Consider the following 44,837-nt stretch of genomic DNA (forward strand, 5'->3'; position numbering starts at 1 on the left):
GTTATCTAAAAAAACAGAAATTTTAGAATCTTTTGTTAAAACTGGTCTTATTTCACAAATAGAAATAGATTCAATGCGATCAATTAATGAAGATTTATAAAAAAATAAGAAGAGATATAAATAAAATTGTAATTTTATAATAAATTATTCTATTCCTAAAGTAGAGCTATTTTTTTTATTAGAAATTATGCAAAATGTATAATTAAACAAATTCAAAATATCGGTGGCTCATTTTTCATGCTAATTAATGAATTTACAAATATTGTTAAAAAAAATAATAAAAAGTTTATAATTATAAAGCAATATATAGTGTTGCCACCATAGCCAAATGGCCAAGGCATAGGTCTGCAACACCTTGATTACCGGTTCGAATCCGGTTGGTGGCTCCATTTAATGCGCCCGTAGCTCAATTGGATAGAGTGTTTGGTTACGGCCCAAGAGGTTGCGGGTTCGACTCCTGCCGGGCGCGCCATTTCAATAAAATGACCAAAAAAACGCGAATGCGTTTTTTTATTTATTTTATTAGATAAAATTAAATTGTGAATAAAATACAATTAATTCACAACTACTTAATTTTAGGAGTACTTAAAAATGAAAGATCAAATGAAAGATAAATTTAAAAATGTTATAGTTAAGACACCAGCTTCTTCAATGACAATGGGAATAACATCGGCTCCTGAATTAGGGAAGCCAATTTATAGTCTAGCTTTAATTCAACACGAAAAATATATTGATGCTTTAAAAAGCTGCGGCGTAAATGTTACCATTTGTCCAAAAAATGAAGATTTTCCTGACTCATGTTTTGTTGAAGATACAGCTGTAATTGTTACAGGAGAAATTGCAATATTATCTAATCCTGGTGCAGCATCACGTAATGGCGAAAAACATGAAATGCTGACATATCTAGAAAAATTCTTTGACAAAGACCACATTTTTAAAATCGAAGCCCCTGGAACGCTTGACGGTGGTGATGTTATGATGGTTAAAGATACTTATTACGTTGGTATGTCTGATAGAACAAACCGCGAAGGCATTCGACAATTTCATAATATTTTAGCTAGTGTAGGAAAAAAATGCATTCCAGTTCCTATGACAGAAATGCTACATCTAAAGACTGGCGTTAATTATCTAGAACATAATAATCTGTTAATTTCTGGGGAATTTATACACTACCCAACATTTAAAGAATTTAATCAAATTATTGTTGATAAAAGCGAAGCATATGCTGCTAATTGCATTTGAGTTAATGAGACAGTGATTGTACCAGAAGGATATCCACATACTCTAAAAGCAATTCAAGATTTAGGAATTTACAGGGTTATTACTTGTGATACATCTGAATATAAAAAATTAGATGGCGGACTAAGCTGCTTATCGTTAAGATTTTAAAACACTAAACTGGGTTCAAACCCAGTTTCTTAATGTTTTAAATATAAAATAAAGCAATGAAAATTATTGCTACATATATATCAAAACATAATTTATATGTTTAATAGGTACTTCTTTATATTAAATAAAGTGATCAAAATGTGTTGAAATAAAAAATAAAAGCATGCTTGTGGGTCGCATGCTAATATATTTTTTTATGAAATATAATTTAATTATAAAGCATATATTTTTTTTATTAATAACTTTGATTAAAAACAATTTAAAAACTCAAAAAAGAGCTTTTTATAGTCATTTACACCAATATTTTCAGGTCTAGACATTGGATGAATATTCAATCTCTTTAATATTAATAAAACAGTGCTTTTATTATATTTTAATATCAAATTATTAACTAATGTTTTTCTCTTGAATTGAAAACATAATTTTAAAAAATCTAAAAAGGGCGATAATTCAAAATCTATATTATCAGCAAAATCAATTCTTACAACCATCGAATCAACCTTTGGGCTGGGGTTAAAATCAGAAGGTTTTGCAACAATAACCTTTGAAACATTAGCAATACTTTGAAGCGCAACGCTTAATTTAGAATAGGTTTTTGAATTGGGCTTTGCAATTAATCTATCCCCCACTTCTTTTTGCACCATTATAACAGCATGTTTAACATATTTATAATTATCAATTAATTTAAATATAATGGGAGATGTAATATTATAAGGAATATTACCGACAACGACTTTTTTAAATTTTGAGACCAAATCAGCATCTAAAAAATCTTTATTTAAAAACTTAATATTTTTTGATACTTCCTTGTTAATTCATATATCATATAAATCTTTATCTAATTCATATGCTTCAAGACTTTTTACCTTATCAATCAGCAAATTTGTAATCGCCCCCAAACCGGGCCCAATTTCAATAACGTTTTCATTTTCCACGTCAGCTGATTCAACAATTTTTTGTTGAATTTTTTTATTAATTAAAAAGTTTTGCCCAAAACTTTTTTTAGCCCTTATTTGCATTTTCTATACACCAAAAACCTTTCTAATGTTTAGTCTTACCTGCTTTACAAGTAACTCCTCATCTATGCCCTTAAGATTGGCAATAAATTGGTATGTATATTTGACATATGGACTAATATTTGGTCTACCGCGCATCGGTGTTGGCGCTAAATATGGTGTATCTGTTTCGCACAAAATTCTATCAATAGGAATATTAATAACAGCTTCTTGTAAAGCTCTTGCATTTTTAAATGTTACTACGCCAGAAATTGAATAATATATATTTTTATAAGGCAATGTTTTCTTAACAAAATCAAGATCCCCACTAAAGGAATGAAAAATAATATTTATATCATTAAATTCAGAATTCTTAATTATTTCAAAAGCATCGTCTAAGGCTTCACGAACATGAAGCATTGCAGAAATGCCGTGTTTTCTAGCTACATTTAATTGTGAAATAAAACTTTCCTTCTGAATTTCTTTACTTGGAGAATTATCATAATGATAATCAAGTCCAATTTCACCAATAGCAATAACATCATCATTGATGATAGACTCAATAAAATTGCCATCGCTACTTCCAACTGCTTCAGTAGGATGAATCCCGATAATCGGGTGTAAAAATTCTTTATCTTTTTTGCATAAATTAATAACTTCAACTGAATCATTTTTCGAAGTGCCTACAATAAAAAGCTTTTCCATATCTTGCTTTTTTCAATCTAAAATAACACTATATGGTTCATCATAATATTCCTTAAAAGGATGGGTATGGACGTCTACGTATTTCATTTTATTTTATAACTCCTCCAATAATTGTTTAAAAATTAAAAATATTTTCTCTTTTCATACACTTTTTTTAGTAATATAAAAATTTTCATTTTTATGCAAGAAGTCTGACACTACCTTTATAACAGCAATTCTTATTCCTAATAAATTAGCGCAGTGTATTAAAGCACAAGCCTCCATATCTAAGATCCCAATATTTTCAAAATTATCCTTAATTTTTTCAATATCATTTTTAGAAAAAAACCTATCAGCAGACAATAAATCAGTGTTTTTTAGACCTAAAATGCTATTAACTTCCTTAGATAAAATGGAATTTGTCATAAACTTGTATTGATTATTAGGTAATTGGCCTAGCTTGTAATTCGGTAATTTAGTCAGATCAACATCAAAATAATATGAATTTTCAATGATAAAAGCATCGCCAACATTAACATCTAAAATGCAACCCGCCGGCCCAATATTAACAATCTTTTCAACCTGATAATCTTTTTCTTTTAACTTAGCAATGCTTTGTGTTAAGCCAAATGAGGAATTAACCTTACCAACACCGCAATACAATAATGCAAATTCTTTTTTTGAATAATTTGATAAGCACAAATGTAAGCTTGTATTCTCATTTTCAAATAAATTATCTTCTAAAAAGAAAATATTATTTAGAATGTCTATCTCACCTTTTTCAGCTACAACAAATAGGCTAATTTTTTTCATTTTATTTCCTTATAATATAATAATTTATAATAAAAAATTCTTGGGAATTCCAAGAACTTATTATACATATGAATTAAGCTACTAAACCGTATTTTTTTAAAGTTCTAGCATTTTTTGCTGTTACTCTAACAGTTTTCTTTGTGCCATTTTCAGTTAAAACAGTTACTTTTTGCAAGTTAAGGTCAAATGTTCTTTTTGAGGTATTCAAAGCATGTGATCTCTTGTTTCCACTCAATGGTTTTTGACCTGTTAATTGATCTCTTCCTGGCATTATTATCTCCTTAATTTTGTAAAACAGTATCTTTAATATTTTATATTAAATTAATTTTTTTTTTAATTTTTGTTCATATTCACATTTAGAAAATAAATTAGATAAACTAAATTACCTGTTTTTGCCATTTTTAGAGACGCTTATTTTACAATATTACTTTAACAACACTTTAAAGTTAATAATTATTTTTTTAAGTAATATGAAAATTTTATTTTATTATAATTTTACACAATTAATTACGGAGGTATATTATATGCTAGAAGCAAAAAATAAACTTAGCAAAAACAATACTATTAACTTAATTTTTGGCATTTTTGTGGGATTAACATCACTGGGTTTTTTGATCCTTAATATTCTTTCATACAAAGAAAAGGACAATTTTGACAATGAAATACCAACTTTATATTTAGTTTTTAAACGTTTTTCATCATTATTTTATTTTACCTATTTATCAAACTTTTTATTAGCTGCAACCCTGATTTCAGTAGCACTAAAACCAGAAAATGAAAAAGCAAAACAAATGTTTTTTATCTCTGTTGTATTAATTACAGTTACTTTTTTAATTTATTGAACCTTAATCTCATATCGAAGGGAAACATGAGAAAACTGAGTTAATGCAATCAAATCCCTAACAACTCATGCAATTAATCCTACCCTTGGTTTTATTGGTTTATTTCTAATTAAAAAACAAATAAAAATAACTTTTAAAACAATTTTAACAGCAATGCTAATTCTGTTTGGATACTTCATGTTTGCATTTATTTTGTACTTTGCAACATTTAATAAAATTAAGGAAAATCATGGTGTTATTATTTATACATTTCTAGATTTTAAAAATCCTTTCTTTTATAAAGGAAATAATAAAGGAATAATTATTGTTTTAGATATATTAATTTTCGCTTTAGGATTTGTTATTCCAATTGCCCTATGTGCTTTTTGAAAGGCAGTATATAGAATTAAATACATAAGCCGCAAAAATAAAAATCTTCAACAATCAAAATGCATAAATATTTCTGAAAATAAGTAGAAATTATTTAATTAAATTTTTAAAAACCAACTTCCGTTGGTTTTTAATTTTGGATACTTATTAGGCCGTTATTCATTAATCGCTTCTCTTATTAAATAGATTTGATCATCAATTCAAACTGTGTCGCCTACTCTAATAGTAGCATTTCGGCCTTTAGGGATTCTATCGTTTATTTTTACTTTGTGAAATGACAAAAATATTTTAGCCATTCCTCCGGTGCGACAAAGGTTTATTTTTTTGAGAAATTGACCTAATTTAATTTCGCTTCCGTAAATTTCAATTTTCATTAAAAACCTCTTTGCGGCGTAATTAAATGATAAAGTTTAGGATTTGATTGTGATGTTATAACAATTCGCATCTTATCAGCAGTGAATGATAACTTTATCTCATCATCAAAACTTTGAATAGCATCTTTTAAAAATTTTGAATTCAACGCTAATTTAAGCTCACTATCATTATAGCTAAATTTTTGTGTTTTAATCTCGGCATTAGCTATCTCATCACGTGTGGATGATATTGTTAAAATATTGTCATTAATATGTAATCTAATTTTATTATAATTTTCTGAAATAATAACCGATGCCTTGTTTAATAAACTATTTAGCTCCTTTTTAGTAATGATCAATTCATAAGCAAATGATTTCGGAATAATTCTAGATACGTCAATATAAACTTGGTCAACGACTTTTGATTCGATCACTGTTCCGTCTAACTCAAATAATATTTTTTGATCTGAAATATTCAAAATAACATCACCACTATAATCAAAATTCAAAACATCCTTTAAATTCTTAGCAAGTATTGATATATTAAAATTAACATCATCAGCAATCTCAGCAATTTCTTCAGCATAACGGTATTTGTCGGTTGCAACTAATTTAAACTGGTTATTTTGAGCAGATATATTGATACAACATAAAATAATATTTGTTTCAAGTGTCGAAGCTGAAACAGAAACATTTTTTACCATATTTTTCAGTTTTTGTCAACTAATTTTAACTTGATCACCATAAACAGAAAAATCAATAACTGGATATTCAAAAAGATTATATAAATTTATTGAAAAACGTTCGTTTTCAGTGATTAATTCAAGAGTATTTTCCTTTGATTTCAAAATAATATCGTTATCTAATTTTTTGACTATGTTTCTAAATAATGAAAGATCAACAAGAATTTTGCCCGGAAGAATAATTTCAGCATCAAGCGATACATTTATGTCGTGTTTAATGCTGATTGATCCGTTTGATCCAATTAATGTAATTTTATTTCCTTCAGCACTAAGTAATATGCCTTTTAATTCTGGCATAAAAGGATTGGCATCTATTGCTTTTGCCACCCTTTCGATAGCAGCATCTAATAAAAGTTTATTAATCTTTAATTCCATGAACTCTTACTCCTTAAATTGTTATATTACTTTTTTTAATGTATTTTGAATTTTTTCAATAGCAGTTTTTATAGCAGAATTACTTTGTAAATTAGCATCAACTCAGTTCAAAGAAGCAATAACAGTAGAGTGTGCTTGATCCCCGACAATCTTTCCTATTTCCTTCAAAGTAAAATCAAAATTATGTTTCAATAAATAAATAACTATTTTTCGAGGCATTACAACTTCTTTAACTCTTGTTGGGCTAGATATTTTCTTTTTATCAATGCCATAGTATTTACTTACTGTTTCAATAATTTTTTCAGGGGTTATTGTTTCAGCAGCTTTTGTGACATTTTTAAATATATTTTGAATTGTCCTTAAATCATATGTAAAGAAATCATCACCATCAGCAAATAATTTGATGCGACTTATTGCTCCTTCAAGCGCTCTAATTGATGAAGAAAAGTTTCTTGCTATATATCTAAATGATTCCTCTTCTCATAAATCAGGGTTTACATCATTCTCTTTAAGTTTAAATTTCAAAATGCTAATAACATCCTCAACACTTAAATCATTAATTTCAGTTATTAGACCGCCCTCAAATCTTGTCAGGAATCTTTGCTCAAAGCCACCAAGTTGGTTCGGTTGCTTATCAGCACAAAAAATAATTTGATTTTTTTGTGTCTTCATTGTGTTAATAATATTAAATAAAACATTTAAGGTGCTTTCTTTATTACCGTATTGTTGAACATCATCAAACATTAAACAATCATAAGAAGTCAGTTCGTCAACAATTTTATTAATTTGCTCTTGATTTCTTGATTTAAGTTGTTCCACTAACTTTCGGGTTAGATTATCCGGATTGATGTATAAACATGTTTTATTTTTCTTCTTAAATTCATTGCCAATAGCATGTAATAAATGTGTCTTGCCTAACCCGCTACTCGAATAAATGAACAAGGGATTAAAACTATCGTTATATTCATTACAAATTTGTTTAACCGCCTTAAAAGTTATCTTGTTAAAGTTGCCAATAAAATAATTGCTAAACGTTAAATCATTTTTAACATTAGTTATCTTTTCAGAATTAATGAACTTATGAGCTTCCTCATTATCAATGATCTTTTTTATTTCATTTATAGATGAAATCAAAACAACTACTAATTTTTTTTCTAGTGTATTAATTACTGCTCGTTGAATAGTTTGAAGATATGTTTGTTTAACATAATCAATAATATATGTTGGTGCTAAAATATAAGCATTATTTTCATCAGTACTAATTAGTTGAAGACGAGAAAAAAAAGTTTCATAAACCATTTCATCGCTAGAGTTATTTTTAAGTTCATTTTGAAGTATTTTATTCTCTACATTTAGATTCAATTGAGCTTCTTGGTATTTCATATAAATATAAATTATATTTTAAATTGATGCAAAACTATTTTTTTTAATTAAACATAATGTATTTACATACATTTTATTAACACTTTTATTATTATTTTCTTTCTTAAATTAAGTTGAAAAAAAATAATAAAATAAATTATCAACAAATAAAGATACTTAAATGAGTAGTTTGTTAAAAACTTTTATTAGAGGTTAGCTAAAAAACATAAAATAATACTAAAGTAAATTATTAATTAATAATTAATAAAATGCAAGGGGGATTTTTGCTTTTTTGGTAAAATAATATAAGTATTTTTACATAATAAATATTTTTGAAAAGGAGAGAAAAATGAAAAGAACATACCAACCTAAAAAACGTAAACATATTAAGGTGCATGGTTTTATGGCTAGAATGCAAACAAAAAATGGCCGTAAAGTTCTTGCAGCAAGACGTGCAAAGGGAAGACATAAATTAACTGTATCAGATGAAAAATAATTTGATGCTTTTTGTTTTAACTTTAAATTAATAATTTTGCATTATGAATAAAAAAAATACTGTTAAAAAAAATTGAGAATTTCAAAAAATTCTTAATGGACATAATCAAGTCATTTCACGAAATTTAATTGTTTATTTTACTAAGTCGCAATTTTTCAGATGCGGAATTTCAATTCCAAAGCAGTTTGCTAATGCTGTAGAAAGAAATCACTACCGCAATCAGATCAGATCGATTCTAAGAAAAATGGACATAAGTCAAATTAATTACGACACCGTTATAATAGCAAGAAAAAATTTTCTCCATCTCAATTGAGAGGAAAAAAACAAAGCTATTCACAAAATCTATGAAAGGATAACCGATGGCAAAAAGAAGTAGTTCTAAGCACTATGATTCTTTTCGGATTAACCAATCTCCTATTGACAAGCAACCAAAGGCTGTCTGAAAAAAAGTTTGAAAATGAATTAGGGTTGTTCTAATATTCATCATTATTTCTATCGGCCTAGTAGGTTGCGTGCAATCAATTGCAACAAAATCGGGAACTAAAGTTGGTTCAGGACAAGAAATATATACAAAGAACGACTATGTTTCACCAAACATCGCAACACTAAGATGGAATAAAGATCGCAATGAATTCTATGTTCCAAACATCAATACAGAAACCGGTATAGTTGCAAATACTTATCTTGGCCTAGAAGATCACGAACAGATTAATCAGTTAAGAAAACAAGATGCTCAAACCGGTGGACAATATGGTATATATGGTGGTACATCATTTGCATTGCAATTACAAAAGCCAAAAAATGACAATGCCGCTTTATCAAACAAGCCAGATGATTGACAAAATATCTCTAACATCGAAATAAAAAACGAAGATGGGCATAGAGGTGTTATCTATGGTAATGGTTTAAACAACATTTATCTTAATTTTGGTAATAGTAAAGGTGAAGGAAAAACAAAAGCATATACCCCTGTAAGTAAATTAACCGATATTTACCTACCTAACTCAATTGTTTTTGAAACATATGAGAAAAAAGTTAAGGTTCCCGGTTCAAATGAAACAAGAACAGAATTTGTCACTGACTATTCACACGTTAAAGATTTAAACCTCTCAAGAGTTGAATTAACTGGTGTAAATGGTTCAAATGTTTATAACGTTTTTCTAGCGGATATATACACAACATTATTAGCAGAAACATTTAAGATTTGAGTAGACCAAGATAATAATAGATCTGATTTCGCCAAGGCAATCTCTAAAAAATCAGGAAAAAGCATTTCTCAATTAAGAGCGTTAGATAAATATAGTTTAATTAGCGAATGGAACAATTTCATTCTTAGTTATAAAAATTCAATAGGTCCCGCAAAGGGAATTAGCGAAGAAGAAGGTAAAGAATTAAATAAAATCTTTCTTTCGGTTTCATCTGTTATGAAAAACTATGCTTCATTAACCTCTCTAAATGAATCATTATTTAAGGTAAATGATAAAAAAATCGGTAGGGAAATCAGCGTATTTAACTTTTCCTCAATCAATGATGCAGGAAATTATGCTCCTGATGCCTGAAAATTTAAATTAATGGCCTCAGATGCATTTGTACCCAACAAGCCAATAACTACCTATAAAGAGCACTGGGAACAAGGTCCTTTTTATGGCTTCTTTGTATATCCAGTTGCTCAGTTTATGAACTCCATAATTAGACCGTTAGGAACTACTGGATGAAGCGTGGTACTGGCGTTGGTTATCACAGTTATTTTTGTTAGAATTATCACTTTCTTCCTTACAACTAAAACAATATTTAGCGCAAGTAAGATGGAAGAATTAAACCAAAAGAAAGCAAAGATTGAAGCTAAATATGATGCTTACAAGGGCGATAAACAAATGAACCAACGTAAGCAAATGGAAATTAGTGAATTATACAAAAAAGAAAAAATTTCACCGCTCTCACAACTTGTCTCATCATTTATAACCCTCCCAATATTAATTGTTGTATTTAGAATAATTTCAACTTCTCCAGAAATTAAACAATCCACATTATATACAATACAGCTTTCAGCTACTTCAATTTATAGAATATTTAAAATTGGTGAGCTCCAATATTTACCAATTGTTGTTCTGTCAATTGCAGTTCAATTAATAGCTCAATTTATGCCTAAAATTCTTAAACTAAAGAAGAAGAAATCACTTCAAGCTGATGCCTATCAACGGGCTGCAATAAAAAAATCAAATAAAAAGGCATTTCTAATTCCAATTATATTTGCTTTTATAGGGATATTTTTTAGTGCTGGTTTGCAAATATACTGAATAATAGGTGGTATATTTACAATTCTTCAACACGTTGCTGTTCATTACATTCAAAAAACAAGATGATATAAAAATAAATTGCAACCTTTCCTATTCAAATAATTTAAATATAAAAAATAGCGAGCTTTTTTTGAAAAAAGCTCGCTATTTTTTATAGTCTATTTTTTTAATTTGTTTCCATGCTTTTCTTTTTTTATTTTTTGATGCAAATCATACATTTTAATAGCAGAAACTATCATACAATATAACGACAAAAAGGGGATAATAAATATTGCAGACAATAAGAAATAAATATGTAGTCTTGCATTATTGTTTTTTTTAGCATATTTCAATCCTAAAATAGATGAACTAATAACGAAAACTATACTAAAAATAAATAAAATTGTTATTACAATATAAACCGGATTAGACGTTCATTTTCCATAATTATTTTCATTGCCGTTCAGGTATATAGCCAATAAAATGCTAATAAATGCACACAAAAAAACAATAAAACAAATGCTAGCTCATGACTGCATCTTATACAATTTGCCAACATAATTATTCTCAGATTTATCAATTTGTTCCATAACATAACTCCTAAAGTTATTCTACCTAATCACAATATAATATATAATTTTAATATTAATTTTTATTTTGCTAACCAAAAAATGTAATTCATTTTATAAATAAAGAAGGTATAATGAAACTAAAAGACTATATCTCGATATATTTTCTTAAGACCAAAAAAATTTCACAGAAATACCGCAAAAATGAGACAGTAACACTACAGTTTTTTCAACGTCACAATAATGTAAAATTATGTGGGATAAATGAGGTCATTAAATTGTTGTGTAAAAACACTGATACGTCTAAATACACAATAAGATATCTTGAAGAAGGGTCAATAATACATAATAGAGAAGTCGTACTTGAACTAGAAGGACATTACTATGATTTTGGCATTTGAGAAGGCATTATAGATGGTATTCTTGCCCGGCAAACTTCAATTGCCACAAATGCACACAATGTTATTAAGGCAGCTAATGGAAAAAATGTTGTAAGCATGGCTGATAGATCAGATCATTATATAAACCAGCTAAATGATGCGTATGCTCTTAAAGTTGGTGGAATATATAACCACTCTACTCTTGCATCATCCAATTACGACCTAAAGCATACGTTTGGCAGTATGCCGCATGCCTTAATTCAAATGTTTGAAGGAGATATTGTTAAGGCAATTAAGGCCTACCATAAAACATTTCCAAACGATGACCTTTATGCTCTTGTTGATTTTCATAATGATGTTATTTCAGACTCACTTGCCTGCTTAAAAGAATTTGGCAAAAAACTCAAGGCAGTAAGAATTGACACCTCGAAAGCATTAATTGACAAAATGTTTATTGAGGGAGAAGCAGAATATGGTGTTACCCAAAATCAAGTAAAGAGATTAAGAGAAGCTCTAGATAATAACAATGGAAAACATGTTAAAATAACTGTTTCATCAGGATTTAATGCTAAAAGAATTAAAGAATTTGAGGATGAAAATACACCGGTAGATACATACGGCGTTGGAGCATCATTATTGAAAGTATGAATAAATTTTAGTGCCGACGCAACTAAATTAAATGATAAATATATCGCAAAAGAGGGAAGAGGATATCTAAAAAATAACAAACTTAAAACTTATAGAGGGGAAATTATTTAATGGAAGAAAATCACAAGAAAAAAATAAAAGATAATATCTTTAATTTTATTGGCTACTTAGTTATTTTTCTTTTTTTAGCAATAGGAATTATTTTGTTTTTAGTTGCGTCTCATGTTTTTGGTTCTATAGGCAGGGGAGGAACTATAGCATCATATATCTTTGGCTCAATTTCGCTTATTTTATTTATCCTAATAATAATAAAAATATTTCTAATTATTGCTTCAGAAAACAAATACGCAAAAAACGCAATTGATGTCAATAAAATATTTGAGGGCGTAGAGCTAGATGAAGAAGAAAAAAACACCCACAACTTATTTTTAGAAGAATATCATAAAGAAATATCAAGTCTAAACATCTACTTTGGTGCCTTTGTTTTAATTGAACAAAAACATTATAAAAAAGACATTGATATAAATCATCCAAAAGTAAGAATGCTTATTGAACAAATGATTATTGATGGTATAAAAAAATATGGTTTTTTTGACCTATATCTTGTAATTGAGTTTTCAAAGACAATTAATAAAAAATTTATTTGAAAAGGCGACCATAAAAAGTATAAAATCTACTTTGAATATATAAGAAAAATATATCACATTGCCGATGATTACATTTATAACAAATATTTTATTAAATAAAATAAAAATTTATAAACAACATTACTGACCATTATAATTGGTCAGTTTTTTTATAATTGAGCTATGTTAAAACAAAAAAAGACCCGAATCATATATAACGATTTGAGCCTTGGCTTTTTTTGTAAAATAAAGTAAATTATTGGTTAATTATTTTTATCATAATTTTCAGAAATGGTTATTTCATGTTCCAAATCGGCTACTATTTGGGGGATTAATGATGCGTCGCTAATTTGAGCACCCGACGCGCGATGATGGCCACCACCACCCCACTTAACAGCTACGTTTCTTACGCAGGCACCATTCGATCTAAATTCACATCTAATTTGATTTTCCTTTTCTTGCGTAAAAAATACTCATGCCTTGTTATCATCAATTGAAGAAAGCAAAAAAGGTCGATTTGCTTTTAATGGGTCATAAATCCCAAGTTTCTTCTGATCCTTTAAGGTAAAGTAGAATGATACAACGCCATTTTTTATATTCATATTTTGTTGAACAAAAGCGTTTATTTTAATATCCTCCAATGTTTTTTTGGCCATATTTTCATGTAGTAAATCTTTATTAGCGTTATGAGATCATAATCAAGCAACTAAAAACATTGTCTTATCATCAGTTAGGTTAGTTGTAAGTCTAACTGAATCTGTATAAATTCCTAAATATAAATATGTTGCTGCTTGTGCATTAACTTTTCAATTTAATCCATATGCAATTTCAGCCACCTGTTGTGCCGCTGCAGGAGAGTACTTATCAACTCAAACCAACGAAGCATTTAAGTCGTCATCATTAGGATGATGATCAATTCTAATAACATCATCAAACAGATTATTATCTAAATATTCACGGCACTCTAATCTTTCTTTAAAATTAGCATCAACAATAATAGCTAACGAATTTTCAAGTTTCTTAAATTCCAATTTATCCATTGAAAAATCAAGGTATGAATAAATTCCTTTGGAATCACCGATAGTATAAACATTTTTATTAGGAAAATTTTCTTGAATTAAATGCTTCATACCAAATTGTGAACCTAAACAGTCACCGTCAGGTCTTATATGATGAAAGATTACAATATTTTGGTATTTTTTAATTTTATCTTCAATTTTTTTAAATATTTCTAATCTTTCAGAACTAATTTTGATCATTTTTTAAAACCTCAGCCTTTAAGTCCTCAATTAGAGATTTCATTTCACGTCTAGAATGACATGTTGCTCCAGCAGCAACTTCATGGCCACCGCCAGGTTGGTATTTTTCACAAATGTGATTAATTCATATACCGTTTGATCTAACTCTAGCTCTAATATTGCCGTCGGGAAGATCGATAAATAATACTCAAATTTTGCAATCTCCGATGTTTGCTAAAATGCCAACATCATTAGCTTCATTATCATTTAAATTAAATTTTTCCTGAATCTTCTTAGTTACATGAAAATATAAAACCTTTCCATCACTCTTATAATTTAATAAAACATATGCAGAAAATCTAACTTTTCTTTCATCCCTTTTAGCAAGATCAAAATTAACATCTCATACTCTAAAATTATTGCCTTCATGTAAATAAGACATAACATCAAATGTTCTTTTTTGAACATATTCATATTGAAATCTTCCAGAATCTGTATTAATACCTAAATAAGTATATTTTGCTGCCTTATCAGTAACTTTTCAGTTGGACATCATCGCAATATAAGCAACTTGCTCAGCTGCTGCTGCAAATGTTGGATCTTCCCACGTATAGTCATATTCAATATCTGGATTAACAGGATGATGGTCAATTCTTAATAAATGAGTAAAGTTTTTATCAAGAATGTATTGCGCAAATTGAATCCTATTTGATGAGTTAGCATCAACAACAATGCCTAATGAGTTTTTGAAATTTTCTTTTGGTACATCCTCAAATTTATCAAAATCTCATTCAAAGAATGGAAATGCACCAATATTATCACCAAAAACGAACACTTTTTTTTCTGGGTAATTAGTTTTTATCAATTCTCTCAAACCAAACTGTGAACCCAAACAATCACCGTCAGGTCTTATATGATGAAATATAAAAATATTATCATGAGATTCAATTGCTTGTTTAGCAATTTCTCAAGTATTCTTTGCCATTTTTTCTCCTAGTAATTAAAAATTAATTATTTAAAAATTTAATTGATTATTTTATTTATTATTAAATTATAAAACATAATAAAAATAATCAACTATTTTATGGTAACTAAACAATTATCAAGGTTTAGCCTAATTTAACTAGGTTGCCATGTTGATAAAAAAATAAATAAATGTAAAACGTAAAAAAATCTAAATTCTAATATTACTATTTGAATCTAATATCTTTTTAGTCAACATTTATTCATACTATTTTATAAAATTAATTCTTTTTATATGCCCTAATAACTGAATGATTAGAATTCAAAAATTCATAATCATATTTTTCATCTTCTAATAGATTTGAAATAGCAAATTGAAGGGTTTTGGTGCCATTACCAACAATAATATCTACATATTCCATAAATTCATTTTGGTCTAAAGTAAATAAAGCGTTCAAAACATTAATAGATGCTTCATCACTAGTCAAACCGTGTAAATCAATCTCTAATGAATATAGATTCATATTTTAATACTCCTTTTGACAATTTGAACAAAGGTAAGTTCCACGCCCATTGACCTTAATTTTTATAGTTTTATTTTGGCATTTTAGACATGACTTTATTCTATCACTGTGAATCATTAAATAATCTTGATAAGAACCTATCTCGTTATTAAAACTTTCATAGGTATGAATAGTTGTTCCCCCTAGTTTGTAGCTATTATCCATAATAACCTGGCCTTTTTCTAATATCTCTTTAAGTTTATCTAATGGGATATTTTTTGATTTACTCAACGGATGTATAGCGCAAGCAAACAAAGCCTCATCAATATAAATGTTCCCAAAACCTGCAACATATGATTGATCCAGCAACTTAGTTTTAATAGAGCTTTCACTACCCTTCAATTTCTCAAAAAGTTCCTCGATGTTAGTATCTTTAGGTTCGAGTGCCACTTTTGATAAAGGTAATTTTTTTTCATAAGTTTCGCTATTGCGCAAATAAAATGTACCAAACATTCGGCTATCAAGATAATGGAGCTCGCTATTATCTTCAAATACAAATTTAGCAACTAAATGTTTATGGTTCTCGTGTGGTTTTTGATAATAACGATATTTTCCTTCCATTCTTAAATGAGATAACAAAATTAAGTTGGTTTCGAATTGAAAAATAATATGCTTACCCTTATTTTTGACTTGAGTTATCTCATGCCCTCGTAAATTATTCTTATATGTCGAAGGCGAACACTCCTTAAAAAGATGCGGTTTAATAATTTCTAGGTCCTTAATTTTTTTATACAAAATGACCTCATTTAGGTTTTTAACAACCACTTTTACTTCTGGTAATTCAGGCATATTACTATTATATACTTTTAGATAACATAATGTAATATAATAAAAGTATGACAAACAAATATAAAAAATTATTTATATCAACAACTGATACCGTTTTAGGGATCGGCGGCGCTGTTAACGATGAAACTAAAGATTTAATTTATGAAATAAAAGGCAGAGATAGAAATAAAAAACTAATTATTTTAGTATCCTCTATCCACCAGGCACGAATGTTTAAACAATGAAATCCGCAAGCTGAGCAATATGCTAAAAAATATTGACCAGGCGCAACAACGTTAATCGTTAATGACCAAGGTTTTAGAATGCCAAACCATCCCTTGCTACTTGAATATCTTGAAAAAAATGGGCCAGTATATATGTCGAGTTGCAATATATCAAATGGGCCAGTATGCAAAAATATCGAAAATGCAAAAATTCTCTTTCCTGAAATAACAAATGTTTATAACTTTGGAGAAATGAGTCAAAAGCCTAGCCAAATAATTAGAGTTGAAGACGGTTTAATTTTAAGGGAGTAAATTTTATGGACAAAATTGTAAAGATAACTAGTGATCACGCCGGACATGAAGCAAAGATTAAGCTCGCTAGCGAGCTAAAAAAAGAAGGATACAAAGTAGAACTTTTTGGTTCAACAAGTTCATTATTGCCAGTCTCGTATACCGATGTTGGAATAGAATTTGCAAAGGAAACAAAAAGAGATCTTAATAAGGAGAATACAAAACTTATTGCTTTTTGCGGCTCAGGAATTGGAATATCTATGGCTTTAAATCGGTTTAAAGATATAAGATGTGCTAGAGTTACAAATGAAGAAGAAGCGAGATTATCAAAAGCCCATAATAATTCAAATATCTTGTGTATGGGAGGAAGATTATTAAAAGATAACGAAATTTTAAACATGTTTCATGCATGAGAAAATGCAGAATTTGAAGGCGGAAGACATCTTATTAGAATTAGTAAACTAGGCGAACTTGGCCAGGATGAATAATTTAAATGTATAAAATGCACAAATCAGGACTAAAGTTAGCCCTGATTTTTAATCTTATTTTATCGACCAGGCAACATAAACTAACAAAAAATATTAATTTTTCTTAAAAAATAAAACGCATACTAAAAAAAGTATTACAATAATTTAATTTATCAAAATTTAAATGGGGTTTAAGAATGAAAAAAATAGAACTTAAAGAAAAAATAAATTATATTTCTAAATATGTTGATGATTTCAATGAATTTCATAGTACAGATATAAAAATTATTATCAAAGGGTCTGCTGTTTTAAAGTTAAATGAACTTATTAAACGCAATCCCAATGACATTGATATTTGTTTTTTTAACAATGAAAATTTAGAAACAAAAAGAGCATTTATTAGATATATTACAAAAATTGGAGACTTCAAGCTACTAAGAGAAGATGATAACCTTATAACAATTGAAAATCTTGAATTTGGAAAGGTTGAATTTATTCTTTTTGAATATCTTCATGTTGATTGATTAAACAAAATTGATAGCAACCTTTACTTTGTAAATTCTGATTTTATGATTATTGGAAAAATCTTAATGCTTACATATGTTATGTCATCGTATTATCCACACAATGATAAGATGGAAAAAATCATTGCAACAATAAGCGATTTAAATCACCTTGATAATCTAACCTCATTTCTAGATAACTTCAAATTAAACAATTATAAAACCCTAATCATGAACCTTATCAATAATTCAACTCTTATTTTTATCTACTATAAATATAAGGAATTTTTATGATGGAAAAATGAATATGAAGACTTCGAAATTCAAGATCCCGGCTTGTTGCAAACTTTTAATAAGGTAAAACATATATTCAAACAAATAAATAATGATAAAGAAATTAGTGACTATATAAACTTCAATAGCAAAATAATAGAAAGCTTTTATTTAAATTTTTTTACTGAATACCAAGAATTTGACGCAACAAAGGATTTTAGCAAATTAAAAAGCACAAATATAATTTTTAAGACAGATTACTCTTGCCAAGATAGCAATAGAAGTTCTTACTCAATAAATAACTTTAATTTTGTCGAACAAAATCAAAATAGTAAAATTAATTCTTTTATACTAAACTGGTTTATTAACAATTACCAAATTAAAAATAATAAAAAGGTAAATAATGAATATATTTCTAATTTAAAAATCTCTAATGATAGCAAGTGAGAAAATCAAGGGATTTTAGTAAATTCAGATAACCAAAATAACATTAAAACTAAAAAGATTTTGTCTATACTTAGCAAATATAGCATTCCCTATAAAATTTCCTTAAGTAAAGAATGGGCCGCAACCTGCAAGCAAGAAAATGAAATCGTTGATTTTATCATTAGCATTCCAGGGGATTTAGAAACTGATATAAATGTTAAAATTAACATCATAAACATTGTTCATATGATTCAAATAATTTATGTTTTATACAAGGAACTAAACAATGATTAATAAAACAAAATATGCCAGTTCTTTAATTATTTCAATGATTGGATCTGAGGCTTTTAAACTTGGGACAGCAATTTATATCTATAAGTTCACAAGTAGTTTTTGGCTTGTTTCTCTTTTATATTTACTAATTCAAATACCGGTCTTTATTTCATATCTACTAAATAAAAAAATTGCTTCAAAATTAAAACTAAAAAATATACTTATAGCAACTGACTTTATTAGCGTAGGTGTGCTAATGGTCATATTAATTAGCTCTTTTTTCTTCATAAAAAATAATTCACTCCAGGCTTTTTCAATATTTTTATTAATAACTAACATTATATTAAATATCATACACTCATTTAGATTCATAGCCCTTAAGTCAGTTTTATATTATTTATCAAATAACAATAAAGATATAAAAACTTACAACGTTTTAACGACTATCGCTACTGCGCTAGCTTTTCTATTGGCGTCAGTGTTTTCATTTGTATTATTTACTAAATTGCCTTTCTGGTCATTAATTGTTATGAATATGATAACTTATTTAGCATCGGGGATTTTATACTTCATATTAAAGTTAAATAAGGAACCATTGCAAACAACACCAACTATTAAAAATAATGTAGACAATTTACAACTTGAACACAACAAAAATTACAACATATGAAAATGAGTTTACACTATTGCATGTAGTCTAATTGTTGGAATATTTCTTTTTCCACGAACAGCGGGAATGTCTCAATTTTTTAAAGCTATTTCATTTAATGCAGAAGAATGATCATTTATATTAAATATTATATTCGGATCTTTTGGCCTGATTGGAAGCCTAATTTCTTTAGTGATAAGAAATAAAGATATCAAACTAAGATGAATTTTATTAGCTATGAATATTGTAATTCTAGTAGTTATTCCTATTTTATTTATATCAATTAGTAATTACATTAAAAACATAATTTATTTAGTAATAATAGGTATGCAACAACTATTTTTCTCACTATTTATTGCCATTTTTTACACAAATACATATTTGCTTTTTAAAGAAGACAAATTTAAAAAAAATACAATATGAACATTAATTTTTAAAGTTATTTCATCGTCTTTAATTATTTTATTATTAACTCTAATAACATATCAAATCAATTATTTTGTTACGTTTACCGTGTTTGCAGCATTAATACTAATTACAAGTATTGTAATTGCAGTTTCGGAAATATTTTTATCTAAACATAAAAAGAAAGAAATGTTAATTAAAAAGCAACAAGCAAACAAATAAAATTGGCACCCCATAATTTTAAACAAGTTTGTCCTAACTTTAAATAAAGAGGATGCTAATTCTCAAAACAAATATGGTCTTTATTTTGGCCAAATAAATCATCAAATTGCAACAAAAATGAGCCACCTAACATATATAAATGTTATAGGTGGTTTTATTATGTGCGAAATAGAATTAAACTATTTTCAGTTAAATAGAAAACGAAAAATTAGATGTTATAACTACATGTTCTAATTTAACAAATAAGCAATTATCCTTAAAAACAAAATGTTCAATATCAACCATAAAAAGATTAAAACAAAAATTAAGAAATGCTAAATTATGCAAAAAAAAGAAGTTAACTTAGCACATGGCAACCAATATAGTCTTGAATCTATCACTATTTTGTATGATGTAGTCGCAAAAAAATACATATAAAAAATATAGTTAAAAAATTAAAGAAAAATCATAAATATATCTTAATTTAAAATGGGTTTATGATTTTTTAATCTTAAAACTAAAAAACTCAAATAAAACACACTCCTTTCGGAATGTGTTTTATCGTTTTTTATCCAAACTTGGGATTATATCACCTTCTTGATATTATTAAGATTCAACTCTTGAAGTGTCAAATTTTCCAATAATATTATGGACTCTGGATACAGTCATCCATGCTGCAGGGTCTGCTAACAGGATTTCATTTTTAATAATATTTTGCTCTAAATAAAGTGCAAAAGTTTCAATTCTAACAGTTTCAGTATTTGTATAACCGGCAGTAAGCTTATCTATATTATAACCATGTCAATAATTAATAATTTTAAGACGGTCAATAATCTTGTCTGGGTTTTTTGTATATATTTCAATTCTAATCTTACGATATTTAGGAAAAATGAGATCAATAAATGAAATGTAAATAAAAACATATGCAAAAAAACTTAAAATTCTTAAAATTAGTGCTGCAATATTAAATGGTCTATCTGATGATACTCCTAATAACTCAACAATGCTAATTGTCACAATTGAGAATGCTCCAAAAATCAAGGCAACAATTGTTGAAATATGACCCACTGATTTTTGTTTAACTCTAGAAATATAATAAATTATAAAATCTCCGCCAGCAGTAGAAGCTGAATTTTTTCATGAAATACCACTTGCCGATCCGGCCATACAAGCACCAATAACAGCATAAACAATAATTGGCCATGTTGGATTGGCGTAGCCATTTTCAATAATGTTTTTAAAATGATTTAATTGATTAAATTGAGACTGGGTAATTTGATGTATATATCCTAACTCTTTGATTACGCCTGCCTCTAAAGAATTATTAATACTTAATAAATATAGACCATCTTGAGATGTTGGATTTGTATTAATTCATTGGAACAAATGACGATATGAATTTTGATAAGTTCCATATGATTCCCAAGGAATTAATGATTTAAATTCATTTGTAAAACGGGAATCAACTGGAGAAATTCAATTAATATAATAAATCGAAATTTTATTAAAGAAATGTCCAATTGGCCCAATTAATAATATCGATTGAAACGCAACTTGCCATAATAATCAGTATGTCGTTAAAATCATAAATAATCGTGAATTTTTCTTTCAAAAAGCAATTATTAAGGGTAAATTCATAAAGAAATAAATAAAAGCAAAATATGGTGCAGTTGATGAAACTGTAAATGTAATTGCTTGAACTATAGCTGAAACCCCGGTTGCAACCGTTGCCGCCTTAGCTAAAAATGTTGCGATAGCTATATTGTATAAGATAGCTGAACAAAAAACAAAGAACATTTTCTTAGGAAACTTTTTCCATACATTAAAGAAATTAACTCCATAAGGATTTATTTCATAAGGTAATTTTGAAGGGTTCTTTTTACTTTTTCGCTTTTTTTCCTCATTAGATAATGCTATATATTCTTCTGATTTAAGTTGTTTTTGTTTAGCTAAATCTATATTCTTTTGTTCTGGACTTAGGTTATTAATTTTGCACGTCTTTTTCATATGTCCTCAATATAATAGAAAATAATAACACTTTTTTAAAAAATAAAATGATTATGTATTGATATACATAAAAAATAAAACAGCTAACTAAAGCTGTTAAAAATTATTTTGATGATAGAGCTTTTTTGGCTGTTTCCACTATCGAAGTAAATGATTCAGGATAGTTAATTGCTAATTCTGAAAGCATTTTTCTATTAATATTTATATTTGCTTTATTTAATCCCTCGATTAGTCTTGAATATGTAATACCATTTGTTCTTGCTGCTGCGTTAATACGAGCAATTCATAATTTTCTGAATTCACGTTTAACTTGTTTTCTATCTCTAAATGCATATGTTCATGATTTAACAACAGCTTGCTTAGCAACTTTATAACCAATAGATTTGTGTCCTCAGTATCCCTTAGCAAGTTTTAATCATTTAACACGTCTTCTTCTTGTTACTACTCCGCCTCTTGTACGCATAATATTTTCCTTTCCAAATAATTTATTAAAAAATTAAATTAATTCTTTATATCTCTTAAAATCTGATGCTGATAAGGTTGATGATTTACGAGATTGACGTTTTTGCTTAGTTGTTTTGTTTTGTGCTAAGTGTGAACGATATGCATTTCCACGTTTAACTTTACCTGTTGCAGTTATTTTAATTCTCTTCTTTAAACCGCTCTTGGTTTTCATTTTTGGCATGTTATTCTCCTTGTGGTTGTGAAGGTTCGTTATTTTTTTTGTTAAAGGCTTCAACTTTCTTTTTATCTTTTTCGATATACATATCTAAAAAACGTTCATTTACTAAAGTTGGCTCTTTTGATACTTTTGCAATGTCCTCGACAAGCGCATAAAACTTATCTAAAATTTCGTGCCCCAAATCAGTTCTGCTACGCTCACGACCCCTAAACTTAACCGACACTTTTACACGATTTCCCTCCAAAATAAATTCACGCACTTTGCGTGCCTTTGTTTCAAGGTCATGTTGTCCGATTAAAGGGGTTAATCTTATTTCGCGGTTAATAGTTACTGACTGTTTTTCCTTAATTGCTTTTTGTTTTTTCTTCTTATCATATTTAAACTTACCATAGTCCATAATTCTAGTAATAGGTTTGTTATTTTCAATTGAGATAAGAACCAAATCCATCTTATATTCAGAAGCTTTTTCTAAAGCATCCTCTTTAGTTAAAACTCCTATTTTTTCATTATCAGGGCCTAAAACAAAAACTTTTTTATAAGGTATGTCATTATTTACAACGTGTTCTGATTTCGGTTTTTTACTTTGACTATTTGCAAAGTTTGAGTTATCTTGATATATAACTTCCTCCTTAAATAAATAAAAAGTGGGTTTAGACCACTTCTCATTAACTACAAAAATATTAAATAATCTTTATCTGTAGCGACCCAGCAAAAAATCACTTAGGTGAGAAATGAATCTACTTATTGCTATTAAAAGCACAATAATTTTAACATAAAATCATTTTAAGATTAACAACATTTTCAAAATATCTTACAAAATAAATTATTTCCATGTTTTTATTAATCAAATAAGCAAAAACGGATGGTAATTCTCTTTGTAAGATTTAATAAAAGTTTCTAATTTCACAAAAAAATGTTAATTTCAAATTAAAACTCAAAACAAAAAATACAATCTAGTTTTTTCTTTAAGGTAATTGCTAAATTTTATCATTTTTTAACATTTAAAACAGCAACTATAAAGCACTATCTATTTAATTAAATTATTTGAACCTAAAACTTTTCTATTTTTTTTAGTATAAATTTTGTGCTTTTAGCCAAAAGTAATAAAATTGTTTTTAGATAGTATAAAACTAGATAAAAAGATACAACATTGAAAGGAAAATATGAAAAAACAAGGAAAATATAAACTTCTAGCAAGTTTACCATTATCTATAGTTGGCATAGCACCTATTGCTATACTATCAGTAAGCTGTCAATCAGGGGAACAAGATAAACTAACCCAAGAACTTATAAAAAAAGAACAGCAACTTTCAAAGGAACAAGTTGAAAAAGATAAAGCTACCAATCAACTAAATTGAGCTAAAGAACAACTTCCAAAAAAAGATTTAGAAATAAAGAAATTAAAGGGTGAATTAGAAAAAGTAACTCCGCAAAATGATGATAAAAAAGTTTTCGAGACCAAAAAATATAACTTTAAAAACTATAATGCTGAATACACAGTAAATGAAACAAATGAAGCTGAAGCATTTTTTATTAAAGATGACAAGTCTAAGACACCTTATATTGACTTAGATCAGTTTATATCGATTTTAGATGGTTTATTTGACCAAAATCAATTAAGTTCATATGTTGAAAAAGATAAAAATACAAAAACATATTTTACAAAAAATCCAGATGGAACAATATCAAATAAATTAATTATTGACTGAGCCAAAAACACCATTCAATTAACAAGCACTAATTTCTTTTATGAAATTTTTAAACCACAACAATTAACTGATGGTGAGCAATTCCTAAAAACCGAATATGAATTATCACGCATCAAAGGTGATGAAGGCAAGCTTATCAACTTTGACTTGGGCAAATACAATATGGATATCTTATATAGTAATGATAAAGTATTACTTCCATTTTCAATATTCAATACCTTATTCATGAGTACAACATCAAACAATATTTACTTTAATGGTAAATCATTTACAAATGTAAGTGATGGACTTGATGCATTTGAAACTGCAAATGACGAGCTAAGAGAAAGAATAAGAAAGAATGATGATCTAAATGGTAATAAGGCTACAAAAGAAGAAAGAGAAGCAAACTTCAACCATTTATCATTTACAATGGACTACTTTTATGGCCTAAGAGAATATAAACAAATTAAATCTTTTGCAGACTATATTTCAAAAGAAGACAAAGAAAAATTATTATCAACTGACCCAAAAATATATAACAAAGCGTATATAAATATCTTCCATAAACAATTAAATGATTTGCACACAAGCCTAAATACTTTTTCGTATCGTGAAAAAGAATGAAATGCCGATATTTTTGACTCATTAAAAAGAAATGACTTTGGACAAAAATTGTTGAATGAGCAAGATACCTTAAGAAAATTAAGAAAGCTATTTAAAGAAAGATTTAATAAGGATGTTGAGGATATTGATACAAAAGATTTGATTAGATACCACGGCAATACAGCTATTGTAACCCTTCTTGAATTCAAAGATGGAACAAAGGATGAAATAAGTGATAAAGACAACGCATGAAAATATGATACATACTTCCTAATGAGACGTCTAATTGAAGAAGTTAAGAAGAGACCAGAAATTAAAAATATTGTATTAGATCTATCTTTAAATGGTGGCGGTAGCGTTTCTGCTATGGTTAGAACTTTAGGCTTTATGACCGATAAACCTATTTTAAACCGCGAACAAGATATTCTAAATAGAACAAATAGTTTAAGCAAATCAGAAGTTGACACCGATGGTGATGGTAAATACGAAAATGATGCTTATGATAAATACAATTGAAACTTGTTAGTTGGTGTAACTACGTTTAGTGCCGCAAACCAACTAGCAAGTATTGTTAAGGAAATGGGTATTGCTAAAATTATTGGTCAAAAATCTGGTGGTGGTATGTCAGCTATTATGTCAAACGTAATGCCAGATGGTACAACTATTACTATGAGTGGACCAAACAATGCTGTTTTTGGAATAGAAAACAAAGAAATAGAAAGTGGTGTTCCAACCGACATTGCAATCGAATACAAAGACTTCTATAATGATGAGGCAATTGACAAGGCTTTAACAAGCGCTAACTCAAAACAAAATTAATAATAATTAATAACATCGGCCAAAAAATTCCGGTGTTTTCTTAAAATGAAGAAATTATTGTAAAGAAGGAAAAAATATGAAAAAATCAGGAAAAGCTAAACTTTTAGCAAGCTTACTTCCATTATCAGCTATTGGTCTAGCACCAATTGCTATACTAACTGCAAGCTGTCAATCTGGACAAATCGATAAATTAAATAAAGAAATTCAAGAAAAAGAACAAAAAATTCAAGAATTACAAAAAGAAAAAAATAATACTAACGATGAATTAAATAAAATCAAAGATCAACTAAATGAGAAAAACGAAATAATAAATGATATTGAAAGAGAAAACAATATCAAGCCTCAAAATGATGACAAGGTTAACATTAGTTCTACCCCTCACAATTTCAAAAACTATAATCCTGAATATACAGCAGTTCAGGAATCAAATGTTGATGTTTATGAAATTAAGGACGATAAATCGAAGACAGCTTATGTTGATATTGATCAATTTTTAAGTGCTCTAACTGGCTTAATTGGCCCAGAACAATTTAGTTCATATGTTGATAAACAAAAGAATAGAAAAACTTATTACACAAGCAATCCTGATGGAACTATTTCAAACAAGTTGGTAATTGATTGAAATAAAAATACAATTTTTGTAACCACAACAGACTTCTTTTATGAAATATTAAGACCACAAGAATTAACAGATGGTGGAGAATTCACTAAATATGAATATGAAAGAATTCCAGAAAGTGATAAAGGTGTTACTTTCGATCTAGGTAAATATCATATGGATATCCTTTACAAAGATGGTAAAGTTTTAGTGCCATTTTCAGTATTTAACACTCTATTTATGAGCTGAACATTCAACAATATCTACTACAATGGAAAAACATTCACTAATGTTTTTGCTGGACTTGACTCATTTGGTAGAACTGAAGAAGAAGCAAGAAAAAGAATTAGAAAAGATAACGATCTCCACGGCAACAAACCAACCAAGGAAGAAAGAGAAGCAAACTTTAACCATTTATCATTTACAATGGACTACTTTTATGGCTTAAGAGAATATAAACAAATTAAATCTTTTGCAGACTATATCAAAAAAGAAGATAAAGAAAAACTTCTATCGACTGATCCTAAAAAATGAAATGAAGCATACATCAGTATTTTCCATAAGCAATTAAATGAATTACATACAAGAATGAACTCATTCTCATACTATGAAACAACTAATTATCTAGACCCTCTACAACTTAAACCAGAAGACTATGGTCAATATAGAATTGATTTCAATAAACAAAGAGCAGAATTGGTTAAAGGCTTTGAAGCATATTTCGAAAAGAAAATTGCAGACTTCAAACCTGAAGACTATGTAAAATTTGTTGGTAATACTGCTTTTGTTACCCTATTGCATTTTGAAGATGGAACTAAAGAACAAAACAAATCGCCAGAAGCTTGAAAACATGATACATATTACTTAATGCGCTATTTAATGGAACAAGTTAAAGAAAAGAAAGATATAAAAAACATTGTTCTAAACATTGCTATTAATGGTGGTGGTAGCGTTGGATCAATGGTTAAAACACTAGGTTTTATGACTGACAAACCAATTCTAAATCGTGAATTCGATATTTTGAATAGAGTAGGTAGTTTAAGTAAGGGCTTAGTTGATACTAATGGTGACGATAAATACGAAGGGGATGCATATACACAATACAATTGAAACATCCTAGTTGGTATAAATACATTTAGTGCTGCTAACCAATTGACAAGTATTGTTAAAGAAATGGGTATTGCTAAAATTATTGGTCAAAAAACTGGTGGCGGTATGTCAGCAATTATGCCTCTAGCTCTAAGCGATGGAACAACTATTACAATAAGTGGTCCAAATAATGCTACATTTGGCAAAGATAACAAGGAAATTGAAAGCGGTGTTCAACCAGACATCAAATTAGATTATAAAGATTTCTATAACTACGTTAAAATCGATCAAATGTTAAGCGCTCAAAATCAAAAACAAGACGAAAATAAACAATAATCATCCTTTCATTGTTAAAAGACATTAGCAATTGATGCTGATGATAATGTAGTAAATTTTGTGTAAATTTATTTCTTGCTTACTTTTTGAGTAAGAGATTTGGAATAGTAATCACACAAATCTAAATTTATTAGACAAAAATAACCAAATAACATAACTAAATCGGAGAGTTTAATCTCCTAAATGTTATTTGGTTATTTTAAATTATTATTACTCTTCTTCGAAAATTATTTGCAATTGGATTGGTTATAAACAGGAACTGTAGATAATTTTGTGTAAATTAATCTCTGGCTTGCTTTTTTTAGTAAGTGATTTAAAAATAGTAATTAACTCAATAACAATTTGATTGTTTCCTTTGAAAAATTTTTAACTAAATAAGAGCCAACAACCGCTAAGTCAACGCCACTTTCAAAACATTTTTTAATATTAAAGTCCTTAATACCACCATCAATTTCAATTATTATTTTCAATTTTTTTTGATCAATATATTTTCTAAGTTGTCTTACCTTTGCATAAGTAGATTCAATAAAACTCTGCCCGCCCTTGCCAGGATAGACACTCATGGCTAATATTAAATCTAAATCCTTGAGAAATGGTATAACTTTGCTTACATCTGTATCGGGATTAAAGGCTAAGCCGAGTTTTATGCCTTCCTTTTTTGCTAATTTAATAAGTTTTTTGAGCTCTATTTCATTTTCAAAAGCTTCATAATGAAATGTTAAAATAGCTCTAAATTCCTTAAATTTATGATAATAAGAAAAAACATCTTTAACCATTAAGTGAATATCCATATTATGCTTTGGACACTGATCAAATATTTTTTTAATTTCTTCATATGTTAAGGCCGTATTGGGTACAAATTGGGCATCCATAACATCGTAATGAACATTACTAACACCTCATTTAATCAATGAATTAACATAGGAAATTAGTTGATCACTTTTTACATCTAATATCGAAGGGCTTATTTGTCTATTATCCATTTTTTTCCACCTTAATATATTGGTTCTAACATACGCTTCATAAAGCTTTTATAATTTTCATATCTTTCTTCTTTAATAGTTCCACACTGAACGCGTCTTTTAACTTCACAATCCTCAATTCTTTCATGGTAGTGTCTACAACTTCTAAATTTGCAAAAAGGAGATGCTTCTCTAAAAGAATTAAAAGCAACAGGCATTTCATCAATTGTTAAATCAAACTCAATAGATGAAAACCCAGGAGTATCAATAATCTCGCCGCCATTAAAGTTAATTAAACTTACTTCTCTTGTTGTATGTTTACCACGGTTTAGCGCCTTTGAAATGGCTTGTGTTTCAAAATTTGTGCTAGCTAAATAATTTATTAGTGTCGTTTTTCCGACACCGGTTTGGCCCACAAAAAAACTAGTCTTATGTTTAAAAATTTCTCGCAAGCCTTCAAAACTAGCTTCATTTTCATAATTTATTTCAAATACCTTATAACCTTGTTCCTTGTAAAAATCTATCCTTGAAGCAGATGTTAGATCTTTCTTGGTTAAAACAATTATTGGTTCTACATTCTTGCTTTCAATAATAATAAGGAACTTATCAACTAATTGAGAACTAAATTCTGGTTCAACTAATGACATAACGACAATCGCTTGGTCAACATTAGCAATTTTGGGCCTAATAAAGAAATTTCTTCGTCCTAAAATATGATGAATCAATCCTTCTTTTTCAAATTCAACATTATCGCCGACGATAGGTTTCATATCAAGCAATCTAAGTTTTCCTGAACCTCTCACTCTATAAATTTGTTTATCTCCAAACGACTTAACATCATAAAAACCTGCTAACGACTTAATAATTTTCCCTTTTTCCATTTAACACCTTCACTTCTACTTTTTATAATATTCAACTAAATATACAATTAAATAAATTAATAATCCAAAAATTATTGAGGAACCCAGTGTTATCAAAACAATGTTTAGTACCTTGTGTGATTTCTTTTTTTTCTTTTGTTCATGATTTTCAAGATCAAGTCGCTTTTCCATGCTTGCTTGCGGTGTTAAACAATGATCTAGATCACTAATTATGTCCAAGCAATTTAAATAGCGATTTTGAGGATTTTTAGCTGTACATTTTATTATAATATTTTCAACAGCTTGCGGAATAGTTTTCCCAACACCTTCTAAAGGCGGTATTGTACCGTTTATTTGAAGCAGTAAAATAGATTGGGCATCAATCCCTTGATAAACAGGATGTCCTGAAAGCATTTCGTACAAAATCATACCAAAAGCATAGATATCGCTTTGAATTGAGGCTGGTTGACTTTTCAAGGGAATCTCAGGAGCTAAATATTGAACTGATCCAACTGTTTTATTATCAGCTGTAACTCGCAAACTATCCTCGTTAATTGATATCCCAAAATCAATTAATTTAACTCTATTGGTATCATTTTCAATAATTATATTACTTGGTTTTAAGTCTCGGTGGATAACATTAGATGAATGAATATCATACAATCCCCTGCATATCTCTCTCGCAATTCTTATTGCTTCATCAACAGGTATTTTTTTGTGTTTTGCAATTAATGCCTTGAGATTGGTTCCTTTGATTAATTCCATTGCATAATAAGATTCATCTGCGCTTACATAGTAGCCAATCATCTTGATTACATTCGGCGATTTAATTGTTTTCAAAACGTTGCACTCGTTCTGAAAGCGGATTTGATTAACTTGTTTTTTTGTTATATCTGGAACAGTGAGTATTTTAACTGCCATTCTCTTTTGTGTCTTCTTATAACAAGCAGAATAAACCTCACCATACCCCCCTTTTCCTATTAAGACAAAGTCCTCAAAGTGTTTATTTACATTTTCGTATCTATCCAATCTCTTCAACATAATTAAAGCTCCAATATCAATGCTGTTAAATTATCTCTTGATTGATTTTTCTTCGCAATATCAATCAATTTTTGAGCTTTTTTATCAAGGTTAAGTTTTTTATCTAAAAGGATTTGCTCAATTGTTGGTTTATCAACAAAATCATGTATTCCGTCCGATGTCAATAAAATATATTTAATTTCTTCACTGCTCTTCAATAAAAAACTATCACATTTCATATTCTTATTAGGTCCCAAACAACTAACTAACTTATTGGCATCAGGTAATAATTTAACAATATCCATATCTATTTTTTTGATTTCTGCAAGTTCATGTAAAACGTTTTGATCAATAGTTACTTGATGTAATAAGCCATTATATGCATATGTACGAGAATCACCAATATTAAATACATAAGTTTGTTTGTTTAAATTAAAAACTAGGGCAGCCGTTAAAGTTGTACCCATATCTTGATAATTTACAATATTTTTACTATTAACTATATCTTTAAGTGATTTTTTAATATAGCTTAGTGTGGTATTAAATCATTTATTTATATTTTTTCTATCATTAAATTGAATATTATCGTTAAAACTTTCTTGAAAATAGCTAACTAGTAATTCCACTGTTTTTTGTGAGCACAAGGCACCACCAAAATGACCCCCCATCCCATCACATAATATAGCTAATGTTCAATTATTTAAAAAACTGATTGATGCACAATCCTGGTTCTCGTTACGATATTTTCCTTTATCAGTTTTAATAACATATTTCATTTTTCTACTTTTTTTAAGCCTTTCTACCAGGTTCTGCTTTTTGTTTTACATCAATAATGTGAGAAAAATTTTGCTTGATAATTTCCTTAACTTTATTAGCGGTTTCTTCAATTGAATTATTAATAACAACATGTTGAAAAATCGAAGAAAGAATTATTTCTTCTCTTGCTTTATCTAATCTTTTTAAAATAAGGTCATATGTTTCAGTATTTCTATTTTCAATTCTTCTTTCCAATTCTGTTAATGATGGAGGCATTAAGAATATTGAACATATTTCACCTTCTCTACCTTCTTTACGATACTTATTAATAATTTGCAAGGCACCATTAGTTTCGATTTCTAAAAATGGGATTTTTCCTGAGGCACAAATATTTGCCACTTCTGAATTTAGTGTTCCATAATAATTATCAAAATGCTTTGAATATTCTAAAACCTTATCTTCCTTAATAAATGTTTCAAATGTATCAATTGGAACAAAATAATAATGAATACCATCAACTTCACCTTCTCTTGGCTCGCGGGTAGTAATTGAAACCGATAATTTTAATTTTAAGTCCTTATTATCAAACAAATATTTTTCAATTGTGCCCTTCCCAACACCAGAAGGTCCGGTAAAAATAATTAATTTTTTCTCCATGCTTTCTCCTTCACCTTTTTTTATTTTAGAATATTTAAAGTACTATTAGAATATTAATTATATTAATAATTAATTATATAAAAAATATTTACTTTATGTTTTCAATAAAGTAAATAAAAATTTTTCCATACTTCTTTTGTTTTACTACCTCATAATGATTATTTTTATATGTGAAATTATTCCAATCAGTTTCAATAATAATCTTTCCATTAGAATTTATCATATTATTTAGAGTTAATATATCAATGCATTTAACAAGCAATTCTTTTTCCCTAAAGGGCGGGTCCAAATAAACAAAGTCATATTTTTTATCCTTATTTTTGGACAAAAAAGATAATGCATCAGTATTAATAATTAACAAATTGCTTTCTTTAAGACTATTTTTATTCTCAATAATTATTTTATATGCTTCGTAGTCTTTTTCAACACATGTGGCATTTTTTGCTCCACGAGATAAGGCTTCAAGACAAAATGAACCAGATCCAGAAAACAAATCTAGAAACTCTCGACCTTCAATATTAAATTGAATTGAAGAAAAAATGCCCTCTTTTGCTCTATCAGTTGTTGGCCTTGTTGTCTTAGAGGAAGGTTGTTTTAATAATCTTGAACGGTATTTTCCGGCTATAATTCTTAACATACTAATAATTATAATAACTTTAAAATAAGAGTAAAATATTTAATATTGATTTATTAAATGCCTTAAAAAATATAATATTCAAAAACTGGAGGCTTATGTTAGAAGAAAAAAAGAAAAAACCTAGTGGAAAAAAATTTCTACTAGGTTTATCAATTTTTGCTATATCAGCAGGTTTTATTGCCACGGCTGGTTATTTTGGTTATAAAGCAGTTTTTGAGAAATTAGATGGTGGCGCTATTGATGAAGGGATTGTTCCGTTGCGAAATTCAGAAAATGATTTAAGCAAAACATCATTAAACGAAGATAATATCCCTTTTGAAATAAGAACAAGCGATGATGCCCTTATTTTTAATAGAAAAACAAGTAATTCATCAAGAGAACTTAATCCAAATTTTAAAGTGGGAAATTTAAGTTTTGTCGAAAAACCAATTGCTAGAACACCAAACGGAGAACCTGTCTATTATCTAGGAAAAGAAGGAATGCTTTTACTAAATAAAATATTTAAACAAAGGGCACTTTATGGTCCAGAAATAAACGCAATTAAAAGAATCAATATAAATGTGCCAAATGATGAATTGCAAGAAGATCGAACTAACGGGGCTTATTTTCCTGCAAATCGCGAAATGTACATCTTTGTAAATAAAATAGTTGAAAACAATCTAAAACTTTTGAATCAACCAGTAGAAAAAAGAATTGAAATTATTTTTGGTACTCTAATGCATGAATACACTCATCATATTGATAATATGTATAATAAATCAATAAAAAGGGGTGATGAACTTGCAAATAGTGATCTTATTGAATATGAGGGTGATCACAACTATTATCATATAGAAACAAATAATGCTAAATTTTTGAATGAATTTCGTAAAAATTTAAACTATGATAACACAAGAGATAATAAACTTTTGTTAAGAAATAGTCAAGATTTTCTGCATGACCAAGACCAATTACCAGTTTACAAGTTTTATAGTGCCAATGAACTTTTTAGGATAGCAAACGTTAAAATAACACCTCTTGAGGCTAAAAAATATGAACCCCTTGATTCTAGAAGGTTTTATTTCAATAATAATAAATATCAAAATGTTTCTTTTATTGAACCAACTAATTTGCAATCAATAAGATATCTTTTCTCATTTACTGAGCTTGTACCAAGAGAAATAATTAAGCTTTCGCTAGGGCCAAATGCTTGGTTTTATAACTCTAATCGAAGCCAATTTGAAAACTATTTTTATTTTCGAAAAAACAATCGAACTGGTGAATTAATTTTTAATGCTGCTGGTGATGATATCCTAAAAAATATCGCTATCTTGAGAAAAGGCAATTTTTCAAATTCAAATGAATTAGCTACATTTGCATCCAATTGAGTTTTTAAAGACCAACTAGAAAACTTCCGTTCAAGTATTTATAATATTAGAACAAATGAATATGAGCGTCCATTTGCAAATGTTGGTAACTCGCACCATAAAGGTTTATTTAAAGCTTATGTTGACCTAATGGGCTGAGGAGAACTTATAAGTTTTGCAAATTATAATATTCAAAATAACGATTCAAAGAATATTAATCTAGGTGGGTATTTTGAATTACCACAAAAAATTATTGAACAAAAGAAAAATAATCGTATCAAATCTAAACTAATTTTTGTAGACCTAAATGATAACAATAATACTCTGGAAATTGATTATAAATTGCAAAATTATAACCTTACAACGAAAAAGGTCTGAAATTCTATATACTATTTTGATATCAAAGATAACAAACAAAAAGATTACTATGATGAATCATGAGTATATCCAAAGTTATTTAAAGACAAATATCAATATGTTTCATATTTTGCTAAAAATATAGATAGGAATATTCTTAATAAGAAATTTAAAAATAAGAAGTTTGATGTTAAATTATGAGTTGACCTTGATAACAACGGCACATATGACCTGAATAAAAAGGATAATAAGGAAATTATTTCATTATTAAATGATAATGTATGAAATAATAGCGGCAAAAAATTCTATGCTAGATTTAAGAATAATAAGCGCCGCACCACAACATATCGAAATAACAGATCAAATTTTATAAACAATTTACAATATGAACTTTTTAGCATCAACCAAAACAATGAAACAAAAAAATATTACTATACAATTAAAAACTATTAAGCTAACTTTTGTTAGCTTTTATTTTTATTTAGGATATCAAGTATAATTTTTTTTATGAAAAAAATTAGATTAGTTTTAGCTGGAACCGCTGAATTTTCAAAAACAATATTTAAGTCATTAATAAAAGATGAACGTTTTGAAGTCTCTTGTCTAATTAGCCAGCCAAACAAAAAATTCGATAGAAACAAAAATGTATTACAAACCCCAATTGCGCAACTTGCTAATGAATTCAATATTAAACTCTACCAACCAGAAAAAATCAAAGATATCTATGAAGAACTAAAAGCAATTGACTTTGACTTTTTTATCACAGCATCATTCGGGCAATTTATTCCAAACAGCATTTTAAAATTACCAAATAAACTACCCTTAAATGTTCATGGCAGTTTATTAGAGAAATACCGTGGAGCTTCGCCAATACAATATACACTTTTAAACAATGATAATAAGGCCGGAATCTCTTTGATTGAAATGATTGATAAAATGGATGCAGGTGATATCTTGAAAACATTAGAAATTGAAATATCTGAACAAGACAGCGCTATTGAACTATTTGATAGACTAGGCTTAGAAACTTCAAAAGTAATTGGTAATTGGTTGCAACAAATTTACAATAATGATTTCACAAGAAAAATTCAAGATGAAAATCTAGTAACATTTGCTCCTAAAGTTCAAAATGAGGAAGCTGAAATTTTTGAAACATTAACCTGCCAAGAAGCACTAAATAAAATAAGGGCATTCAATGATCAGCCAGGCGCTTTCATAATTATTAATAATAAAAGGTTAAAAATTTATCGCGCGACAAAAAACAAAATCCAAACACCAATAAAAATAAAGTTTTCAGATGGTTATTTATATCTAATTGAATACCAATATGAAGGCAAGAAAAAAGTTAAACATGAATTTTAATTTTGAAAATTTTCTTGCTAAGCAAAAAGAACAAGAATATTGAAAAAAGATTGAAATTATATTAAAAAATGAAGATCTAGTACCATCAAAAAATAATGTTTTTAACGCTTTTACAAATTTTGATTTTAGTAATATAAAACTCATTATTTTAGGACAGGACCCTTATCCTACAAATGATAATGCCGACGGGCTTTGTTTTTCTTCAAAAAATAAAATAACGCCTGCGTCCTTGAAAAATATTTTTAAAGAAATCAAAAATTCCTATCCCCAAATTAAATTTAATAGCAATGATCTTACAAATTGAAAAAATCAAGGCGTCTTATTATTAAATACAATATTAACAACACTCAAAAACAAAACACAAGCTCACAAAAATCAAGGTTGAGAAATATTTAACTTAAATCTTATAAGAGAAATTCTTTCATATTATGATGGGATTTTATTTCTAGCCATGGGAATCGATGCTCAAAACTTTATTAAAACTCTAAATATTAAGGAAGAATATATATTTAAAACGGCGCACCCTTCGCCCCTATCTTGTTGGCGGGGTTTCTTTAATAGTAATATATTTAAAAGAATAAATGAAAAACTTATATCGCTAGGAAAGAATGAAATTGATTGAAGTACAAAATAATATATTTAAACTAAAAATGATTATAATTTAAGAATACTATTATGTAAATAGTATTTTTTTATTAATAAGGAGACTTTATGATATCGAATTGCGAAACAAAACGTAATGAAAATATGTTATTAAAAGTTGCTTATGAGGGACAAGAATTTTGTTCTTGCGTAGCAAAAACTCATTTGTTTATTAGCGAAAACTTTGATAAAAATATTGCTTATATTTATGTTTCAAAAGACATTAAGGATTACTACGGTTTTATAAAAGTGGTTGATCATATTATCAATGTAAAACGTAGAAGTTATCAGATTGATGTTTTATCATTTGCAAATCTTCCTTTTTTGACTGTCAAGGAAGTTTTAAGAGCGTTTATAACAAGAATGGAATTTCACGGAGCAAAATTATATTCTGCTAAACAAAAATGTGAAAATAAGAATGAAGAAGAAAAAAGCGAAATTAAACTAACACTTTTTCTTGAAGAAAATAGTTATGCTGAATATATTGAAAAATTAACGATAATTTCCAAAAATGTTTCAAAAACACGTAATCTGCAAATCACACCACCTAACATAGCGACAAGTGAGTGAATCGCCGATGAAGTTAAAAAGGATTTTGATGGAGTTGAAGGATTATCGATTAAAGTATTAAATAAGGCTGAAATTGAAGAACTAGGAATGGGTCTAATGTTAGCTGTTAATGCTGGTTCTTCATATGAGCCAAGAGTTGTTATTGCCGAATACAACGGAAATCCAAATAGCAAAGAAAAATTTGTCTATGTTGGCAAAGGTATAACTTTTGATACAGGTGGATATAACACCAAGGGTTACCATATGGATGGGATGAAATTTGATATGTCAGGTTCTGCCATCGTAGCCTACGCACTAAAATCAATTGCACGGCTAAAAATAAAAGCAAATGTAGCTGCAATCATGATGCTAACCGATAATGCTATCGATACCCATGGAACTCTACCTGAATCTGTTATTAAATCAATGAGTGGAAAGACTGTCGAAATTACTGATACAGATGCTGAAGGACGCTTAGTTTTAGCTGACGGAATTTACTATGGTGCCACAAAGCTAAATGCTTCTTTGATTGTTGATGTAGCAACTCTAACTGGCGCAATGTTAAGAGCACTAGGAAAAACATACTCAGGTATTTATTCTTCATGTGACAAAAGATGAGAAGAATTTGAGGAAGCAGCAGAGATAGCTCATGAAAAAGTTTGAAGACTTCCAATGCATGAAGAATTTCATAAAACCAATAAGTCATCACTAATTGCTGATTTAAATAATTACAATAATTCATCAAAGGCTGATTCCAATTCTGCTGCGATGTTTTTAAATGAATTTGCAAACAAAGTTGATTTTATTCACTGTGATGTTGCCGGAACTGCTGATGCAAAAAATATGGGCTTGGGGATCCTAGTTTCAACATTAGTTGAACTAGCTGAAAAGCAAAAATAGAAAGGTAATTTAAAACTATGGAACTAATTAAAAAAATTGATGAAAAACGTAATGATTTTCTATTGTTAAAAGCAGTCTTTAAGGGTGATAAATTACCAAAAAATCTTGTCGAAAAGGATTTTACAATTACAGAATTTCTTAGCGAAAATGTTGCTTATGTTTACATGGGAGAAAGAGAAAAAATCAATTATAATAATATTTTTGATTTTGCTAAATCATTAGCTACAAATGCTGCAAGAAATTATCAAATCGATGTCGCTACATTTCCTGTTGATAACAAAATATGTATCTATGACACTGTTGATGCATTTACAAAAGGAATAAATTTTTCAGCAGCCAAACTTTATAATAAAAAAACCATCTATAAAAAAGAAAATCATAACAATCTTTCACTATATTTGCAAAATCCTACAAGCGATTTAATAGCACACTTTAACAAGGCGGTGATTCTATCTGAAGCACAAAATTGAGCAAGAAATTTAGGCGTTACGCCTCCTAATGAACTAAACTCTGAACAACTAGCAATAATTGCACAAGAGGAACTAAGCCAATATCAAAATCTAAAGATAACAGTTTTAAACAAAAAACAAATTGAAAATCTAAACATGGGTCTGCTACTATCAGTTAATAGAGGTTCAATTTACGAGCCACGTGTTGTTATTATAGAATATAATGGTAACGAATTATCAAAAGAAAAAACCGTTTTGGTTGGTAAAGGTATTACATTCGACTCGGGTGGTTACAATATTAAAACCGGTCGCCATATGAATGGAATGAAATATGATATGGGCGGATCTGCTGTTGTAGCTGCCGTTATGAAAATAATTGCTCAAACTAAACCAAAAACTAATGTAGCGGCTATCATGTGCATTACCGATAATAGAATTAATGGTGACGCCTCACTTCCTGATTCAGTTTGAACTTCAATGAGCGGAAAGACTGTTGAGGTAAATAATACTGATGCCGAAGGTCGTTTAGTTATGGCTGATGGTTTATACTATGGTGCAACAAAACTAAAAGCTACAAGATTAATTGATGTTGCGACCTTAACTGGAGCAATGATTATGGCTTTAGGTGACACATACACCGGGGTATGATCAACAACTAAAAAGGGTTGAGAAGATACAAAAAATGCCGCAAAAATTCAACATGAATTAGTGTGAAGAATGCCACTTGATGATGAATATGCTGAATATATTAAAGGTTCAATTGTTGCAGATCTAAAAAATACAGATTTTACCGGAAATGCTGGTTCTTCTTCAGCAGCGATGTTTTTAAAAGAATTTACCAACGATATAGAATATATACACTTTGATATAGCAGGGACATGCGATATTAATGAAAAACCAATGTTTGCAATGGTTAAAACAATATCGGAACTAGTATCAAAATAACATAAATAAGGGTACTATAAAAAATTTTGTGTAAATTAATCTCTGGCTTACTTTTTAGTAAGTGATTTGAGAATAGTAATTACACAAAATTATCTACGATACCAAAATAATAAAAAAATTCAGATCCTTTTAATCTGAATTTTTTATGACTTATTTTTAGATTGATTATTAAAATAATCTTCCCAATAGTTAACGCCTAACCCAAAACTATATATATCTAGTGCTTGCGTTATATTTTCTTTTCTTGCTCCAATATATACCTTTCCATCGGCAGCGCTAAAATCAACTCTATATCTTTTAATACCAAGACGTTTTCTAACGCCTTCCTGTTCAAATGCAAATCTCGGATCGTCTGAATCAGTTACATAAAGAGCCTTTATTATCCCATCTTTATCAAAATCAGCTCCTCAAACATTTATAATGTGATTAATTGAAACGCTACCATATGTATGAGATATACCAATAGCCTTATTAGCTTCAATTTCTCGTCTAAGTCTATCTGAGAGTGGTTTTGCGTAGGCGCCATAACCAAAATGTCAACGGTCCGTTAATAAGTGTTTACCAAAAACGTCCTTAAAGAACCCAAGAAATCCAGATTTACCTTTTTCATAATTAATTTCTTGGTTGCGTTGTTGCCTATTAGAATAACCATAACCATTTATATAAGTATCAAAAATTTTATCTGGCCAAACAGTGCGCCCGACATAAAGTTTCTTAAAAATTTCAAATAATTGACTATGTTCTGTTTTTGTTTTTATATTATCATTATTAGCCTCAAGAAACTTATTAATTTCGCGAAAATCTATTTCATTATTTTTTCCTATTATTCCTTTTTGTGGATCATTTAAATACTTATTAATATAGTCCTTGTTTTGTATGCTTCAATAGTGAATAGCATTTGCTGCAACTACTGCAGCACAAAGTAAATTATCACCACGGTCAAAATCTTTATTGATATCAAATCATCCTTCTTCATTATCATTGTGAGCGTATCATCAGCTATCGATATCGTCGCTTGCGTTAATATAATGGAAAAATTTACTAAAATTAGGATTTACACCCTTTAAAAATAAAGTTTCAACTACACCTTCACTTTTTAGAAAATCACCTAACGGAGTATTCAATAGTTGTTGTGTTTTATCGTTTGGTGAAGGAATTTTTGGTAAATTTGGGACTTCTGACTTTGGGGCAGGAATTAATTCTAACTGCGGAATTTTCTTTGGTTCATCTGCTTTATTATTAATTGATGGTCCGAGCGGTATTTGTGGAATTATATTATTTTCTTTATTCTTTTTTATAGAGGGACCTAATTTAATTTGCGGAATAACATTAGTATTGTTACCTTTATTTTTAATAGTTGGATCCGGGATAATTTGCGGATTTTTTTCTTCTTTTTTCTTTTTATGCGGAGGAGTTAAAGGTTTTGAATCATTGATTCTTTTCTCAACATTATTTTCATTAGGATTATGCATATGTGTATTATTATGTGGTTGTTCAGAATCTGGTTTAGGGGATGGCTCCATAACATTTCTATTTTGACATGATAAAACAACAGACGACATAGATAAAGTCGGAATAATGCCTAAAGTTAATAAAAACAACTTCCTTTTACTCAATATTGAATACCTCATTTAAAATTAGTTTAACAAAGCAAAAAACATAATAAACGAGCCGATGTTTGTTGCTCCATTCAATATAATTTATACCATAGTTTTTTTTTTTTTTTTTGCATCTTTTGAAAAAAATTTACTCAAAAAGCATTTTGAAGCATAGAAAAAAATTCGGGTTTTTATTAATAACCCAAATTTTTATTGCTTATTTTTAGATAAATTCTTAAAGTATTGCTCTCAATATGTGGTTCCTAAACTAAAAGTGTAAATATCTAATGCCTCAGCTATATTTTCTTTTTTAGCACCGATAAAAACTTTCCCTTTTTGAGTATCAAAATTCACCTTGTATCTCTTAATACCAAGACGTTTTTTGATTCCGTCTTGTTCAAAGAAGGCTTCCTGATCATCTGAGTCAGTTACATAAAGGGCCTTAACTATCCCGTCTTTATCAAAATCAGCTCCCCAAACATTAACAATATGATTAACAACAACTGAACCATAGGTATGAGAGATAGCAAGTGCCTTATTTGATATTATTTCATTTCTTAATCTTTCGCTTAGATTCTTTGCACTATGCGCATTTCTAAATGACCATCTATTTGATAAAATATTACTTTTAAACACATCTTTAAAAAATCCTTTTCAGTTAGCTTTAAGACTCCAATTATTTGGATTATTTAACTGTTGTGATTTCGGTCCGATGCGAAAGTACGAATATCCATTTATTAATTCATCAAATAATTTAAATGGTGTAACAAAGCCCTTCCCAGTTCTTTTATCAACATTACCACCATAATCTTTTTTAATTCATTCAAAAAGTACGCTATTTTCTCTTGTAGTTCGAATTCCATCATTTCCCATATGATTAACAAAGGTATTCAAGTTGCGAAAATCAATTGTAATATCCTGCAATGAGTTTTTAAATGAAATTACTCCCTTTCTAGGATCTAGTAAATATTTATCTAAATATTGCCTATTTTGTTTAATTCAATAATGTAAAGCATTAACCACTACAATAGCACCACATAAAAAGTTATCGCCACGAGTAAATTCCTTATTGATATCAAATCATCCTTCTTCATTATCATTATGAGCATACCATCAGCTATCAACACCATCTTTTTGATTAACATAGTGAATAAATTTTGCAAAGTTAGGACTTACATCCTTTAAAAACAGAGTTTCCACAACCTCCTCGTTGTGTAAAAATTTGCCCAGTTCTGTTCCTTTGATTTGCTGTGTCCTATCATTACCCAATGTTTTTCGTGGTTTATGAGGCGGGCCTGGCTTTAGATCAGGTGGGACAGGAGTAGGTTTTGGTACTGGTTCTGGTTCAGGTTGAGGTTTTGGTTTTATGTCATCAATTTTTTGACATGACAAAACAATTGCTGGTATAGAAATTACTGATATAATCTCAAAAGTAAATAATGTTGATTTTTTATGCTTCAATTTGGAAAAACCTCCTTGAAAATGATGATTTCTTATGAACTATATTTTTACTATTGGTGCTATTTATTGAATTAAAGATAATTGTTCTTCTTGTTGAAAAATATTGGCAAGTAAATCTTTTATTTGTTCTCTTAAAGTAGTAAGTTTAGTTTTTCTATTATTTAATTCTAAACTTAGCTCCATATCTTCGCTATTTTGACTGTTTTTTTTCATTATTTGTTCTAATTGGTCATCAATATTCATTATAACAGAATTAGCAAGCGATAAATCCTTAAAAAGCGCTATTCTTTTATCTATTTGTTTCTTATATTCTTCAAATGTCTTAATTAAATTATCAATATCAAAGGAATTATTTTGTTCCTCTTTCTTTAATTCCATAAGTTGCATGATTTGTGTATCTATATTTTCTTTTTCATCTTCAAGTTCCATTATTTCCTGACGAGATTCAGAATAATTTGGATTATAAGTTAAAAGTTTAATAACTTCTGATTTTCTTTTTTCATCATTCTTTTTTATTTCCTCAAATTCCTTTATCAACTCTTGAAAAACAGATTCATTTTCTTTATCAAATTCTTTTTCTTCATTAAGATTTTTAATTTGTTCATTCGCTTCACTAATTTCGTTATTTAATTCATCTAATTCCTGATTAATAACATTTTTTAGTACTTGGCTCTTTTGATCAATTATTTTTTCATTTTCATTAATTTTCTTTTCTAATTTTTCTGCTTCAGGATTAGGCTTAATCATGTCTTTTGCATCATCCTTATTTGCATTATTGGATTCATTATTGCCTTCATTATCATTGCTTTGTGAATTATCTTGATTAGATCCAGAATCATCTGATTCTTCGCTATCACTGGCATCGGGATTATTAGGATCAAAATCCTTATCACTAGGATCATCACCATCATTTTCATCCGTTTTAGATTCATCTTCATGTATATCTGGTTTTTTTATTTCAGGGCTTGTTTCGGGGCTATTTTCACTTGAATTATTACCCTTGATATTCGGCATTATTCCCTCAGGAGTTTCAGGTTTTGGGCTATCGGTATTTTTTTCTAAACCTTTCGCATCGCTAATTTGCTTGTCTTTTTTATCAGTCATTTTTTCTAGCTTATTAGTTATGCCTTTACTACACGACATTACAACTATTGTTGTGAAAAATGGAACAGGCAAACTAGCTAGTGACAACAAGATTCTACTAGATCTTTTCATATTTTCCCCTTTTTAATTAATGTGCTTTTCAATATAATATATACCATAGTTTTTTTATTTTTTTTTGCAAAGTGTATCTACTTTATTAAAATTGTTATTTATTTAAAAATATTAAAATTTAATTTTCTATTCATTTATTTCTAAAATGTAAAACTCTATTTTTATTAGATCTTAGTAATATTAAAAAAATATAAATAATAAAATAAGATGATTATTAAATCATCTTATTAAATTCAGTAACCATTATAAGTATTTTTCAAGTTGTAATTGTTCTTGAGAAATTTTATCAATTAATTCTTTAATTTCCTTTCTTAATTCAAATAGCAAATTTTTCTTTTTTGTTAATTCATTTTTTAATTCTTCTTTATCAGGCATGTCATCCATTTTTTTCATTAGTTGTTCTATTTGATTGTCTATATCTACTATAAATGAATTGGCAATTGATAGATTTTTATACAAATCAATTTTTTTATCAATTTCTTTTTTATTATCTTCAAAGATTTTGACTAAATCATTAACACTTTTCTTGTCCACACTATCATCTTTTAAAAGCTCTTTTAGATCATTAATTTCTAAATCAGCATCTACTTTTTCTTGTTCCAAATCTTTTATCAAGTTAGAGAATTCTTGATCATTAGAATTATAAACTAGTAGTTTTTTAACTTCTTCTTGTCTTTTCTTAGCCTCTGATTTTATATCCATAAAATCTTTTATAAGTTTATCATAAGTTTCTACATTGCTCATATCAGAGGTTTTCTCTTCATTTAAATACTTAATTTGTTCTTCTGCATCTTCGATAGTTGCTTCTAAATCATTCAGTTCTGATTTGGAAATGGCTTTAAGTTCAACGATTTTTTTATCGATTTCATCTTCTTTAACCTTAATTTCATTTTGTATTTTTTGTGCTTCTGGACTAATTTTTGGTGTTATATCATCTTTTTCATCTGAGCCATTTTCCTTATTTTGATCATCTTTTTTATTGTCATCGCCAGGTTTATTTTTACCATCAATTTCTGGTTTCTTTTCTTGTCCTTTGCCTTCTTCTTTCTTCTTAGGATCTTCTGGTTTCTTTTCTTGTTCTTCTTTCTTTTTAGGATCTTCTGGTTTCTTTTCTTGTTCTTTGCCTTCTTCT

44 protein-coding genes and 2 tRNA genes are annotated in these 44,837 nt (G+C 28.3%); 20 read left to right on the plus strand and 26 right to left on the minus strand.

Translation table 4 applies throughout. From position 1 onward, the window contains the following. Nucleotides 1-314: 314 nt before the first annotated feature. The 3 genes from ACWXVM_RS02195 to ACWXVM_RS02205 all read left to right on the plus strand — a co-directional run bounded on the left by ACWXVM_RS02195 (nt 315) and on the right by ACWXVM_RS02205 (nt 1,389). A tRNA-Cys gene (locus ACWXVM_RS02195) sits at nt 315-389 on the plus strand. Nucleotides 390-395: 6 nt separating this feature from the next. Further along, a tRNA-Arg gene (locus ACWXVM_RS02200) sits at nt 396-472 on the plus strand. A gap of 119 nt (nt 473-591) precedes the next feature. Then, complete coding sequence (locus tag ACWXVM_RS02205; protein WP_455994123.1) at nt 592-1,389, plus strand: dimethylarginine dimethylaminohydrolase family protein; 798 nt, start codon at nt 592-594, stop codon at nt 1,387-1,389. 248 nt (nt 1,390-1,637) lie between these two features. On the opposite strand, the gene rsmA is transcribed toward ACWXVM_RS02205, so the two are convergent. The 4 genes from rsmA to rpmB form a co-directional block, all read right to left on the minus strand. Beyond that, nucleotides 1,638-2,408, minus strand: a complete 771-nt coding sequence (gene rsmA / locus ACWXVM_RS02210) for a 16S rRNA (adenine(1518)-N(6)/adenine(1519)-N(6))-dimethyltransferase RsmA (protein ID WP_455994125.1) — start codon at nt 2,406-2,408, stop codon at nt 1,638-1,640. Between the two features lie 3 nt (nt 2,409-2,411). Further along, nucleotides 2,412-3,176 (minus strand): TatD family hydrolase, encoded by a 765-nt coding sequence (locus tag ACWXVM_RS02215; RefSeq protein ID WP_455994127.1) that lies wholly within the window; start codon nt 3,174-3,176, stop codon nt 2,412-2,414. A 6-nt stretch (nt 3,177-3,182) separates the two neighbouring features. Further along, on the minus strand, nt 3,183-3,881 hold the full coding sequence (locus ACWXVM_RS02220; RefSeq protein WP_455994129.1) for a 5'-methylthioadenosine/S-adenosylhomocysteine nucleosidase family protein: 699 nt from the start codon (nt 3,879-3,881) through the stop codon (nt 3,183-3,185). A 73-nt stretch (nt 3,882-3,954) separates the two neighbouring features. Next, nucleotides 3,955-4,152, minus strand: coding sequence for a 50S ribosomal protein L28 (gene rpmB, locus ACWXVM_RS02225; protein ID WP_438340590.1), 198 nt, complete (start codon nt 4,150-4,152; stop codon nt 3,955-3,957). A gap of 253 nt (nt 4,153-4,405) precedes the next feature. On the opposite strand from rpmB, the gene ACWXVM_RS02230 reads away from it, so the two are divergent. Further along, nucleotides 4,406-5,179 (plus strand): MAGa3780 family membrane protein, encoded by a 774-nt coding sequence (locus tag ACWXVM_RS02230; RefSeq protein WP_438340589.1) that lies wholly within the window; start codon nt 4,406-4,408, stop codon nt 5,177-5,179. A gap of 68 nt (nt 5,180-5,247) precedes the next feature. Here the strand turns inward: ACWXVM_RS02230 and ACWXVM_RS02235 are convergent, their stop codons facing one another. From ACWXVM_RS02235 to dnaA, 3 genes are read right to left on the minus strand one after another with little or no spacing between them, the layout of a single operon-like run. Next, nucleotides 5,248-5,466, minus strand: coding sequence for an RNA-binding S4 domain-containing protein (locus tag ACWXVM_RS02235; protein ID WP_438340588.1), 219 nt, complete (start codon nt 5,464-5,466; stop codon nt 5,248-5,250). Then, nucleotides 5,466-6,563 carry a DNA polymerase III subunit beta gene (gene dnaN / locus ACWXVM_RS02240; RefSeq protein WP_438340587.1) on the minus strand — a complete coding sequence of 366 codons (1,098 nt, stop codon included), beginning with the start codon at nt 6,561-6,563 and terminating at the stop codon, nt 5,466-5,468. Before dnaN ends, ACWXVM_RS02235 begins: the two co-directional genes overlap by 1 nt. A 21-nt stretch (nt 6,564-6,584) precedes the next feature. Then, nucleotides 6,585-7,946, minus strand: a complete 1,362-nt coding sequence (gene dnaA, locus ACWXVM_RS02245) for a chromosomal replication initiator protein DnaA (protein WP_438340586.1) — start codon at nt 7,944-7,946, stop codon at nt 6,585-6,587. 328 nt (nt 7,947-8,274) lie between these two features. Between dnaA and rpmH the strand changes: the two genes are divergently transcribed. The 3 genes from rpmH to yidC are packed head-to-tail and all read left to right on the plus strand — an operon-like array spanning nt 8,275 to nt 10,820. Further along, nucleotides 8,275-8,421 (plus strand): 50S ribosomal protein L34, encoded by a 147-nt coding sequence (gene rpmH, locus ACWXVM_RS02250; protein ID WP_002881399.1) that lies wholly within the window; start codon nt 8,275-8,277, stop codon nt 8,419-8,421. 43 nt (nt 8,422-8,464) lie between these two features. Then, nucleotides 8,465-8,797 (plus strand): ribonuclease P protein component, encoded by a 333-nt coding sequence (rnpA, locus tag ACWXVM_RS02255; RefSeq protein WP_438340585.1) that lies wholly within the window; start codon nt 8,465-8,467, stop codon nt 8,795-8,797. Next, entirely contained in the window at nt 8,781-10,820 is a 2,040-nt protein-coding gene (gene yidC, locus ACWXVM_RS02260; RefSeq protein ID WP_438340584.1) for a membrane protein insertase YidC, read from the plus strand. The genes rnpA and yidC overlap by 17 nt, the downstream gene beginning before the upstream one ends. Nucleotides 10,821-10,876: 56 nt before the next feature. Here yidC and ACWXVM_RS02265 read toward each other — a convergent pair whose 3' ends face one another. Then, a complete protein-coding gene (locus tag ACWXVM_RS02265; RefSeq protein WP_438340583.1) occupies nt 10,877-11,287 on the minus strand; it encodes a hypothetical protein in 411 nt (136 codons plus the stop codon). 113 nt (nt 11,288-11,400) lie between these two features. On the opposite strand from ACWXVM_RS02265, the gene ACWXVM_RS02270 reads away from it, so the two are divergent. After that, nucleotides 11,401-12,405, plus strand: a complete 1,005-nt coding sequence (locus ACWXVM_RS02270; RefSeq protein WP_438340582.1) for a nicotinate phosphoribosyltransferase — start codon at nt 11,401-11,403, stop codon at nt 12,403-12,405. Beyond that, nucleotides 12,405-13,040 (plus strand): hypothetical protein, encoded by a 636-nt coding sequence (locus tag ACWXVM_RS02275; protein ID WP_438340581.1) that lies wholly within the window; start codon nt 12,405-12,407, stop codon nt 13,038-13,040. The genes ACWXVM_RS02270 and ACWXVM_RS02275 overlap by 1 nt, the downstream gene beginning before the upstream one ends. Before the next feature lie 143 nt (nt 13,041-13,183). Here the strand turns inward: ACWXVM_RS02275 and ACWXVM_RS02280 are convergent, their stop codons facing one another. The 4 genes from ACWXVM_RS02280 to mutM all read right to left on the minus strand — a co-directional run bounded on the left by ACWXVM_RS02280 (nt 13,184) and on the right by mutM (nt 16,473). Next, on the minus strand, nt 13,184-14,179 hold the full coding sequence (locus ACWXVM_RS02280; protein ID WP_438340580.1) for a DHH family phosphoesterase: 996 nt from the start codon (nt 14,177-14,179) through the stop codon (nt 13,184-13,186). Next, nucleotides 14,166-15,143, minus strand: a complete 978-nt coding sequence (locus ACWXVM_RS02285; RefSeq protein WP_438340579.1) for a DHH family phosphoesterase — start codon at nt 15,141-15,143, stop codon at nt 14,166-14,168. The genes ACWXVM_RS02280 and ACWXVM_RS02285 overlap by 14 nt, the downstream gene beginning before the upstream one ends. 259 nt (nt 15,144-15,402) lie before the next feature. Then, nucleotides 15,403-15,645, minus strand: coding sequence for a Smr/MutS family protein (locus tag ACWXVM_RS02290; RefSeq protein WP_438340578.1), 243 nt, complete (start codon nt 15,643-15,645; stop codon nt 15,403-15,405). 3 nt (nt 15,646-15,648) lie between these two features. Continuing rightward, complete coding sequence (gene mutM / locus ACWXVM_RS02295) at nt 15,649-16,473, minus strand: DNA-formamidopyrimidine glycosylase (protein WP_455994132.1); 825 nt, start codon at nt 16,471-16,473, stop codon at nt 15,649-15,651. A gap of 47 nt (nt 16,474-16,520) precedes the next feature. On the opposite strand from mutM, the gene ACWXVM_RS02300 reads away from it, so the two are divergent. The 4 genes from ACWXVM_RS02300 (at nt 16,521) to ACWXVM_RS02315 (ending at nt 20,185) form a co-directional block, all read left to right on the plus strand. Beyond that, on the plus strand, nt 16,521-16,988 hold the full coding sequence (locus ACWXVM_RS02300; RefSeq protein ID WP_438340576.1) for a Sua5/YciO/YrdC/YwlC family protein: 468 nt from the start codon (nt 16,521-16,523) through the stop codon (nt 16,986-16,988). A gap of 5 nt (nt 16,989-16,993) precedes the next feature. After that, on the plus strand, nt 16,994-17,455 hold the full coding sequence (locus ACWXVM_RS02305; protein WP_438340575.1) for an RpiB/LacA/LacB family sugar-phosphate isomerase: 462 nt from the start codon (nt 16,994-16,996) through the stop codon (nt 17,453-17,455). 176 nt (nt 17,456-17,631) lie between these two features. Beyond that, nucleotides 17,632-18,930: a hypothetical protein gene (locus tag ACWXVM_RS02310; protein ID WP_455994134.1), complete on the plus strand. Its 1,299-nt coding sequence runs from the start codon at nt 17,632-17,634 to the stop codon at nt 18,928-18,930. Beyond that, complete coding sequence (locus ACWXVM_RS02315) at nt 18,923-20,185, plus strand: hypothetical protein (protein ID WP_455994136.1); 1,263 nt, start codon at nt 18,923-18,925, stop codon at nt 20,183-20,185. Before ACWXVM_RS02310 ends, ACWXVM_RS02315 begins: the two co-directional genes overlap by 8 nt. Before the next feature lie 585 nt (nt 20,186-20,770). Here ACWXVM_RS02315 and ACWXVM_RS02320 read toward each other — a convergent pair. From ACWXVM_RS02320 to infC, 4 genes are all read right to left on the minus strand, one after another. Then, the gene (locus tag ACWXVM_RS02320) at nt 20,771-22,171 is read right to left on the minus strand and encodes a hypothetical protein (RefSeq protein WP_455994138.1); all 1,401 of its coding nucleotides are present in this window, start codon (nt 22,169-22,171) and stop codon (nt 20,771-20,773) included. Nucleotides 22,172-22,274: 103 nt separating this feature from the next. Continuing rightward, complete coding sequence (gene rplT / locus ACWXVM_RS02325; RefSeq protein ID WP_438340571.1) at nt 22,275-22,634, minus strand: 50S ribosomal protein L20; 360 nt, start codon at nt 22,632-22,634, stop codon at nt 22,275-22,277. 33 nt (nt 22,635-22,667) lie between these two features. After that, nucleotides 22,668-22,856, minus strand: coding sequence for a 50S ribosomal protein L35 (gene rpmI / locus ACWXVM_RS02330; protein WP_004416337.1), 189 nt, complete (start codon nt 22,854-22,856; stop codon nt 22,668-22,670). Between the two features lies 1 nt (nt 22,857). Further along, nucleotides 22,858-23,541, minus strand: a complete 684-nt coding sequence (infC, locus tag ACWXVM_RS02335) for a translation initiation factor IF-3 (protein ID WP_455966439.1) — start codon at nt 23,539-23,541, stop codon at nt 22,858-22,860. 475 nt (nt 23,542-24,016) lie between these two features. On the opposite strand from infC, the gene ACWXVM_RS02340 reads away from it, so the two are divergent. Continuing rightward, nucleotides 24,017-25,966: a S41 family peptidase gene (locus tag ACWXVM_RS02340; protein WP_455994140.1), complete on the plus strand. Its 1,950-nt coding sequence runs from the start codon at nt 24,017-24,019 to the stop codon at nt 25,964-25,966. A 76-nt stretch (nt 25,967-26,042) separates the two neighbouring features. Further along, on the plus strand, nt 26,043-27,989 hold the full coding sequence (locus ACWXVM_RS02345; RefSeq protein WP_455994142.1) for a S41 family peptidase: 1,947 nt from the start codon (nt 26,043-26,045) through the stop codon (nt 27,987-27,989). 326 nt (nt 27,990-28,315) lie between these two features. On the opposite strand, the gene ACWXVM_RS02350 is transcribed toward ACWXVM_RS02345, so the two are convergent. The 6 genes from ACWXVM_RS02350 to rsmD all read right to left on the minus strand — a co-directional run bounded on the left by ACWXVM_RS02350 (nt 28,316) and on the right by rsmD (nt 32,881). Then, nucleotides 28,316-28,972, minus strand: coding sequence for a ribulose-phosphate 3-epimerase (locus ACWXVM_RS02350; RefSeq protein WP_455994145.1), 657 nt, complete (start codon nt 28,970-28,972; stop codon nt 28,316-28,318). Nucleotides 28,973-28,983: 11 nt separating this feature from the next. Then, nucleotides 28,984-29,832, minus strand: coding sequence for a ribosome small subunit-dependent GTPase A (gene rsgA, locus ACWXVM_RS02355; RefSeq protein ID WP_438340566.1), 849 nt, complete (start codon nt 29,830-29,832; stop codon nt 28,984-28,986). Nucleotides 29,833-29,847: 15 nt separating this feature from the next. Further along, nucleotides 29,848-30,852, minus strand: coding sequence for a protein kinase domain-containing protein (locus ACWXVM_RS02360; RefSeq protein WP_438340565.1), 1,005 nt, complete (start codon nt 30,850-30,852; stop codon nt 29,848-29,850). Between the two features lie 2 nt (nt 30,853-30,854). Next, entirely contained in the window at nt 30,855-31,607 is a 753-nt protein-coding gene (locus tag ACWXVM_RS02365; RefSeq protein ID WP_455994147.1) for a PP2C family protein-serine/threonine phosphatase, read from the minus strand. A gap of 13 nt (nt 31,608-31,620) precedes the next feature. After that, on the minus strand, nt 31,621-32,244 hold the full coding sequence (gene gmk, locus ACWXVM_RS02370; protein WP_438340563.1) for a guanylate kinase: 624 nt from the start codon (nt 32,242-32,244) through the stop codon (nt 31,621-31,623). 88 nt (nt 32,245-32,332) lie between these two features. Further along, nucleotides 32,333-32,881 carry a 16S rRNA (guanine(966)-N(2))-methyltransferase RsmD gene (gene rsmD, locus ACWXVM_RS02375; protein ID WP_438340562.1) on the minus strand — a complete coding sequence of 183 codons (549 nt, stop codon included), beginning with the start codon at nt 32,879-32,881 and terminating at the stop codon, nt 32,333-32,335. A gap of 95 nt (nt 32,882-32,976) precedes the next feature. On the opposite strand from rsmD, the gene ACWXVM_RS02380 reads away from it, so the two are divergent. The 5 genes from ACWXVM_RS02380 to ACWXVM_RS02400 all read left to right on the plus strand — a co-directional run bounded on the left by ACWXVM_RS02380 (nt 32,977) and on the right by ACWXVM_RS02400 (nt 39,431). Then, a complete protein-coding gene (locus ACWXVM_RS02380; RefSeq protein ID WP_455994149.1) occupies nt 32,977-35,037 on the plus strand; it encodes an MYPU_1760 family metalloprotease in 2,061 nt (686 codons plus the stop codon). 54 nt (nt 35,038-35,091) lie between these two features. Beyond that, complete coding sequence (locus ACWXVM_RS02385) at nt 35,092-35,946, plus strand: methionyl-tRNA formyltransferase (protein ID WP_455994150.1); 855 nt, start codon at nt 35,092-35,094, stop codon at nt 35,944-35,946. Further along, nucleotides 35,912-36,580: a uracil-DNA glycosylase gene (locus ACWXVM_RS02390; protein WP_444704958.1), complete on the plus strand. Its 669-nt coding sequence runs from the start codon at nt 35,912-35,914 to the stop codon at nt 36,578-36,580. Before ACWXVM_RS02385 ends, ACWXVM_RS02390 begins: the two co-directional genes overlap by 35 nt. Nucleotides 36,581-36,657: 77 nt before the next feature. Continuing rightward, on the plus strand, nt 36,658-38,037 hold the full coding sequence (locus tag ACWXVM_RS02395) for a M17 family metallopeptidase (RefSeq protein WP_455994152.1): 1,380 nt from the start codon (nt 36,658-36,660) through the stop codon (nt 38,035-38,037). A 17-nt stretch (nt 38,038-38,054) separates the two neighbouring features. Further along, entirely contained in the window at nt 38,055-39,431 is a 1,377-nt protein-coding gene (locus tag ACWXVM_RS02400) for a M17 family metallopeptidase (protein WP_455994155.1), read from the plus strand. A 143-nt stretch (nt 39,432-39,574) separates the two neighbouring features. Here ACWXVM_RS02400 and ACWXVM_RS02405 read toward each other — a convergent pair whose 3' ends face one another. The 4 genes from ACWXVM_RS02405 to ACWXVM_RS02420 all read right to left on the minus strand — a co-directional run. Continuing rightward, nucleotides 39,575-41,047 (minus strand): IdeS/Mac family cysteine endopeptidase, encoded by a 1,473-nt coding sequence (locus ACWXVM_RS02405; protein WP_455994157.1) that lies wholly within the window; start codon nt 41,045-41,047, stop codon nt 39,575-39,577. A 192-nt stretch (nt 41,048-41,239) separates the two neighbouring features. Beyond that, nucleotides 41,240-42,490, minus strand: a complete 1,251-nt coding sequence (locus tag ACWXVM_RS02410) for an IdeS/Mac family cysteine endopeptidase (RefSeq protein WP_455994159.1) — start codon at nt 42,488-42,490, stop codon at nt 41,240-41,242. Nucleotides 42,491-42,553: 63 nt separating this feature from the next. After that, nucleotides 42,554-43,705 carry a hypothetical protein gene (locus ACWXVM_RS02415; RefSeq protein WP_455994161.1) on the minus strand — a complete coding sequence of 384 codons (1,152 nt, stop codon included), beginning with the start codon at nt 43,703-43,705 and terminating at the stop codon, nt 42,554-42,556. A 243-nt stretch (nt 43,706-43,948) separates the two neighbouring features. Further along, a partial coding sequence (locus tag ACWXVM_RS02420) for a coiled-coil domain-containing protein (protein ID WP_455994163.1) occupies nt 43,949-44,837 on the minus strand: 889 nt, incomplete at its 5' end.

The organism is Mycoplasma sp. 2261, assembly GCF_053851575.1.